Origin of the sequence: Nonomuraea endophytica (assembly GCF_014203235.1) — a bacterium.
Taxonomy (GTDB): Bacteria; Actinomycetota; Actinomycetes; order Streptosporangiales; family Streptosporangiaceae; genus Nonomuraea; species Nonomuraea endophytica.
This window is the reverse complement of sequence record NZ_JACHIN010000001.1, coordinates 1,406,698-1,462,363: the sequence shown is the minus strand read 5'-3', so window position 1 is coordinate 1,462,363 and position 55,666 is coordinate 1,406,698. Positions and strand designations below refer to the sequence as shown.

At 70.1% G+C, this 55,666-nt stretch carries 55 protein-coding genes, 1 tRNA gene, 2 pseudogenes and 1 riboswitch (2 of these 59 running past the window's edge); of the genes and pseudogenes, 36 read left to right on the top strand and 22 right to left on the bottom strand.

What is annotated here, in order from left to right:
- Nucleotides 1–166 carry the 5' end (the start) of an SAM-dependent methyltransferase gene (locus HNR40_RS07070; RefSeq protein WP_184959093.1) on the bottom strand. 650 nt of this gene lie to the left of the window's left edge, so the window shows 166 of its 816 coding nt (coding positions 1–166); the start codon lies at nucleotides 164–166; its stop codon lies beyond the left edge, outside the window.
- Between the two features lie 57 nt (nucleotides 167–223).
- Here HNR40_RS07070 and HNR40_RS07065 point away from each other — a divergent pair, with 57 nt between their 5' ends.
- Nucleotides 224–1,528, top strand: a complete 1,305-nt coding sequence (locus HNR40_RS07065) for an FAD-binding oxidoreductase (protein ID WP_184959092.1) — start codon at nucleotides 224–226, stop codon at nucleotides 1,526–1,528.
- Here the strand turns inward: HNR40_RS07065 and HNR40_RS07060 are convergent.
- Nucleotides 1,525–2,682: an MFS transporter gene (locus HNR40_RS07060; protein ID WP_184959091.1), complete on the bottom strand. Its 1,158-nt coding sequence runs from the start codon at nucleotides 2,680–2,682 to the stop codon at nucleotides 1,525–1,527. The genes HNR40_RS07065 and HNR40_RS07060 overlap by 4 nt on opposite strands.
- Nucleotides 2,683–2,741: 59 nt before the next feature.
- On the opposite strand from HNR40_RS07060, the gene HNR40_RS07055 reads away from it, so the two are divergent.
- A complete protein-coding gene (locus tag HNR40_RS07055) occupies nucleotides 2,742–3,755 on the top strand; it encodes an ROK family transcriptional regulator (protein ID WP_221339946.1) in 1,014 nt (337 codons plus the stop codon).
- Here HNR40_RS07055 and HNR40_RS07050 read toward each other — a convergent pair.
- The gene (locus tag HNR40_RS07050; RefSeq protein ID WP_184959089.1) at nucleotides 3,752–4,447 is read right to left on the bottom strand and encodes a TetR/AcrR family transcriptional regulator; all 696 of its coding nucleotides are present in this window, start codon (nucleotides 4,445–4,447) and stop codon (nucleotides 3,752–3,754) included. The genes HNR40_RS07055 and HNR40_RS07050 overlap by 4 nt on opposite strands.
- Nucleotides 4,448–4,516: 69 nt before the next feature.
- Between HNR40_RS07050 and HNR40_RS07045 the strand changes: the two genes are divergently transcribed.
- Nucleotides 4,517–5,239, top strand: coding sequence for a siderophore-interacting protein (locus HNR40_RS07045; RefSeq protein WP_221339945.1), 723 nt, complete (start codon nucleotides 4,517–4,519; stop codon nucleotides 5,237–5,239).
- A 2-nt stretch (nucleotides 5,240–5,241) separates the two neighbouring features.
- On the opposite strand, the gene HNR40_RS07040 is transcribed toward HNR40_RS07045, so the two are convergent.
- Nucleotides 5,242–5,928 carry a hypothetical protein gene (locus HNR40_RS07040; RefSeq protein WP_184959088.1) on the bottom strand — a complete coding sequence of 229 codons (687 nt, stop codon included), beginning with the start codon at nucleotides 5,926–5,928 and terminating at the stop codon, nucleotides 5,242–5,244.
- A gap of 142 nt (nucleotides 5,929–6,070) precedes the next feature.
- Here HNR40_RS07040 and HNR40_RS07035 point away from each other — a divergent pair, with 142 nt between their 5' ends.
- Together HNR40_RS07035 and HNR40_RS07030 are read left to right on the top strand one after the other, a co-directional pair.
- Nucleotides 6,071–7,441, top strand: coding sequence for an MFS transporter (locus HNR40_RS07035; protein WP_184959087.1), 1,371 nt, complete (start codon nucleotides 6,071–6,073; stop codon nucleotides 7,439–7,441).
- Between the two features lie 48 nt (nucleotides 7,442–7,489).
- Nucleotides 7,490–8,599, top strand: coding sequence for an FAD-dependent oxidoreductase (locus HNR40_RS07030; RefSeq protein ID WP_184959086.1), 1,110 nt, complete (start codon nucleotides 7,490–7,492; stop codon nucleotides 8,597–8,599).
- A gap of 7 nt (nucleotides 8,600–8,606) precedes the next feature.
- On the opposite strand, the gene HNR40_RS07025 is transcribed toward HNR40_RS07030, so the two are convergent.
- Entirely contained in the window at nucleotides 8,607–9,137 is a 531-nt protein-coding gene (locus tag HNR40_RS07025) for a hypothetical protein (protein WP_184959085.1), read from the bottom strand.
- A 74-nt stretch (nucleotides 9,138–9,211) separates the two neighbouring features.
- Between HNR40_RS07025 and HNR40_RS07020 the strand changes: the two genes are divergently transcribed.
- Nucleotides 9,212–10,126: a carbohydrate kinase family protein gene (locus HNR40_RS07020; RefSeq protein WP_184959084.1), complete on the top strand. Its 915-nt coding sequence runs from the start codon at nucleotides 9,212–9,214 to the stop codon at nucleotides 10,124–10,126.
- Between the two features lie 38 nt (nucleotides 10,127–10,164).
- Here HNR40_RS07020 and HNR40_RS07015 read toward each other — a convergent pair whose 3' ends face one another.
- The 7 genes from HNR40_RS07015 to HNR40_RS06985 form a co-directional block, all read right to left on the bottom strand.
- Nucleotides 10,165–12,768, bottom strand: coding sequence for a DUF5682 family protein (locus HNR40_RS07015; RefSeq protein WP_184959083.1), 2,604 nt, complete (start codon nucleotides 12,766–12,768; stop codon nucleotides 10,165–10,167).
- The gene (locus tag HNR40_RS07010; protein WP_184959082.1) at nucleotides 12,765–13,874 is read right to left on the bottom strand and encodes an ATP-binding protein; all 1,110 of its coding nucleotides are present in this window, start codon (nucleotides 13,872–13,874) and stop codon (nucleotides 12,765–12,767) included. Before HNR40_RS07010 ends, HNR40_RS07015 begins: the two co-directional genes overlap by 4 nt.
- Nucleotides 13,875–13,883: 9 nt before the next feature.
- Nucleotides 13,884–15,110 (bottom strand): VWA domain-containing protein, encoded by a 1,227-nt coding sequence (locus tag HNR40_RS07005; RefSeq protein WP_184959081.1) that lies wholly within the window; start codon nucleotides 15,108–15,110, stop codon nucleotides 13,884–13,886.
- The gene (locus tag HNR40_RS07000; RefSeq protein WP_184959080.1) at nucleotides 15,107–16,471 is read right to left on the bottom strand and encodes a hypothetical protein; all 1,365 of its coding nucleotides are present in this window, start codon (nucleotides 16,469–16,471) and stop codon (nucleotides 15,107–15,109) included. The genes HNR40_RS07005 and HNR40_RS07000 overlap by 4 nt, the downstream gene beginning before the upstream one ends.
- Entirely contained in the window at nucleotides 16,471–16,962 is a 492-nt protein-coding gene (locus HNR40_RS06995; RefSeq protein WP_184959079.1) for a hypothetical protein, read from the bottom strand. Before HNR40_RS06995 ends, HNR40_RS07000 begins: the two co-directional genes overlap by 1 nt.
- Before the next feature lie 72 nt (nucleotides 16,963–17,034).
- Nucleotides 17,035–18,930, bottom strand: coding sequence for a S9 family peptidase (locus HNR40_RS06990; protein WP_184959078.1), 1,896 nt, complete (start codon nucleotides 18,928–18,930; stop codon nucleotides 17,035–17,037).
- A 50-nt stretch (nucleotides 18,931–18,980) separates the two neighbouring features.
- Entirely contained in the window at nucleotides 18,981–19,484 is a 504-nt protein-coding gene (locus tag HNR40_RS06985) for a MarR family winged helix-turn-helix transcriptional regulator (protein ID WP_184959077.1), read from the bottom strand.
- A gap of 90 nt (nucleotides 19,485–19,574) precedes the next feature.
- Here HNR40_RS06985 and HNR40_RS06980 point away from each other — a divergent pair, with 90 nt between their 5' ends.
- Complete coding sequence (locus HNR40_RS06980; RefSeq protein WP_312896219.1) at nucleotides 19,575–20,741, top strand: MFS transporter; 1,167 nt, start codon at nucleotides 19,575–19,577, stop codon at nucleotides 20,739–20,741.
- 56 nt (nucleotides 20,742–20,797) lie between these two features.
- A riboswitch (TPP riboswitch) is annotated at nucleotides 20,798–20,895 on the top strand.
- Entirely contained in the window at nucleotides 20,883–21,554 is a 672-nt protein-coding gene (locus HNR40_RS06975; RefSeq protein ID WP_184959076.1) for a TenA family protein, read from the top strand. (Overlaps the previous riboswitch by 13 nt.)
- Here the strand turns inward: HNR40_RS06975 and HNR40_RS06970 are convergent.
- A complete protein-coding gene (locus tag HNR40_RS06970; RefSeq protein WP_184959075.1) occupies nucleotides 21,535–21,906 on the bottom strand; it encodes a hypothetical protein in 372 nt (123 codons plus the stop codon). The genes HNR40_RS06975 and HNR40_RS06970 overlap by 20 nt on opposite strands.
- A complete protein-coding gene (locus tag HNR40_RS06965; RefSeq protein WP_184959074.1) occupies nucleotides 21,894–22,043 on the bottom strand; it encodes a hypothetical protein in 150 nt (49 codons plus the stop codon). Before HNR40_RS06965 ends, HNR40_RS06970 begins: the two co-directional genes overlap by 13 nt.
- Before the next feature lie 70 nt (nucleotides 22,044–22,113).
- On the opposite strand from HNR40_RS06965, the gene HNR40_RS06960 reads away from it, so the two are divergent.
- Together HNR40_RS06960 and HNR40_RS06955 are read left to right on the top strand one after the other, a co-directional pair.
- Nucleotides 22,114–22,779 carry a TetR/AcrR family transcriptional regulator C-terminal domain-containing protein gene (locus HNR40_RS06960; RefSeq protein WP_184959073.1) on the top strand — a complete coding sequence of 222 codons (666 nt, stop codon included), beginning with the start codon at nucleotides 22,114–22,116 and terminating at the stop codon, nucleotides 22,777–22,779.
- Between the two features lie 5 nt (nucleotides 22,780–22,784).
- Nucleotides 22,785–23,750, top strand: coding sequence for a zinc-binding dehydrogenase (locus tag HNR40_RS06955; protein ID WP_184959072.1), 966 nt, complete (start codon nucleotides 22,785–22,787; stop codon nucleotides 23,748–23,750).
- Nucleotides 23,751–23,819: 69 nt separating this feature from the next.
- On the opposite strand, the gene HNR40_RS06950 is transcribed toward HNR40_RS06955, so the two are convergent.
- A complete protein-coding gene (locus HNR40_RS06950; RefSeq protein WP_184959071.1) occupies nucleotides 23,820–24,101 on the bottom strand; it encodes a hypothetical protein in 282 nt (93 codons plus the stop codon).
- 30 nt (nucleotides 24,102–24,131) lie between these two features.
- Here HNR40_RS06950 and HNR40_RS06945 point away from each other — a divergent pair, with 30 nt between their 5' ends.
- The 4 genes from HNR40_RS06945 to HNR40_RS06930 are packed head-to-tail and all read left to right on the top strand — an operon-like array spanning nucleotide 24,132 to nucleotide 28,620.
- A complete protein-coding gene (locus HNR40_RS06945) occupies nucleotides 24,132–26,021 on the top strand; it encodes a sensor histidine kinase (RefSeq protein WP_184959070.1) in 1,890 nt (629 codons plus the stop codon).
- Nucleotides 26,018–26,671 (top strand): response regulator, encoded by a 654-nt coding sequence (locus HNR40_RS06940; protein ID WP_184959069.1) that lies wholly within the window; start codon nucleotides 26,018–26,020, stop codon nucleotides 26,669–26,671. The genes HNR40_RS06945 and HNR40_RS06940 overlap by 4 nt, the downstream gene beginning before the upstream one ends.
- Nucleotides 26,672–26,707: 36 nt before the next feature.
- Entirely contained in the window at nucleotides 26,708–27,433 is a 726-nt protein-coding gene (locus HNR40_RS06935; RefSeq protein WP_184959068.1) for a hypothetical protein, read from the top strand.
- A complete protein-coding gene (locus tag HNR40_RS06930) occupies nucleotides 27,433–28,620 on the top strand; it encodes a cytochrome P450 family protein (RefSeq protein WP_184959067.1) in 1,188 nt (395 codons plus the stop codon). The genes HNR40_RS06935 and HNR40_RS06930 overlap by 1 nt, the downstream gene beginning before the upstream one ends.
- Here the strand turns inward: HNR40_RS06930 and HNR40_RS06925 are convergent.
- Complete coding sequence (locus HNR40_RS06925) at nucleotides 28,617–29,825, bottom strand: cytochrome P450 (protein WP_184959066.1); 1,209 nt, start codon at nucleotides 29,823–29,825, stop codon at nucleotides 28,617–28,619. The two genes, HNR40_RS06930 and HNR40_RS06925, sit on opposite strands and share 4 nt — an antisense overlap.
- Nucleotides 29,826–29,963: 138 nt before the next feature.
- On the opposite strand from HNR40_RS06925, the gene HNR40_RS06920 reads away from it, so the two are divergent.
- The 12 genes and pseudogenes from HNR40_RS06920 to HNR40_RS06885 all read left to right on the top strand — a co-directional run bounded on the left by HNR40_RS06920 (nucleotide 29,964) and on the right by HNR40_RS06885 (nucleotide 38,821).
- The gene (locus tag HNR40_RS06920; protein WP_221339944.1) at nucleotides 29,964–30,947 is read left to right on the top strand and encodes a M23 family metallopeptidase; all 984 of its coding nucleotides are present in this window, start codon (nucleotides 29,964–29,966) and stop codon (nucleotides 30,945–30,947) included.
- Nucleotides 30,881–31,027: pseudogene (locus HNR40_RS57815) on the top strand (pentapeptide repeat-containing protein); the annotation flags it as partial. The gene HNR40_RS06920 and the pseudogene HNR40_RS57815, both read left to right, overlap by 67 nt.
- 229 nt (nucleotides 31,028–31,256) lie before the next feature.
- On the top strand, nucleotides 31,257–31,649 hold the full coding sequence (locus HNR40_RS54265) for a hypothetical protein (RefSeq protein WP_246508363.1): 393 nt from the start codon (nucleotides 31,257–31,259) through the stop codon (nucleotides 31,647–31,649).
- 562 nt (nucleotides 31,650–32,211) lie between these two features.
- Entirely contained in the window at nucleotides 32,212–32,616 is a 405-nt protein-coding gene (locus HNR40_RS06910) for a hypothetical protein (protein WP_184959064.1), read from the top strand.
- 628 nt (nucleotides 32,617–33,244) lie between these two features.
- On the top strand, nucleotides 33,245–33,433 hold the full coding sequence (locus HNR40_RS53500) for a hypothetical protein (RefSeq protein WP_221339943.1): 189 nt from the start codon (nucleotides 33,245–33,247) through the stop codon (nucleotides 33,431–33,433).
- 29 nt (nucleotides 33,434–33,462) lie between these two features.
- Entirely contained in the window at nucleotides 33,463–33,834 is a 372-nt protein-coding gene (locus HNR40_RS06905) for a hypothetical protein (protein ID WP_221339942.1), read from the top strand.
- 167 nt (nucleotides 33,835–34,001) lie between these two features.
- Nucleotides 34,002–34,937, top strand: coding sequence for a DUF6000 family protein (locus tag HNR40_RS54260; protein WP_221339941.1), 936 nt, complete (start codon nucleotides 34,002–34,004; stop codon nucleotides 34,935–34,937).
- A 627-nt stretch (nucleotides 34,938–35,564) separates the two neighbouring features.
- Nucleotides 35,565–35,906 (top strand): STAS domain-containing protein, encoded by a 342-nt coding sequence (locus tag HNR40_RS57810; RefSeq protein WP_376773449.1) that lies wholly within the window; start codon nucleotides 35,565–35,567, stop codon nucleotides 35,904–35,906.
- Nucleotides 35,907–36,229: 323 nt separating this feature from the next.
- Nucleotides 36,230–37,187, top strand: a pseudogene (locus tag HNR40_RS06895) (hypothetical protein).
- Nucleotides 37,184–37,420, top strand: coding sequence for a hypothetical protein (locus tag HNR40_RS56100; RefSeq protein ID WP_281395048.1), 237 nt, complete (start codon nucleotides 37,184–37,186; stop codon nucleotides 37,418–37,420). Before HNR40_RS06895 ends, HNR40_RS56100 begins: the two are co-directional and overlap by 4 nt.
- Nucleotides 37,395–37,976, top strand: coding sequence for an IS21-like element helper ATPase IstB (gene istB / locus HNR40_RS06890; protein WP_312896235.1), 582 nt, complete (start codon nucleotides 37,395–37,397; stop codon nucleotides 37,974–37,976). Before HNR40_RS56100 ends, istB begins: the two co-directional genes overlap by 26 nt.
- Before the next feature lie 215 nt (nucleotides 37,977–38,191).
- Complete coding sequence (locus HNR40_RS06885; protein WP_139635863.1) at nucleotides 38,192–38,821, top strand: class I SAM-dependent methyltransferase; 630 nt, start codon at nucleotides 38,192–38,194, stop codon at nucleotides 38,819–38,821.
- A 966-nt stretch (nucleotides 38,822–39,787) separates the two neighbouring features.
- On the opposite strand, the gene HNR40_RS06880 is transcribed toward HNR40_RS06885, so the two are convergent.
- The 3 genes from HNR40_RS06880 to HNR40_RS53495 form a co-directional block, all read right to left on the bottom strand.
- A tRNA-Ala gene (locus tag HNR40_RS06880) sits at nucleotides 39,788–39,860 on the bottom strand.
- Between the two features lie 15 nt (nucleotides 39,861–39,875).
- Nucleotides 39,876–40,607, bottom strand: coding sequence for an HAD family hydrolase (locus HNR40_RS06875; RefSeq protein ID WP_184959063.1), 732 nt, complete (start codon nucleotides 40,605–40,607; stop codon nucleotides 39,876–39,878).
- A 16-nt stretch (nucleotides 40,608–40,623) separates the two neighbouring features.
- On the bottom strand, nucleotides 40,624–40,743 hold the full coding sequence (locus HNR40_RS53495; RefSeq protein ID WP_214319204.1) for a DLW-39 family protein: 120 nt from the start codon (nucleotides 40,741–40,743) through the stop codon (nucleotides 40,624–40,626).
- Between the two features lie 204 nt (nucleotides 40,744–40,947).
- Here HNR40_RS53495 and HNR40_RS06870 point away from each other — a divergent pair, with 204 nt between their 5' ends.
- The 4 genes from HNR40_RS06870 (at nucleotide 40,948) to HNR40_RS06855 (ending at nucleotide 45,792) form a co-directional block, all read left to right on the top strand.
- Entirely contained in the window at nucleotides 40,948–42,312 is a 1,365-nt protein-coding gene (locus HNR40_RS06870) for an MFS transporter (RefSeq protein ID WP_184959062.1), read from the top strand.
- Nucleotides 42,313–42,379: 67 nt separating this feature from the next.
- Nucleotides 42,380–42,589: a heavy-metal-associated domain-containing protein gene (locus tag HNR40_RS06865; protein ID WP_184959061.1), complete on the top strand. Its 210-nt coding sequence runs from the start codon at nucleotides 42,380–42,382 to the stop codon at nucleotides 42,587–42,589.
- The gene (locus HNR40_RS06860) at nucleotides 42,586–43,542 is read left to right on the top strand and encodes a DUF8832 domain-containing protein (protein ID WP_184959060.1); all 957 of its coding nucleotides are present in this window, start codon (nucleotides 42,586–42,588) and stop codon (nucleotides 43,540–43,542) included. Before HNR40_RS06865 ends, HNR40_RS06860 begins: the two co-directional genes overlap by 4 nt.
- 30 nt (nucleotides 43,543–43,572) lie before the next feature.
- Entirely contained in the window at nucleotides 43,573–45,792 is a 2,220-nt protein-coding gene (locus HNR40_RS06855; protein WP_184959059.1) for a heavy metal translocating P-type ATPase, read from the top strand.
- Between the two features lie 29 nt (nucleotides 45,793–45,821).
- Here HNR40_RS06855 and HNR40_RS06850 read toward each other — a convergent pair whose 3' ends face one another.
- Nucleotides 45,822–46,649 (bottom strand): alpha/beta fold hydrolase, encoded by an 828-nt coding sequence (locus tag HNR40_RS06850; RefSeq protein ID WP_184959058.1) that lies wholly within the window; start codon nucleotides 46,647–46,649, stop codon nucleotides 45,822–45,824.
- Nucleotides 46,650–47,076: 427 nt separating this feature from the next.
- Complete coding sequence (locus tag HNR40_RS06845; protein WP_184959057.1) at nucleotides 47,077–48,678, bottom strand: FAD-binding oxidoreductase; 1,602 nt, start codon at nucleotides 48,676–48,678, stop codon at nucleotides 47,077–47,079.
- Nucleotides 48,679–48,774: 96 nt separating this feature from the next.
- Here HNR40_RS06845 and pdxR point away from each other — a divergent pair, with 96 nt between their 5' ends.
- The 3 genes from pdxR to HNR40_RS06830 are packed head-to-tail and all read left to right on the top strand — an operon-like array spanning nucleotide 48,775 to nucleotide 51,174.
- Entirely contained in the window at nucleotides 48,775–50,166 is a 1,392-nt protein-coding gene (pdxR, locus tag HNR40_RS06840) for a MocR-like pyridoxine biosynthesis transcription factor PdxR (protein WP_184959056.1), read from the top strand.
- Nucleotides 50,167–50,201: 35 nt separating this feature from the next.
- The gene (locus HNR40_RS06835) at nucleotides 50,202–50,582 is read left to right on the top strand and encodes a hypothetical protein (protein ID WP_184959055.1); all 381 of its coding nucleotides are present in this window, start codon (nucleotides 50,202–50,204) and stop codon (nucleotides 50,580–50,582) included.
- 16 nt (nucleotides 50,583–50,598) lie between these two features.
- Nucleotides 50,599–51,174 (top strand): YdeI/OmpD-associated family protein, encoded by a 576-nt coding sequence (locus HNR40_RS06830; protein ID WP_184959054.1) that lies wholly within the window; start codon nucleotides 50,599–50,601, stop codon nucleotides 51,172–51,174.
- A 40-nt stretch (nucleotides 51,175–51,214) separates the two neighbouring features.
- Here HNR40_RS06830 and HNR40_RS06825 read toward each other — a convergent pair whose 3' ends face one another.
- A complete protein-coding gene (locus HNR40_RS06825; protein WP_184959053.1) occupies nucleotides 51,215–51,727 on the bottom strand; it encodes a universal stress protein in 513 nt (170 codons plus the stop codon).
- Between the two features lie 114 nt (nucleotides 51,728–51,841).
- On the opposite strand from HNR40_RS06825, the gene HNR40_RS57075 reads away from it, so the two are divergent.
- The 3 genes in view from HNR40_RS57075 to HNR40_RS06810 are tightly spaced (at most 51 nt apart) and all read left to right on the top strand, a layout consistent with a single transcriptional unit that may run on beyond the window.
- Nucleotides 51,842–55,030, top strand: coding sequence for an ATP-binding protein (locus HNR40_RS57075; protein WP_184959052.1), 3,189 nt, complete (start codon nucleotides 51,842–51,844; stop codon nucleotides 55,028–55,030).
- Between the two features lie 35 nt (nucleotides 55,031–55,065).
- Entirely contained in the window at nucleotides 55,066–55,218 is a 153-nt protein-coding gene (locus tag HNR40_RS06815; protein WP_184959051.1) for a hypothetical protein, read from the top strand.
- Between the two features lie 51 nt (nucleotides 55,219–55,269).
- On the top strand, nucleotides 55,270–55,666 hold the 5' end (the start) of the coding sequence (locus tag HNR40_RS06810) for a LuxR C-terminal-related transcriptional regulator (RefSeq protein ID WP_184959050.1). The gene runs 2,168 nt beyond the window's last position; the window shows 397 of its 2,565 coding nt (coding positions 1–397); it begins with the start codon at nucleotides 55,270–55,272; its stop codon lies beyond the right edge, outside the window.

Sequence of the window (55,666 nt, the reverse complement as noted above, 5' to 3'; positions counted from 1 at the left end):
GGTTGGCGCGGGCGATCTCGGTGATCTCGGGGACGAGCCGCACGATCTTCTCGGCGGCCTGCCGGTCGGCGGCGAAGTTGTCTTTGCCGCCGAGGAAATAGTCGTACATTCGCGCGACGCTCGGCGTGTGTGGATCGATGCCCGGGACGTGCTCGCCAGCCGACATGGGTAAATCTTAGGTCCAGACGGTCACTATTACCCCGCTGGTTACGTCATAGAGACTATGAAGAGCAATCTGCGTGACGTGATCAAGGGCCGGGTGCTGCTTCCCGGCGACGAGGATTTCGACGAGGCCCGCAAGCCCTGGAACTACGCAGTGGACCAGCCGGTCGCCGCGGTGGCGCACGCCGCCGACGCCGACGACATCGCCTCCCTGGTACGCCATGCCGCCCAGGCCGGCCTGACCATCTCCACCCAGGCCAGCGGCCACGGCGCCTCCGGCGACACCGACGGCGTGATCCTGCTCCGCACCGCCGCCCTCGACCGGGTGGAGGTCGACCCGGAGCGCCGCCTGGCCCGGGTGGGCGCCGGCGCGCGGTGGGGCCAGGTGCAGGGGGCGGCGGGCGAGTACGGCCTGACCGGCCTCGCCGGCAGCATGCCGCTGGTCAGCGTCACCGGCTACACGCTCGGCGGCGGCCTCAGCTGGTTCGGCAGGAAGTACGGCCTGGCCGCCGACGCCGTACTGGCCTTCGACGTCGTGACCGCCGACGGCACGCCCGCCCGGGTGACGGCCGACTCCGACCAGGACCTGTTCTGGGCGCTGCGCGGCGGCGGCGGGGACTTCGCGCTGGTCACGGCGGTCGAGTTCGCGCTCTACCCGGAGCGGGAGCTCTACGGCGGCAGCGTGATGTGGCCGGACGAGCGCGCGCCCGAGGTGTTCGACGCCCTGCGCGAGGTCGTCACCTACGCGCCGGACGAGCTGTCGATCTGGCTGAACCGGGTGCAGTTCCCCTCGGCGCCGCCCATGGTCGGGATCAGCACCGCCTTCCTGGGCTCGGCGGAGGAGGGGCGGCGGCTGCTGGGCAGGTTCGACGAGATCGGCGGGGTGCTGTCCGACAGCCGGGGGCCGCTGCCGACCGCGGAGCTGGGCGCGATCACCAACGAGCCGACGAACCCGTCACCCGGCGTCTCCCGGGGCGAGCTGCTGACCGGTCTTGACGACGAGGCCGTGGCGGTCCTGCTCGCCGAGCCGATCGACCCGCTGATCAACGTCCAGGTCAGGCAGCTCGGCGGGGCGCTGGCCAAGGGCGGGGAGGGCGCGAGTGGCGCGATCGCGGAGCCGTACCTGCTCTATCTGCTTGGACTGGCGATCAACCCGGAGCTCACCGCGGCGTCGCGGGACAAGCAGGAGCGGATCGTGGCGGCGCTGGGTGAGCGGGTGACGGGGCGCAAGCCGTTCACCTTCGTGGCGGCGGGGGAGCACGCGGCCGCGGCGTTCTCCGCCGAGACGCTCGCGAGGCTGCGGGCGATCAAGCGGGCCCGCGACCCCGAGGGCGTCTTCCGCTCGAACTTCCCCGTGCTCGGCTAGGACGGGCACGGCTCGGGCACGACGGGCGCGGGGCGCGGGCGGAGCGCGCCGGCCAGCACGCCCATGAGGAGCACGACCACGATGATCAGGGCGAAGGCCGCGGGATAGGACAGCACATCCGCGGCCCCGCCGATCACGGCGGGCGCGATCAGGCTGGACAGGTAGGTGATCGTGGTGACGCCCGCGACTCCCTCGCCGGGCGAGCTTCCGGTACGGCCGGCCGCCGCGTAGGCCAGCGGCGCGCTGACCGCGACCCCGATCCCGATCAGCGCGAAGCCCGCGGCGCACACCCAGGTCGTCCGCCCGGCGACGACCAGAACTCCGCCGACGGCGGCCACGACGCCACCCACGCGCACCACGCCGACCGCGCCGAACCGGCCGACGATCCGGTCGCCGAGCAGCCGGGTCCCGGCCATGAAGAGCATGAAGACCGTGTAGGTGGCGGCCGCGGCGGCGGGTGCGGCGGCGGCGACCTGGGTGACGTAGACGGCGGCCCAGTTGGCGGACGCGCCTTCGGCGAAGGTGCCGCAGAAGCCGACCAGCCCGATCGCCGCGATGGCCCGCGTCGGCAGTGCGAACCTTCGCGGCGCGGGCTCGCCGGCGGCGGCGGGTTCGTCGGCCAGCAGCCCGCGCCCGGCGAACGTGCTCAGCCCGAGCAGCAGCACGGCGACCGCCGCCAGATGCAGCCGCGCGTCGATGCCCAGGTGGGCGGCGAGCACGCCGAGCCCGCCCGCGGCGAGGCTGCCGACGCTCCACAGGCCGTGCAGCCCGGCGATGATGGACCGGCCGAGCTTGCGCTCCAGGACGACGGCGTGCGCGTTCATGACCACGTCGCTGGTGCCCGCGGCGGCGCCGAGCAGCAGGAACGCCCCGAACAACCACCCGGGTCCCGGCGCCATCACCGGCGCCAGGACCAGCACGCACCACAGCGCGATGAGGATGCGCGTGGCCCGCCGCCCGCCGATCCGGTACGCCAGGTGACTGGCCATCGGCATCCCGATGAAGGCCCCGATGGGCTGGCAGAGCAGCACCAGCCCGAGCATGCCGGGAGTGAGCGCGAAATGGTCCTGCAGCCAGGGGATCCGCGTGGACAGGCTGCCCGCGACGGCCCCGTGAGTGGCGAACACGAGAGCGATGGCGCGATGGTTGGTCACAGACGGAAAATTAACAGTTAGCCTTCCTGATGAAAAGAGCGGGTGGCTATCATGAGCCCGTGAAGACCGCGACCCCGGCCATGGCCCGCGCCATCAACGATCGGCTCGCCCTCGACCTTCTGCTCGAACGCGGCCCGCTGACCGCGCCACAGCTGCGCGAGATCACCGGCCTGTCCCGGCCCACGGTCTCCGACCTGGTCGAACGGCTCCGCTCGGCCGGACTGATCGAGGTCACCGGGGAGTCCGGCGAGGATCGGCGCGGGCCGAACGCCCGGGTCTACGGGCTGGTGGCCGATCGCGCGCACGTCGCCGGGGTGGACATCCGCTGGACCGGCCTGCGGGTGACCGTGGCCGACCTGACCGGGCGCGAGGTCGGCACCGCCGTACGCGGGCCTTCCGAAGACCTTCACGAGGCGATCACCACGGCGGTCGCGCAGGCGGCGGGCGGGCGGCGGCTGCAGGCGGTCGTGATCGGCTCGCCCGGCCTCGTCCACCCGGAGACCAGCGCGCTGACCAGCGACTACCGCGTGCGCGGCTGGCATCCCGGCCTGCTCGGCGAGCTACGGCGGAGCCTGGGCGTCCAGGTCGTCCTGGAAAACGAGACCAACCTGGCCGCCATCGCCGAGCACCGGCAGGGTTCGGCCCGCGGCGTCGCCGACTTCGTGCTCATGTGGCTGGACGACGGCGTCGGCGGCGCGATCGTGCTGGGCGGCAAGCTGCGCCGGGGCATGTCCGGCGGCGCCGGCGAGATCGGCACGCTCGACCTGGGCATGCACGATCCGACCCTCTGCCGTGCGGTCGAGGTCGCGGTGGAGGACGGCAAGGGGCTGGCCGAGCGCATCGCGCGGGGCGTGTTCGCGGTCGTCGCCGTGCTCGACCCCGGGCTGGTCGTGCTCGGCGGGCGCATCGGCCGGGAGGGCGGCGAGGAGCTGGCCGCGCTGGTCGAGGAGCAGGTCGCGCTGCGCTCGCCGGCGCCCACCCGGGTGCGGCCGAGCACGGTCGAAGGCAACGCCGTGCTGCAGGGCGCCGTGCTGACCGCGCTGGACCTGGCCCGCGACGAGGTGTTCGGCTAGCGGAAGCCGAGCTTCTCGCCCAGCTCGCGCAGGCACTCCTCGTAGACCGGGGTCAGGTCGGTGAAGGCGAAGTCGAGCTGGTGAAGGACTTCCATGCACAGCAGGCCGTACAGGCGGATCCAGCAGGACAGGAAGACGTGCGCGGCCTCGGGCGGCAGCGCGCCGCCGATGGCGGCCGAGTAGTCGCGTAGCTGGTCGCGCAGGGAGGGCGGCAGGTCGGCCAGGTCGGGCACGGGGAAGGGCTTGGTCCGCCACAACTCCGCGACCAGGCCGCTAAAGACCTGTTCGAAGCGGTGGGCGGCCTGGTATCTGGCCGATTCCCGGAGCTTGTTGGGCGCGCTCGGCGGGCTGGCGAAGATCCAGCCGAACTCGGCCGGGTGCGCGATCGCCCAGGCGCGCATGGCCCGGCACGTCTCCAGGATGCGTGTGCCCAGCGGTTCGTCGGAGTTCCGGTCGCGGGCTGCCTCCATCACCTCGGCCAGCTCGCGGAAGAAGCCCGCGGTCACCGCGCCGACCAGCTCGTCGTGGCCGGAGAAGTAGTGGTAGAGGGCGGGGCCGCTCATCCCCACCTCCCTGCCGACCGCGTTGATCGTGACCGCGCCCGATCCCTGCTCGACCAGCAGCCGCCGCGCCGCCGCGTGAATCTCGGCCAGCGTCGCCTGCCGGAGTCTGTCCCGCCTTGTCGTTCCCACGTTGACATCCTAGACCATCTATGTTTGCTTAATAACTCTAAGGTAGCTTATCGCTGTTAAGGAGGCGTGATGCGGAAGTACTTCGCCCGCTACACGGTCGAGGCGACCGTCACCGACAACGAGCTGGTCACGCCCACGATGCGGCGGATCCGGCTGGTGGCGAACGCGCCCATCGGCCTGCCGTACCGGCCGGGGCAGCACGTCAGGGTCCAGATCAACGACCCGCTGTCGGTCCCCGGAATCCTGCGGCCCGGCGAGACGCTGCGCACGTACACCATCTGGGAGCTCGACGGGCGCGCCATCGAACTGCGCGTGCACGACTACCCCGGCGACGGCATCGGCCTGGTCTGGGCTCGCGAGACCAGGCCCGGCGCGGCCGTCACGCTGTGGTGGCCGCAGGGCGACCTCTTCACCCGCGAGGCGCCGTTCCACGTATTCGTCGGCGAGGAGAGCGCGAGCGCCGCGTTCGGGCCGATGATCCGCGAGCTCGGGCCCACGGCTCAGGTGTACGGCGTGCTGGAGAGCGAGAGCGCCGAGCACGACCTGCCGATGCCCGGCGAGCACCCGCTGCGGCGCGTCCACCGGCGCGGGGCGCCCGCCGTGTCCTCGACCGTGCTGCTGGCCGGGCTGGCCGAGCTCGAACTGCCCGGCAACACCGGCGCCGCCTACGTGGCCGGAGAGGCCAAGACCTGCCAGATGGTCCGCGACTATCTGGTGCGCGAGCGGAACTGGCCGCGTACCTCGATCAAGGTCAAGCCCTTCTGGGCCCCCGGGAAGAAGGGGCTGCACTGAGTTCAGATCAGCGCGCTCAGGCCGGTGTGGAGCTCGGCGCGCTCCCCGTCCGTGAGGATCTTGTACGGCTCGGCCGCCGCCACGTTGGTGGCGTGTTCGATCTCGGCGTGCAGGGGGCCTTCTCGCAGGTTCACCACCTCTTCCGCCGTGAGGCCCGCTGCCTGCCAGGCGGCGGCGTGGGCGTCGGCCCGGCTGTAGCGGAGGGCTGCCAGGCGGTTGAACAGCAGGAGGCCCGGTGTGGCGCCGGTTGGTTCGTAGGGCGGGGCCATCAGTTCCAGCGCGCCGCCCGGGTGCCTGGGGGCGGCGGCCAGGACGCGGGCCACCATGGTGGCCAGGTGTGTCACGTCGGGCCAGATCCTGGCGGCGGTGGCTTCGTGGTGGGCGTACAGGGCCTCGATGAACGCGGTGGTTTTGGGGGTCGGGTGGAGGGCGTCCGTTTCCTTCAGGGTGCCCTGGGCCAGGTGGGTGGCCACCTCTTCTTCCAGGTCTGTGGGCTTTGTGTAGCGGTAGATCGTGGACAGGCCGGCGCGGGTCAGCGGGCGCAGGGGGAGTGTGAAGCGCAGGTCGACCAGGAAGCCCGGGGTGAACGCCGGGTGCTCGAAGCCGGGGCGGGCGGCGGCGTGGAGGCTGACGTGGGCGGCGTCGATGACCGGCGCGATCCTGGCGGCGAAGAGATGAAATGTCGGCATGTGGGTTCTAGGCATTACGGGGTGATTATGCGGCATCCGTAGCCGATCGGCAGGGGATCAGAAGCCACTGGGAGCAGGGTGAAACCGGTTCGACCGGGCTGGTGTTCAACCACCGCTCATCCCTCTCGCCCCAGGAGCCGTCGTGGTCCTCGCCAGTCCAGCCGTGCGCAGCCCCAGCCGCTGGCTGCCCCTGCCCGTCGTGCTGGTCGCGGTGTTCGTGACCACGCTCGACTTCTTCATCGCCAACGTCGCCATCCCCTCCATCCGCACCGACCTCGCCGCCGGGCCCGCCGCGACCCAGCTCGTCTTCGGCGGGTACGGCCTCGCCTACGCCGCCGGGCTGATCATCTCCGGCCGCCTCGGTGACCTCTACGGGGCGCGCAGGGTCTTCATGGTCGGCCTCGCACTGTTCACCCTGGCCTCCGCCGCCGCCGGGACCGCGCCGGGCATCCTGGCGCTGATCGTGGCCCGAGTGGTGCAGGGGAGCGCCGCCGCCCTCCTGGCGCCCCAGGTCCTCACGCTGATCGGCGCCCTCTACCCGGGCGCCGACCGCGCTCGGGCTTTCGGCTGGTACGGCACCGCCACCGGCGTGGCCGGAGTCAGCGGCCAGGTGGTCGGCGGACTGCTGATGGCGGCCGACCTGGGCGGGCTGGGCTGGCGCACGGTCTTCCTCATCAACCTCCCCATCGGCATCGCGGCCCTGCTGGCAGCCCGAACCGTCCTCCCCGAACTCCCGGGCTCGGCTTCGGGTTTGGGTTTGGCCGGGGGTGGGCGGGGGTTGGATGTGGCGGGGGCGTTGATGGTGGCGGGTGGGCTGGCGGCGATCGTGTTGCCGCTGGTGCAGGGACCGGAGCTGGGCTGGCCGCTCTGGACCTGGGTGTTGCTCGCCCTTTCCGCACCCCTGCTCACGGCGTTCGTGGCTCGCCAGCGCACCCGCCCCGAACCCCTCCTGGATCTGCGCGTCTTCAGGGAGCCGGGCTTCGCACCCGGGCTGGTGGCCGTGGCACTGCTGTTCGGCGGGTCGGCGGGCCTGTCGTTCGTCCTGGCCGTCTACCTGCAGGACGGCCTCGGCCTAGGACCCCTGGCCGCCGGAATGGTCTTCACCGCGCTCAACGCGGGCTTCTTCCTGGCCTCACTGCGAAGGGGCCGCCCGCTGCCAGGGGCACTGGCCATCGTGGCCGGGCTGATGCTGGTCCGCGAGGCGGTCGGGGCGGGCGAGCCGTACCTGATAGCGGCGGCACTTGGAGTGGTCGGGGCCGGGATGGGCCTGCTCATGTCGCCGCTGATCTCGACAGTCCTGGCAGGGGTACGCAGGGAGCGGGCCGGTGCCGCGGCCGGAGTGCTGGGCACGGCCCAGGAGACCGGCGGCGTGCTGGGCGGAACCCTGACCGGTGCCGTCTTCCTCGCCGCCGCCGACCAGGGCTGGACGGCGGCGGCCCAGAGCGCGCTGGTGCTGCTGGTGGTGGTGTTCGCGGCGGTCGTGGCGGTGATGGTTTTCTCCAACAAACGTTGAAGTATCGGCCTCCGAGGCGTAATTTCTTCAACTGTGATGAAGAAAAGCGTGCTGATCATCGGAGCCGGTCTGGGCGGCCTCTGCCTGGCCCAAGGTCTGAGCAAGGCCGGCATCCGGGCCACCGTCTTCGAACGCGACCCCGCACCCAACTACCGAGGCCAGGGCCACCGCGTCCATCTCGACGACCGAGGCGAACGCGCGCTGCGCGCCTGCCTGCCCGACGACCTGTACAACCTGCACCTGGCCACCCGCGGCCAGCCGAGCGAGCGGTTCATGCTGATCTCGGCCGAGGAAGAGCGGCTGCGCGAAATCCCGTTCCCGGACCTCGGCGACGGCAGCCAGATGATCAGAACCGGCCGGGGCGTCAGCCGCCAGACCCTCCGCGAGATCATGCTCGGCGGCGTGGACGTCCACTACGACCGACACCTCACCCACTACACGGAGGAATCCGGAAGCGTCACGGCCCACTTCGCCAACGGCGCCACCGCCACCGGCGACCTCCTGGTGGGCGCCGACGGGATCGGCTCCGCCGTACGACAGCAGAAGCTTCCGGACGCCCGGGTGCTCGACACCGGCGTCCGCTGGCTGGGCGGCAAGACGCCGGTGACAGAAGAGATCAGGTCATCCCTCCCGGAAAGCCTGGAGACCGCCTTCGCCGCGGTCACCGGCATGGACCCGGCGATGATGGTCGGCTACCTGCTGTTCGACCAGAGCCCGGCCGGTCTGGGCCTCACCGAGCCCGGCGACTACGTCATGTGGGCGATCACCGTCCCCAAGGACCGACTCCCGGACGCCATCCCCGACCTCCACCAAAAGGCAGTGTCTCTGACGGCGACCGCCCACCCTGCCATGCGCGCGATCGTCACCCAGGCCTGGCCGGACCAGTGCTTCCAGCTGTCCTTGGGCACCGCGGAGCCGGTAGCCGGCTGGGACCCCACCAGAGTCACCCTCCTGGGCGACGCGATCCACGCCATGCCCCCCGCCCGCGCGTCCGGCGCCAACACCGCCCTGGAAGACGCCGCCACCCTGACCACCACCATCCAGACGGAAAGCCCGCTAGCCGCCTACGAGGCAGACTTGAGAGAACGCGGCTTCGCCGCGGTCCGAGCCTCCACTGCGGCCCTGGAACAGGTGGCCAAAACCATCATCCAGACCTGAGGGTGTGTCAGGCCCCGCCGAGGTCGAGGTTGCGGGCGTGATCGGGGGACAGGACGATCGGGCCGGTCCAGCCCCGGACCACTGCCGCGATGTGTTCGCGGTTGGGCGCCTCCGGATGGGTGGCGATGCCGCGTGACCAGTTCGCCAGCATGGCCTGGGTGGTGGCGAGGCGGGTGGTCACGAGGGTGTGTGCACGTCGCCTGTCGTCCCAGGTGTGCCAGAGTGCCCAGCCCTCGGGGCGGGGGTCGACTCCCAGGCTTTGGCAGAGTGGTTCGTAGACGCCGGGCTGTGGTTCCCGGGTGATCAGGGCGGCTCCGCCCAGGGCGAGGATCGGCCGCTCATCCAGGCATCCGTCGCCTTCGAAGTGGTAGTGCCGCACGGACCTGGCGATCTCGTTGATCGTGCGCTGCAACGGTGTCGCCTCGTCGGGGTCGGGCGCGTAGCTGAGCCATCCTTCGTCCAGCGCGCGGGTGATCAGTTCACGGCTGAGCAGCTCCAGGCGGCGCAGATAGTCCCAGTCGTCGAGATCGGAGGCCATTCCGCGAGTGTCGCATTCCGGGGGGCCGGGCAGGTTGCGTAAATGGATGTCCGGAGACGAGATGAGGAGGTCCGGTGATCGCGGTTTTGGGGGAGTGTGTGGCGGACGCGTTTTCGGGTGGGGCGCCGCGGGGGGAGTTGGCGCTGAGGGTGTTGCCGGGGGGTGGGCCGGCCAACACGGCGGTGGCGTTGGGGAGGCTGGGGACGCCTACCCGGTTTCTTGGACGGGTTTCTGGTGATGTGTTTGGGCGGCTGTTCCGGGAGCGGCTGGTCGGGTCCGGGGTTGATGTTTCGGGGGTGGTGGAGGCTGACGAGCTGAGCACGTTGGCGGTCGCCGCGCTCGATGACGCCGGGCGGGCGGTCTACTCGTTCTATGCCGAGGGGGCGGCGGATTTTCAGTGGAGCCGGGCTGAGCTCGGCCTCGATCGGCTGGGTGGGGCGTCGTGTTTGCACACGGGGTCGCTGGCGCTGGTCACGGAGCCTGGGGCCGGCGAGGTGGCGGCTTTTGTGGCGGCCGCGGCGCCGTACGCGACGATCTCTGTTGATCCGAACGTACGGCCTGGCCTCGCCACCCGAGAGGCCTACCTGAAGCGGGTGCCCGGCGGGGCGGACATTCTGCGGCTCAGCGAGGAGGATCTGGCCTTCCTGCTGCCCGGAACCTCCCAGGAAGCCGCCTGTGACCGGTGGCACGAGCAGGGTGTACGCCTGGTCGTGGTGACGCGGGGCGCCGCCGGGGCGTTGGTGTCGCTGGCCGGTGAGCGGGTCGTGGTGCCGGGGGTGCCGGTCGAGGTGGTGGACACGGTGGGTGCGGGGGACGCGTTCACCGCCGGGCTGCTGCATCGCCTGCATGGACATCTTGGCGGCCGCCTGGACGGGCTCGATCTGGAGACCGCGCACGAGGCGGCGGTCTTCGGCGCCGAGGTGGCCGCGCTGACCTGTACGGTCCCCGGCGCCGACCCGCCCTGGCCCGGCCCGAAGCCGGAGGACTGACGGAAGCGGCCAGCGAAAGGCCGCTTCCGCGCGGAAAGTCAGGCCAGAATGCCCGCCACAGCGACCCCGGTCTCCGGATAGGCAGCCAGCAGCGCTCCGATCTCGGCGTTGAGGTCGGCGACCGGCTCACACCCCAGCAGCTCCCCAACAGCCGCGCCCGTGGCCGGATGCGCGGCCAGCAACTCGCTGACCGGCCCGGAAGCGGCCACGGCCCTGCGCGACGAGGGCTTGGCCAGCCACGGCGGCGTGAACGAGTCCACGTCGCCGAGCCGGGCCGGGAACGTCCGCTCGGCTTCGCGAACCAGCACCGGCACCAGCTCAGGCGCCTGCTCCCGCAAGGCGGTGATCAGCTTGGGCAGCCAGGGCAGCAGCACGTCGTCGGGCAACTGCCCGAACGCCCTGGACAACACCTCCACCACGAAGGGCGCCAGCGCGGGCGCCGACTCCAGCGCCTGCACGAACCCGCTCACGTACTGCGGCACCGACGGCACCACCAGCGGGCTGCCGAGCAGCTCACCGACCAGCTCCCGCAACTCGGCCATGGTGAGCAGCCCGAGCTGGTAGCGCGCCGTCCACAGCAGCGCCACCTTCGCGGGCACCGTGGGGTGCGACTGCTGTACGGCCAGCTCAAGCTGAGCCCGATCGCAGCCCAGCGACAACGCCAGACTCTCCATCGTGAACAGGAACCCGAGCATCGCGCCCACCTGGCGCACCCCGGTCTCCTCCTCGACGAAGGCCGTGGGCAGCAACGTGCAGTAGTGCGCGTACCCGGTGGTCACGAACGCCTTGGCCCACTCGGGCAGCTCCGGCTCGGTGGCCCGGTAGTGGGCCAGCAGGCGGCGGATGCGGCGTAGCACGTCGGGGGCGTCGTCGACGGTGCGTTCGCCGGACAGCAGCTGGATGGCGCGGGCCCCGAGCTCGTCGGTGAACCGCCTGCTGCCCAGGTAGAGGATGGAGTCCTCGACCGCGTCCAGCGCCACCGAGGCGGTCGCCTTGGGGTCCCAGACCGCGCGCCGTAGCCGCTGCTCAAGGACCTGTTCGATGGTGACGCCCTCGTAGCCCAGCTCGATGATCGAGCGCTGGTTGCGCCCGATCGACAGGTCCCAGCTCTCCTGGTGGGAGCGCTCGCCGAGCCGGCGCGAGCCCATGATGGGCCGGACGGCGTCGTCGGGCAGCAGCCTGCGCAGGATCCAGAGCAGGTGGGAGCAGGGTTCGAGCTCGGGGTGGGCGTCGAGGTCGATCAGGGCCCGCTGGATGGTCCGCTTCTCCAGGTCGAGCCCGAGCGGCTTGAGCCGGTCGAGCACGTCTCTGGCCAGGGGCGGCAGCGAGTCGTAGCCGACCTGCCCGACCTTGTCGCCGCCGAGCATGATCTCGACCAGCCGCCGCACGTCCCTGCGGCCGGGCACGACGTCCTTCTCGATGCAGGTGACCGCGGCGTCCTGGAAGTCGTACGGCGTGGGCCGCTTCCTGTTGCGCATGCCCGCGAGCAGGATCGACGTCTCGAACACGGCGATGGCGTCGGCGGTGCTGGCCAGGTAGCCGTTGCGCCGGGCCAGCCGGACGATCTCGACGCACCACCCGAGCAGTTCGGCCTCGTCGAAGCCGTCGAGGACGGGCGGCTGGGTGAGGAAGGCGTGCAGCCCCTGCGACTCGACCGGTGCGGGCGCCTTGCCCTTGCGCTTGGAGCCGAGCTGGTAGGAGGCCAGGCCGTGCCGTTTGAGCGACTTGTCCCAGGTGGCGGCGGCGATCGAGACCGAGCCGGGCGCGAGGCCGAACTGGGTCTCGATGGCCGAGTGGCTGGAGGGGATGAGCCCGTAGAGCCAGCTCGTCTTGGTGCGCGGGCTGATGTCGAGGTGCTCGTCCATGACCGGGCTGGCGGCGTGGAAGGCGCCGCACACGTACAGGCAGTCGGCGGGGTCGGCGCCGGTCGCGGCCAGATGCTCGCGCATCCTGGTCCACATGTAGCGCTCGCGGTCCTCGTCCACCTCGTTGCCGGTGGGCTTGAGCCGGCGGAACAGGCTGCCGATGAGCACCATGACCTGGCGGTAGGTCTCGTAGTCCGCGCCGGACAGCGGCTGCTCGACATACTGGTCCCACCACTCCGACCAGTGGCGCACCTTGCCGTGGTGGAGCAGGTGCTCCTCCAGGGCGGCGAAGCCGGGCCGCAGGTCGCCGATCTCGATGCCGACGTCGGCCGACTCCGCCCTCGGCTCCCACTGGAACACGTGGTCCACCGACCGGTCCACCAGGACGATCTCCACGCCCGGGGTTTCCAGGGCGTAGGCGATGGCCTGGTACTCGGCGGACGACTCGGTGATGGGCGCGACCACGCTCAGCGGCGCCCACTCCTTCGGGAAGCCGTCGATGTCGGTGGCGAAGGCCTGCAGCGCGACCGGGAGCTTGCAGTTGTGCAGCTCGTCCAGGACGGGTCGCAGGTCCTCGCACAACTCCAGGTAGATGACCTTGGGCTGCTTCTCCCTCAGCCGCCGGACCATCGCCAGCCCGGAGGCCGGCGAGTGGTGGCAGACGGGGAAGATCTCCACGTCGGTCCGCAGCGCCTGCTCGACGTCGTCGATCAGACCGGCGCCGAACGTCTCCGCGGCGCTCGCGAGCTGCTCGCGCAGGGGGTCGAAGGGGCTCATGACAGGGTGGAGATCGCCTCACGGCCGCCGTCGAGGAATTCCTTCCACGGCCCGCCCTCGTCCTTCTTGCTGCGCGGCTCGATGACGCCGTGCAGGTATTTGTTGAGTATCGCCAGGTCCTCCGGGCTGCGCCGGGCCAGCGAGCCGACCAGCGAACTGGCCAGGGTCGCCGCCTTCAGCGTGCTGTCGCCGAAGAACTGGCTGTGCAGGATGGCGTCCTCCAGCACGCCGATCTGCTCGGCGGTGGACAGCGCCGACTCCAGCTTCTCGTCGTCGCTGGTGGCCGAGGCCGCGGCGGCGCGCAGGTCGGCGAAGCTCTGCAGCAGGATGTCCAGCAGCGTGGGCGGCAGCTCCAGCTCGATCTGGTGCCTGCGCAGCAGTTCCTCGGTACGGAAGCGGACGATCTCCGCCTCGCTCTTCTTGTTCGTCACCACGGGGATGCGCACGAAGTTGAACCGGCGCTTCAGGGCCGAGGACAGGTCGTTGACGCCCCGGTCGCGGCTGTTGGCGGTGGCGATGATGGAGAAGCCGGGCTGGGCGAAGACGATGTTGTCGTCGTCGGGCAGTTCGGGGATGGAGACGTACTTCTCCGACAGGATCGAGATCAGCGCGTCCTGCACGTCGCTGGTCGAGCGGGTCAGCTCCTCGAAGCGGCCGATCACGCCGCGTTCCATCGCGGTCATGATGGGCGAGGGGATCATCGACTCCTTGGACTGGCCCTTGGCGATGACCATGGAGACGTTCCAGGAGTACTTGATGTGGTCTTCGGTGGTGCCGGCCGTACCCTGGACGACCAGTGTGGAGTTGCGCGAGATCGCCGCGGCCAGGAGCTCGGCCAGCCAGCTCTTGCCGGTGCCGGGGTCACCGATGAGCAGCAGGCCGCGGTCGGAGGCGAGCGTGACGATGCTGCGCTCGACGAAGCTGCGGTCGCCGAACCACTTCTGCGGGATCTCGCGGTCGAGCCCGTCGGCGCGGTCGGAGCCGAGCACGAAGATGCGCACCATGCGCGGGCTGAGCCGCCAGGAGAACGGCTTCGGTGAGGTGTCGATCGACTCGAGGTAGTCGAGCTCTTCGGCGAACTTGATCTCTGCGGGGGCACGCAGCAACGGAGGCTCCTAGGTGTTCAGGAAAGTCTTGAGCTCGTTGACGAGCTTGCGGATGTGTCCGGAGATGACCGGTGTGCCGAGGGCTTTGAGCTTCTGGCGGTACCAGGGGTCCACGCTGGCGTGGCCCGAGCTGTTCACCGAGCCCACCGGGATGAACTTGACGCCCGACTTGTGCAGCGCCTCGAAGTCCGTGATCAGCGACCGGTTGTCGTAGAAGTCGGAGATCCACACCATGACGGTGTTGCGCGGATCGGTGATCTTCGGGCGGGCCAGCGCCATCGCGACCGTGCCGTTGGTGCCGCCGCCGAGCGTGGTGCGCAGCAGCACCTCGAACGGGTCGTTCACCCACGGGGTCAGATCGAGCGCCCGGGTGTCGTACGCGACCAGGTGCACGTCCACCTTCGGCAGCCCGGAGAAGATCGAGGCCAGGATCGTGCAGTTGACCATCGCGTCCACCATCGAGCCCGACTGGTCGACGACCACGATCATCTTGGCCGGGGTGGTGCGCTTGGCGGTCTGCTTGTAGAAGAGCTTGTCGACGTAGAGCCGCTCGTCCTCGGGGCTCCAGTTGGTGAGGTTCTTCCAGATCGTGCGCTCAAGGTCGAGGTTGCGGTAGACGCGCTTCGGCGGCACCGACCGGTCGATCGTGCCCGCGCTGGTCTTCTCCACCTGTGTGCGCAGCACCTGGGCGACCTCGTCGACGAACCGGCGGATCAGCGCCTTGGCGTTGGCCAGCGCCACGCCGGAGAGGTTCGCCTTGTCGCGCAGCAGCTGCTCGATCAGCGACATGCTGGGCGTGAGCTGCTTGGCGAGCTGCGGGTCGGCCAGCACCTCGCGCAAGTGCATGCGCTTGACCAGGTCGGCCTCGACCTTGCCGAGCTCGCCGGCGGCCTCGCCGCCGAACGCCTCCTGCAGCCATCCGGCGTCCTGCTTCCACCCGGCGAGCTGCGTGGCGCTGACCGTGCCGTTGCCGGTGGCGAAGGTGTTGAGCAGCAGCTTCGAGACCAGCGCCGCGTTGGTCACCTCGTCGCCGTCGAGCTTGCGCAGCCTGTCGGCCAGCTCGGGATGGCGCTGCACCAGGTTGTCGATGGACACGCCCGGGTCGAGCAGCGCGGGCGGCAGCCCGAGGTCGTCGACGATGGCGACGCTGGCCTTCTCCAGCGAGGGCTGCTCCTCGCCCTCGAACACACGCGCCAGCAGGCGCCAGTAAAGGATCTGACGTCGGGTTTCGCTCATTTGCGCAGCAACCGTCCCGCTCGCTCCTTGAGCACCGAGACGGGATCGCCGGCCTTGGCGCCGCTCTTGAGCACCTTCTGGTCGGTGGGTCCCTGCGCCCAGTCGCCGTTGTGCGCGGCCACCGGCTCCTTCTTCACACTCGCCTGTACGGCCAGCGGTTGCAGCCGCCATCCCCCGCCGTCCCAGCGCATCAGCCCGATGCACGCGGTGGAGGCCTTGAGCAGCTGGGGCGTCAGCGGCCCCGACTGCGGCAGCCGGTCGAGGTCGAAGGGCAGCTCGGCGCCGTCGAGCCGGATCACGGCCCCGTCGCTCTTGTATCCCTCGACGAACACCGGCTCGGCGACGCGGACCGGGTGGCGGTCCAGCGGCGGCACCGCCGGTGCGCTCGCCCCGCCGAGCTGGACCCGGGCGGTGGCGAACGGGTCGCTGTATGCGCCCACGCCGGCCTTGGCCTCCTGCCAGATCAGGTCACCGCTGGGCAGCAGCGTCATGCCGGTGATCTCCAGGCTGAGGTGCTTGGCCAGCGCGCCGGTCAGCACGGGGTGGTCCTGGAAGAGCTGCCACACGAACGGCCCGGCGATCGTGTCGACCTTGGCCGCGGACACGCTGGTGCGTACGAGGCGGCCGTGCGGCTCCAGGATCGCGTGGAGCTGGATCTGCGCCGCGGTGCCGTGCTCGTGGATGTCGACGCCGAGCGGCAGTAGCCGGCCGGAGACCTCTTCGGCGCCTTCCACCGCGCCCGTCCGGATGAGCAGCAGGGCGCGCGCCCACAGGTCGGCCCAGCGGCGCACGGGCAGGTGCTCCATCGCGCCGACCGGCGAGGAGGCGCGCAGCTCGGCGGCGAGGCCGTCGAGCAGGACGCCGGCCCTGCGCAGCCGGGGCTCGGCCAGCATGCCCTGGATCGCCTGGTCGGCGGAGGAGGCGAGTTCGTGGTCGACGCCGCGCCAGCCGGTGATGGCCAGCTCGGCCAGCCAGGAGCGGCAGGCGCTGGTGAGGGGGTCGGCGGTCGGGGGCTGGGATCCGTTCCAGGGGGCGCGGGTACGGCCGAGCGCGGTGTCGAGCCGGGCGAGCAGCGCGTCGTGCACCGCGCCGAGCAGCGTGGTGCGCGCTCCGGCCAGCGCCGTCAGGTGCTCCTCCGCGATCGAGCCCGCGGCGAGCTTTCCGGCGGCGTCGGCGGCCAGGGGGCCGAGGGGAGTGGCCGCGACGGCGCCGGCGAGCGCGGTCAGCGCCTCCGCGCGCTCTTCGCCCAGCCGGGCGAAGCCGTTGGCCAGCGCGTCGTCGAAGCCGGCCACCAGGCCGAGCGCCTCGTCGAGTCCGGGCTGCGGGCCTTCGCGCAGGGCCGCGAGCTGGGTGGCGAGCATCAGCTCACCGCCCCGAGCGAGGGGAACCAGTGCATCTCGGCGATCGGTTCGCTGGCTGGGGGCAGTTCGAGGTAGGCCAGGTGCCGCAGGAAGCGGCTGAAGACCACGGCGGCGGGGATGGACTCGTGCCCGCCGTCGAGGTTGCGCACCAGGTCGCCCGCCCGCTCGCCTTCGACGCGCAGGTAGCGGGCCACCTGGTCGAGGCCGTATTGCAGGACGGCCTCGTCGACCAGCGAGTGCAGGTGCTTGCACGGCGCGCCGCGCAGGCCGCCGCACGGCCGGTTGTTGTTCGTGCTGCAGTTGTAGCCGTGGGTTCCGGCGGTGATCGAGGAGACGTACACCCGCTCGATGTCGGAACCGCTGGACACCACACCTTGCAGCCGGCCCTCCGCCATCTCGACGAAGGGCACTTTAGCCAGCTTGCGCGGCTGGATGGGTGAGACCACCCGCAACGCGCTGAGCTGCTCCCACGCGGGTCTGTCCGCGTTCAAAGGACGACCTCCAAGATTGGTATCGGTCGATCAGTGAACGGGAATTTACCCGACCAGTCCGACAATTTCCGATCAACGAAAACCTTCGGCGGGCAGCGCCCGGCGCAGGAAGTCGAGCTGGTGCGCGAGCAGGAACTCGGCCGTCGGCCGGTGCCCCGCACGGGTCAGCGGAAGCACCTCGTGCGGCCGCCCGGCCTCCAGCAGCGCGGCCGAGAAGCGCAGCGTGTGCGCGGCCACCACGTTGTCGTCGGCCAGCCCGTGGATCAGCAGCAACGGCCTGGTCAGCCGCTCGGCCTCCCGCAGCGGCGAGCACCGGTCGTAGGCATCCGGGTGCTCGTCCACTTGGCCGAGGTGTCGCTCGCGCCAGTGGGTGTCGTACATGCGCTGGTCGGTGACGGGCGCGCCGGCGATCGCCGCGTGGAAGACGTCCGGCCGCCGCAGCACCGCCACCAGCGACAGGAAGCCGCCGAACGACCAGCCGCGGATCGCGACCCGGCTCAGGTCGAGCGCGGGCTCCAGCTTCGCCGCCTCGTGCAGCCCCTCGACCTGGTCGTCCAGCACCGGCTGGGCGATGTCGAGGTAGATGGCGCGCTCCCAGGCCGGGCCGCGGCCCGGCGTGCCCCTGCCGTCCACCGCGAGCACCGCGTAGCCCTGCTCGGCGAACCACTGCGAGACGTAGCTGGCCCAGAACGGCTCGGCGGTCACCTTGCGCATGGCCGGCCCGCCGTACGGGTCCACCAGGACCGGCAGCGGCCCGTCCTCCGCCCGGTGCCACGACGGCAGGAACAACGCCGCCCGCAGCTCGCGCGGGCCCAGCTTGAGCAGGCGCATCCTGAGGTCGAGCACCGGCTTCTCGGCGTGGGAGACGATCTCCTCACCGGTTTCGCGGATCCTGGCGCCGATCACCGTGGTGCCGGCGCGTGTGGTGTCGTCGAGGCCGGCCGGGCCGAGCTTCTCCAGGCCGGCGTCCGGGTGGTAGGACCACAGCTGGGTCTCGGTGGGCTCGTCGGTGGCGGTGAACAGCACGCTCTCGCCGTCCACCGACCGCACCGCCAGCAGGTTCAGGCCGGGCGGGGTGACGGGCCGCCCGCCGTACAGGAGAGTGCGGGTGTCGTCGCGGTCGGCGCTCGTGAGCCACACCCCCTTCCCGGTACGGCGCGGCAGTCCCGGCACCAGCGTCACCCAGGCGTCGTCACGCTGCTCGGCCAGGACTTCCGTCCGCCCGGTGGCCGGATCGACGGCGAGAAGCCGGACCCGGCGCTGGTCACGGCTCTGCACGGCGGCGTAGGGCCCGTGCGCGTCCCAGCCCGCGGCGGTCAGGTACTCGTCGTCGGCCTCGACCCGGATCCTCGTCCCGTCGAGATCGACGATCCACAACGTCACGTCGGCGTTGGCGGTCCCCACGGCCGGATACGGGAAGGACCGCGACGGCCGGGACGGGTCGGACGGATCGGCGAGATGCCAGCGCTGGACGGGCGCGGTGTCCACCCGCGCCACCAGCAGCCGCTGCCCGTCGGGCGCCCACCAGAAGCCCTCGCGCCGCCCGATCGAATCGGGCGCGACGTACTCGGGCAGCCCCCACGTCACCTTGGGCCCGTCGGGCTCGGCCACCGCCCGGTCGCCGTCGCCGTCCACGCCGATGACCCGGAGCGCGCCCGCGCTGACGTAGGCGATGCGCTCGCCCGCGGGGTCGGGCCGGGGGGCGCGCACCGGCTCGGCCGAGGGCAGCGCGCCGTCGGCCGTGCACAGCTGCCCGTCCCGCTCGAAGGCCAGGATCCGGCCCTCGTCGTCGGCCGTGTAGGCGGTGATGCCGGGCCCGGCCACCAGGCGTTCCTCGCCCTGGGCACGCGCCCACAGACTGCTGTCACGCAGGAAGAAGACGGTACGCCCGTCGGCGGAGACGGTGAAAGAGGACGGCCGGCCGAGCGTGAACCGCTCGGTGCGCGTGAGCTGGCTGAGAAAGGTCATGAACGCAGCATGGCCGCCCCCGTGATCACGGGAAGCGGCCTTCTCCATCTTCATTCTACCAGGCTGGTGTCTCCCAGCGACTCCAGCAAGGTGCGCAGCAGCCCGGCCAGCTGCTCGCGCTCGGCGGGACCGAGGGCGGCCAGCAGGCGCTCCTCGTTGTCCACATGCTTGCCGACGAGCCCGTCGACCAGCTCCAGCCCCTGCGGCGTGAGCCGGATCCGCACCGACCTGCGGTCGCCGCTGGCCCTGACGCGTTCGACGAGGTCCTTGGCCTCCATGCGGTCGATCCGGTTGGTGATCGCGCCCGAGGTGACCATGGCCGCCTTGAGCAGTTCCCCCGCGCTCAGCTCGTACGGCGCGCCGGACCTGCGCAGCGTGGCCAGCACGTCGAACTCCCACCGCTCCAGCCCGTGCTCCTGGAAGAACGTCTTGAGCTCGCCCCCGAGCAGCAGGCTGAGCCGGGAGACCCGGCCGATGATCCCCATCGGGGAGGGGTCGATGTCGGGGCGTTCCTTCCTCCACTGGGCCAGCAGCATGTCCACCGCGTCGCTCATGGCGAAACCTCTTAACGTTCACAGACTTGACGTTCACACAATAAAGTGATGATATCTCAACGTTGAGATTATCAATGAGAGGTGATCAGCGTGTCCATCGTCACGCAAGAAGAGGTTTCACTGAAGGAATGGCTGGCCGTGGCGGCCGTGGCCGTGGGCACCTTCGCCATGGTCACCGTGGAGCAGCTGCCCGTGGGCCTGCTCACCGCCATCGGCGGATCCTTGGACATCTCCGAGGGCGCCGCCGGGCTCATGGTGACCGTGCCCGGCCTGGTCGCCTCCGCCACCGCGCCCCTGCTGCCCGTGGCGATCGGGCGGCTCGACCGGCGTACCGTGTTGATCGGGTTGCTCAGCCTGATGGTGGTGGCCAACGCGATCTCCGTGGTGGCGCCCAACTTCGGCGTCATGCTGGCCTCCCGGTTCCTGGTGGGCATCGGCATCGGCGGGTTCTGGGCGCTCGCGGCGGGCATCGCCGTACGGCTGGTGCCCGAACGTCATGTCCCGAGGGCCACCTCGCTGGCCTTCGGCGGTGCGACAGCGGCGAACGTGCTCGGCGTCCCGGCCGGGACGCTCATCGGCGGGCTCACCGACTGGCGGGTCGCCTTCGCCGCCGTCGGCGTGCTGGCCCTGCTGGTGGTCGGCGCGCTGCTGTGGCTGCTGCCGAGAATCCCCGCCACCGCCCCCGTCCGCCTGCGCGAACTGCCCCGCCAGTTCCGCAACCCGGTCGTCCGCGTGGCCGTCATCTCCACGTTCCTCGTGGTCAGCGGCCAGTTCGCGGCCTACACCTTCATCAGCCCGATCCTGCAGAACGTCTCCGGCGTGCCCGCCGACATGATCGGCCCGGTCCTGCTCGGCTTCGGCGTCGCCGGAGTCGTCGGCACCTTCGTCGGCTCCTCCTGGAACGTCAGGCGCCGGGTCATCACGCTGAGCGTGACCCTGGCCGTGATCATGGCGATCTTCCCGCTGGTCGGCACCACGCCGGTGACCGGCTCGATCCTGCTGCTGATCTGGGGCCTGGCCTACGGCGGCGCCCCCGTCGCCGTGCAGACCTGGATCCTCCAGGGCGCCGGATCCTCGGCCGAGGCGGCCACCGCCCTGAACACCACCGTCTTCAACCTGGCCATCGCCTTCGGCGCCGCGCTCGGCGGGATCGTGGCCGACAACACCGCCATCACCGGAGCCCTGTGGTTCGCCGCCCTCCTGATGGCCCTCACCGCCGTGGCGGCCATCACGGTGAGCACGCGCACCCCCAGGTAGCGAACAGCTACGCAAGCCGCCCGGCGAGTAGGTCCGCATCGGGCGGCGCTAGCCTGTGAGGCGACGCGGGGTGCCCCTCTTGCCGGGGCTGAGATCAAACCCGTCGAACCTGATCTAGTTCGGACTAGCGAAGGGACTGTCGTGTTCACCGACGACGCCTGGGCCCAAACCGCCGACCTGCTGCGGGCCATCCACGAGCACCCGTTCAACACGGCCCTGGGCGACGGCACGCTCTCCCGCGAGCGGTTCGCCTTCTACATCGTCCAGGACGCCCGCTACCTGGAGGCGTTCGCCAAGGCCCTGGCCACCGCGGCCGTCAGGGCGGCGGACCCGGACGAGATGGCGTTCTGGTCGCAGGCAGCCCACGACGCGATCGCCGCCGAGCGCACGCTTCACGAGGGCTACATCGAGGAGTACGGCCTGACGGCCGCCGACCTGACCGGCGTTCCCACCTCGCCCACGGCCCTCGGCTACTCCTCCTGGCTGCAGGCCACCGCGCTGTCGGCGCCCTACCCGGTGCTGGCGGCTGCGGTGCTTCCCTGTTTCTGGATCTACGAGGACGTCGGCGCCGCGCTGGTCGGCCGTACCTCCGAGATTCATCCCTACCGCGCCTGGATCGCCACCTACGCCGATCCCGCCTACGCCGCGTCGGTCACCCGGGCCAAGCAGATCACCGACCGGCTCGCGGCCGAGGCAGACCCGGCGCTCCTGGAGCAGATGCGGGCGGCCTTCGTGAAGGCGTCGGAGTTCGAGTGGATGTTCTGGGACAGCGCCTGGCACCTGGAGTCCTGGCCTACCGCGAAGTGGCTTTAGCCGCCCGGATCAGCAGCACCACCACGGCGATCGAGCCGGCGGTGGTGAGCGCGAGCTTGGCCCAGCTCGCGGCGGTCGCCCAGGCGGGCATGGCGTCCAGGGCCGCGGCGACCAGCGCGTGCACGTCCACGCCGGGCAGCACCGGCTCCAGGAAGCGGGCCGTGAACACCTGGCCGGGAATGATGACGACGCCGAGCACGAGCAGGATCGGCTGGAAGATCCAGGACAGGATCCGGCCGATCCGCCGGCCGGCCAGGTTGAGCAGCGCCAGGGCCGCCAGGATGACGATGATCACGATCGCCGGGCCCTCGCTGCCTGCGAAGCTGATGCCGTTCTGGGTCAGCAGCTCCACGGGCTGGTTCTGGCGGGCCATCTCGGCCTCGGCGGCCGCTGGGCGGCGGCGCCGTAGAAGGTCACGGAGTAGATCCCCAGCAGGAACGGGACCACGGTCAGGAGCTGGATAACCGCTGCGGCGATGCGGGCGTTCATGGATGTCTCCTCATTTTGAACTTAGTAAAACCCTAGAGCGGAGTTGAACTAAGTGCAATACGATGGTGGCATGCCGCTGACCAAGGAGCAGATCGTCCTGGCCGCCGTCGAGGTCCTGGACGCCGAGGGCGTGGCCGGCCTGAACATGCGGCGGCTCGGCGCCCAGCTCGACTCGGCCGCGACCGCCATGTACTACCACGTCAAGAGCAAGGACCGGCTCGTCGAACTGGCCGCCGACCACGTCTTCGGCGAGATCGAGCTGCCCGGCCCGGCCGCCACGGACTGGCGCGAGGCCGCCGCCGGACTCGCCCGCGGCGCCCACAAGATGATCGTCCGCCACTTCTGGCTGATCCCGGCCATGAGCACCCACGTCATCTACGGCCCCAACAAGGCCCGCTACGACGACCACTGCCTGGCCGTCCACGAGTCGGCCGGTTTCGGCGGCGCCGACGCCGACCGGGTCGCCGCGTCGATCCTCATGTTCGTGATCGGCGCCGCGCAGGGCGAGGCGGCCGAGTCCGCCCTGCGCGCGAAGGTACGCCGCGCGGGCGCCGACGAGGAGAAGCGGATGGACGAGGCGATGGCCGAGATGGTCGAGACCGCGCGCCGCTTCCCCCGCCTGCGGGCCCGCATGGAGCCGGACTACCCCGACGGCGGCGACGCCTTCGAGTTCGGCCTCTCATCGTTGCTCAACGGCATTTTCTTGACCTCAACCATGGTGGAGGTTGAAGAGTAGGGGGCATGAGAGCCATTCACGTGCGAGAGTTCGGCGGCCCTGAAGTCCTGACGCCCGTCGAAGTGCCCGACCCGGTCCCCGGCGCGGGCGAACTGGTCGTCGACCTGGCCGTCGCCGACGTTATCTACCTGGACACCCTGTTGCGCGCCGGGTGGGGCGGTGACTACTTCCCCCGAGACCTCCCCTACGTCCCCGGCGGCGGCGGAGCGGGCGTGGTGTCGGCCGTGGGCGCAGGCGTCGACCCGTCCTGGGCCGGGCGGCGGGTGGTGGCCAGGTCGTCCACCGGGTACTCCGAGCGGATCGTCGCCGCCGCCGGTGAGGTGGTCGAGATGCCGGACGGGCTGGGGTTCCGGGAGGCGGCGGCCGTACTGCATGACGGGGTGACGGCGCTGCTGCTCGCCCGAGACGGGGCGATCAGGAAGGGGGAGTGGGTCCTGGTCAGCGCGGCGGCGGGCGGGGCCGGGTCGATCCTGGTGCAGCTCGCCCGCGACGCCGGGGCCAGGGTGGTCGCGGCGGCGCGCGGTGAGAAGAAGCTGGCCCTGGCCCGCGAACTGGGCGCCGAGGTCGTCGTGGACTACTCGGCCGAAGGCTGGCAGCAGCGGGTACGCGAGGCGACCGGCGGCGTCGACCTCGTCTTCGACGGCGTCGGCGGCCCGCTCGGGCTCGCCGCCTTCGAGACGGCCGCCGAGGGCGGGCGGTTCGTCACGTACGGCACCGCCGGCGGGGACTTCACCACCATCGACCCGGAACTCGCCGAGCGGCGCCGCGTACACGTCCACAACACGCTGGAGGCGGGCCCGCCCGAGCAGGACATGGTCCGCGAGGTGCTGGCCCAGGCGCTCGACCTGGCCGCGAAGGGCGTCATCACGCCACGGATCGGCGCCACGTTCCCCCTGTCCCGCGCCGCCGACGCCCACACCTCCCTCGCCAACCGCACCACGGTAGGCAAGTCCCTGCTCCTCGTCACCTGACCCCGTTGGAACGCCGTCTCGAACTCCCGCTCCTGGCGTTCAGGAGCCTCCGGGTGCGCACTGCGGCGATCATGCACAGCGCCGCCAGGGGCGGGAGCAGGTCGAAGCGGGTGAAGGCGCCATCCACGGCTCCCACAGCCAGCACGTCACCACGACCAGGCCGACCGCCGGAATCCCCGAGTACCAGACCAGCGGCACCCAGTCCGCGATCGACCACAGCTCGGCGGCGACCACCTGGTAAAGGCCGAACCCTCCGGGACAGCCGATGCCGTCGGAGCCTCGGTCGTAGACCATGTGCACGTGCGTGAGCACGACGGCGACGCTCCACCATAACCACGCTCTCGGCGACATGGCCCGTCAAGATATCCCTATCCTGGGACGGTGTGGTGGGCAGGCTCGTTCGCGGCCGTCGCGTTGGTGGCAGGGCTGTCCTATTGCTGTACGGCCCGCGTCGTCCTCTGGTTCGTGACCGTGGCCGGAGCGAGCGCGACAACCGTGGCCCTGGCCAACGGCGGCACCCCTGACCAGGTCGCCGGGGTGATGTTCCTGGCGGCGGGCCTCAGCGCCGCCGGCTGGGCACTGGGCCGGTCGGCCCGGGTGCGGGGAGCCAGGAGGCGAGCGTTCGCCGCGTACGCCTCGGGCGCTGCGGCGGTGCCCGGTCTGGCGGCCGAGGCCGAGCGGCACCGGCTGGCCGCCGACCTGCACGACACCGCCGCCCACCGGCTGACCGGCATCATGATCGGCGCCTCGTCCGCCCTGCACGTGCGGGACGAGCGGCTGACGGCTGAGGCGGTGGCGCACGCCGTACGGGAAGGACGGCTGGTCGTCGCGGAGCTGACCAGGCTGACCGCGCTCGACGCCCGCGCGGACCACGCGCACCTGGCCGACCTGGACACGCTGGTCGCCGGCTGGCCGGAGCAAGACGTCTCCTACCGCAGGGACGCCGAGGACGCGCCGCCGCCGATCGCGGCGCTGGCGGTGCGGATCGTGCGCGAGGCGCTGACCAACAGCAGGCGTCACGCGCCGGGCGTGCCGGTCGAGGTGCTGGTCAGAGGGCATGGCGGGCGGCTGGTGGTCACCGTCACCGACCAGGGCAGGGGCGGCGCGTTCGACGCGGGCAGCGGCTGCGGCCTGGCGGTTCTGCGCGCGGAGGCCGCGGCTGCGGGCGGCTCGCTGGAAGCGGGTCCGGTGGCGGGTGGCTGGCGGGTGCGTGCCGTGCTGCCGCTCGGCGACGGCGGGCCGCGGCGGGCGCGGTGGTGGAGCGAGCATGTGCGGAACTGGGCGCCGGTGGTGCTGGGTGTCGGGATTCCGGTGGGCGGGCTGATGGTGCCCGATCCGGGTGACGTTCCGCTGCTGGCCAAGGAGCTGGCGCTGCTCGTACCCCTGCTGATCCTGCACGCGCTCCCGCTGCGCTGGCACGTCGCGCGCCCGATCCCCGCGCTCGCCGTGACCCTGTCCCTCTACCCGTTGATCGAGCTGGCGCGGGTCTCCGGCTGGCCGATCACGCCGGGCGGCGACCTCGTGCTGTGGTGCGGCTGGATCGAGTTGATCATGGTCTACGGCATCGGCCTCGCCCGTGGCCCGCGCGGTGTGCTCGCGCCGCTGGCCGTGAGTTCGACGATGGGCGCCGCGCTGGCCTGGGGGCCGGGGATCACCGGGAACCGGTTCGCCGCGTGGGTGGTGCTGAGCGCGTTCGTGTTGGTCCCGGTGGGGATCGCGTGGGCGGCCGGGGTGCTGCTCGCGGCGAGGAGGGCGCGCCGCCGCGACGGTGCCGCCGCCCGCCACGGCCGGCTGCGCGAGCGGGCGGCGCTGGCCGAGCGGGCCCGCGTCGCCGCCCGGTTGCGCGCGACCGCGCTGCGGCACGCCGAAGCACTGGTGGCCGCTAGCGACGACCTGCCCGTGGTCGCCGCGCGCTCGCGGGCCGCGCTCAACGCGCTGCGCGATCTGCTCGGCGAACTCCGCCGTCCCGCCGCCGACGACCCGCCGCCGTGCCTGGCCGGCATCGACGCGCTCGCCGTACGGCGTGGCGTGCTCGTCACCAGCGTCGGCGAACGGAGGCAGCTGCACGGCGCGGTGGAGGCGACGGCGTTCTGGGCGGCCCGCGAACTCCTCGGCCACGACGCCCCGCTCACCGTCACCTACCTACCGGAAGGCGTGGAACTGTCCGCCCCGGCCGGTCGCGTCACCCGGCGTCTGCGCGCGGTCGCGGAGGCGGCCGGCGGCGCCGTGTCCGCGAGAGGCGCCCAGGTCCGCGTCTGGCTGCCGGCATGATCAGCGTCCTGGTCGCCGACGACCACGCGATGGTACGCGCGGGCATCGCGGCCGTCCTGTCCGCCGAACCCGACATCACCGTCGTGGCCCAGGCCGCCGACGGCGCCGCCGCGGTCGCCCAGGCCGAGGAGCGGCGCCCGGACGTCATCCTGATGGACATCAAGATGCCCGGCACCGACGGCCTGGCCGCCACCCGGACGATCACCACCGCGCTGCCCGGCTCCCGCGTCGTCGTCCTGACCACGTTCGGCCTGGACGAATACGTGTACTCGGCCCTGCGCGCCGGCGCCTGCGGCTTCCTGCTGAAGGACGCCGATCCCGGCCGCGTCATCGAGGTCGTCAGGCTGACCGCCGCCGGGCAGTCGTTCCTCGACCCGGCCGTCACCGGCCGCCTGATCCAGCAGTTCGCCCGGCACCGCCCGCCCAGCCGTTCCCCGGAACTCGCCGCACTGACCCCCAGGGAGAACGACGTCCTCGGGCAGCTGGCCCGAGGCCACAGCAACGCCGAGATCGGCGAGAAGCTCGGCATCAGCGCCGCCACCGTCAAGGACCACGTCGCCGCCATCCTGGCCAAGCTCGGCGTCCGCGACCGCCTGCACGCCACGATCTTCGCCTACGACAACGGCCTCGTCCTGCCGGGCGGTGACTAGTACGCTGAAGTGATCGCGGTCGCGAGGGAGGACCCCATGGTCTTACGGATCACCGTCACCCTGCTCACTGCACTGGCGCTCCCCGCCCAACCGGGCGCCCCCGGGTTGACCATCAAGGAGAACGCCCACCAGGTCAGAGCCATAGGCCCCGGCTTCGTCCTGAAACTCACCCCCCACAGACTGTCGGTACGCGTGGACGAGGACCGCTTCGGCGACCCCGGCACCGGCAACCCGATCGTCCGCGAAACCATCGACCTGACCGGCCGCACCCTGCGCCCGTTCGTGTGCGACAACGGCACGTACACGATCAGGACTGGCACCTTCAAACGCATGTGGCGGATCTCCCAGCTTGCCAAACGCCCCCAGCCGTACCCGGACGGCTTCGCCACGGCCGCACCTGGCCTTTTCACCCCGTTCCTGGGCGAACTGGAAGGCACGGTGACCGACGCCGAAGGCCGTACCCTGAGCTTCCGGATCTCCGACCTCGTCCAGGAGGTCCAGGGAAGGCGGGGTTTCTCCGCGACCGCCCCCATTCACGGCTTCTTCGTGGACGAGCGGGGAAAGGTCCGTGATCGCATCTCCCTGACCGGCCGCTTCAACGTCGGCCGCGACGGCCGCCCGATCTTCGGAATCGAAGACCGGGGAACCTGCCGCCAGATCGCCGACCTCCCCTTCGGGCCGGGCAGCGAACAGGCCGTGGTCACCGGCCCCCTCTTCGTCCTCCCCTTCAAGGCCCCGCTGACCACCAAGGTTCTGCCGTAATGGATGAGGGTTTCTACGACGATCCGCACGCCCGCTACACCGCCTGGCGCGGCGAATCCCCGGTGCTCTGGATGGACCAGGCGCCGGGCGGCACCCCGGGCTGGCTGATCACCGGCTATGCCGAGGGGCGGGCCGCGCTGGCCGATCCCGCGCTGTCCAAGGCGACCGCGACCGTCGAAGCCGCGCTCGCCCGGCACGGCGCCCGTCCGATGATCAGCGGCCAGTGGCTCACCCAGAGCATGATCAACTGCGATCCGCCCGACCACACCAGGCTCCGCCGCCTGGCGGCCAAGGCGTTCAGCCCGAAGGCGATCGACGCGCTCCGCCCCCGGATCGCCGAGATCACCGGATCGCTGCTGGACGACCTCGCCCGGGACGGCGGCGTGGTCGACCTCATGGCCCGCTTCGCCGGGCCTCTGCCGATCACGGTGATCTGCGAGATCCTCGGCATCGTCCCCGGTGAACGCGGCGACTTCGAGTCCTGGACCGACGCCCTCATCGGCCACGCGCCCGCCGAGGAGAAGGCGGCGGCGTCCGCCGCGATGGTCGGATATCTGACGGCGCTGGTCGCCGCCAAGCGCGCCGACCCGGGCGAGGACATGCTGTCGGCGCTGGTCCAGGCCCGCGACGAGGGCGACGCGCTCACCGAGCGAGAGCTGATCGCCACCGCCTTCCTGCTGCTCGTCGCCGGGTACGAGACCACCGTCAACCTGATCTGCAACGCGCTGAACGCCCTGTTCGACCATCCCGGCCAGCTCGCCGCGCTGCGCGCCGACCCGTCCCTGGTGCCGGGCGCGGTCGAGGAGTTCCTGCGCTTCGACGGCCCGGTCGGCCAGGCGAGCTTCCGGGTCACGACCGCGCCGGTGTCCTACGGCGGCGTCAAGATCCCGGCCGGCGAGATCGTCCAGGTGTCCCTGCTGGCCGCCAACCGTGACCCGGCCCGCTTCACCGAGCCGGACGCGCTCGACGTCAGGAGACCCGCCACCGGCCACCTGGGGTTCGGACACGGCATCCACCACTGCCTCGGCGCGCCGCTGGCCAGGATGGAGGCGGAGATCGCCTTCACCGCGCTGCTGGCCCGCTTCCCCGCCTTCTCCCGAGCCCCGGGACGACCTCCGGTCTGGACCCGCAGCGACCGCCTCCGGGGCCTGCGTTCCCTGTGGGTCGACCTGGGCCCACCCGCTTAGGCGCTCACCCCCAGCCGCAGCGGCCGGTAGATCAGCCCGTCGGAGCTCCACCGCACCGACGCCAGATCCTCCGTCGCCCGCAACCCGGGCAGCCGGCGGCTCAGCGCACGGAACGCCTCCTGGAGCTCCATTCGGGCGAGATTCGCGCCCAGGCAGTAGTGCGTACCATGCCCGAAGGACAGGTGCGGATGCGGCGGAGAGGTGGCGAACCGCCGGAGGTCGAACCGGCCCGGATCGGCGTACACGGCCGGGTCGTGGTTGGCGGCCGACGGGTTCGGCAGCACGACGGAACCGCCGGGCACGACCCCGCCCGACAGCTCGAGGTCCCTGGTCACCAGCCGCAGGAGCCCGTTGCCGCCCGACCCCTCGTAGCGGAGGATCTCCTCCACCGCGGGTTCCAGCAGTTCTGGGTACGCCACCAGTTGCCCCAATTGCTCCGGATGGCTCAGCAGGCGGAACACGCCCCTGATGATGATCGAGGCGGTGGTCTCGTGCCCGGCCAGGATCAGCGTGAACACCATGTTGGTCAGCTCGTCCTCGCTGAGCCGGTCGCCCTCGTCGCGGGCCTCGATGAGCAGGTCGAGCAGATCGTCGCCGGGGCCGGCCCGGTGGGCGGCGATGAGCTCGCGGGCGTAGTCCAGGAACGCGGCGAACTCCGCGCCCCTCGCCTCGGCGTCGGCGTCGGAGGTGGACAGGAACGTCTCGGTCCAGCCGCGGAACTGCTCGAAGCGGTCCATCGGGACGCCGAGCATCTCGCAGATCACCCGGGCCGGCAGCGGCAGCGCGAAGTCGGCCACCACGTCGAAGTCCGTGCCCGCCCGGTCCAGCAGCTCGTTCGCGATGGCCGCGGCGCGGGGACGCCAGCGTTCGATGTGCCGGGGCGTGAACGTGCCCTGCATGATGCGCCGGTACCTGGTGTGTTCCGGCGGGTCCTGGTTGATGAGGGCGGCGGGGTCGTCGTCCACGCTGGTGCCGCTGACCATCCTGGGCAGGCCGGGGGCCCGTAGGTTCCGGCTGCACTTCGGCGAGGTCATCAGGGTGCGGACGTCTTCGTACCGGACGGCCATCACGATCTTGTCGCCGCTCGGCATCGTCGTCGGCTCCAGCGGAGCCTCGGCGTGCCGGCGGGGCAGATCGGGCGAGGGTGAGCCGAGGGGGCCGGGCGGCAGGTCCGGCCAGGGCCATGTGGTGCTGGACTGTTCCATTGAGGTCGCCTCCTGGCGATACGTCCAACGCGCTGAATGGAACGTACGAGACCGTCTGTAGCTGGTCAATCTCTCCAGGTGTTTATCGCGTACGACACCAAGATTAAGAGCCGCAAAATTTCATTCGACAAAGATTGAATGAAGACAACCTTCGCCACTATCTTCATGATCTATATCGGGGGACCGCACCCCCCGAAATGCGCGTTCAGAGAGGTGAGCATGCCCCCCACCTGGCCGAAGCTCCTCAAATCCGTGACCGTCACCGCCTTATGCGCGCTCGCCGTCGCGACGATCCCCCAGGCTGCCTCGGCAGAGGACACGAGTGCCCTGGCCGTGTCCCACAAGAGCCCGTTCAGCTGCGGAAAGACCTTCAGCGCCAATAACTGGACCCCGAACCACAATCCAGGCGGCTCCATCGACTGGCAGGACCACAACGGCGACGACGTCAACGGGGAAACCGTGCGCGCCACCGCCGCCGGAACCGCGTACTTCAAGGACGCGGGCGGCGTCAGTTACGGAAAGTGGGTCGAAATCCGTCACAGTGACGGCAGCAGGACCCGGTACGCGCACCTGTCGAGCATGGTCCGCGGCGCCGGAGGCTCGATGAGCGTCGGCCAGGGCACCGTCATCGGGACGGTCGGCTCGACCGGCGGCTCCAAGGCCCCGCACCTCCACTACGAACAGCGGACCTCCGGCGGTGCGATGGACACCAGCCCGACCGTGGACGGCGTGACCGTGTACCTGGGCCAGAAGCGGCCCGTCAGCAGCACCAACGGGTGCGGCGGAGGCGGCAACCCGACCAATCCCTATACCCCCGAGAAGGCCTGCGGCAGTGGTTACGCGGTCATCGACTCCGCCGCGCTCGCCGGTGGTCGCACCTACCTGCTCTACAACGCGGGCAACGGCAACAACTGCGTCGTGACGATGAAGTCCACGAGCCTCGGCACGCCGTCGGGGGTGTCGGCCTTCCTCGAACCGCAGGGCGAAAGCCGTGCTGCCGACTCTGGCAATTACGGCTACTACGCGGGGCCGGTTCGGTCGAACGCGGCCAAACAGTGTGTGAGGTGGGGCGGCTCGGTCGGCAGCAGCGCCTACACCAGCCCCTTCGAACACTGCGGCTGACCCTTCCGGAGCGCTCTTTCTCCGGAGTGACCTTCTCCGGAGCGGTCTTCTCCGGAGCGGTCTTCTCCGGAGCGGTCTTCTCCGGAGTGTCTTCTTCGGAGGCCACTGCCCGGGTTACCGGGCGGTGGCCTCCTTTGTCAGCGGGCCCGTTCCTCAGCCGTCATGAACCCGTTGCGCAGCGCCGTCCCGGTCTTCCCCCTCCCGAACAAGCTCACCTCGGCGCCCGCCGCAGGGGGTCCCTCCACGATGGCGCCGTAACCAAGCTGCGAAGATGGAGCGCCCGGCCGATCACACCGTCAGGAGCACTCCATGCGCAGGTACGCGGTGGCCGCCACCACGATCGCCATCGCGGCGCTCACCTCAGCGTGCACCGATGCCGGAGCCCCGGCTCCCACCCCGACCGCGGCCCCCAGCGCCTCCCAAGAGGCCCGCATCCCGCCCACTCCGGCCCCGGAGGCATGGGCCGACTACATCCGCGAACTGGACACGATCGACCGGGACATCGTGCACGGCGACGAGCAGAAGGCGATAGACCGGGGCCGTAACCAGTGCCCGTGGCTGCAGCAGTGGCCGAAGGTGCGGATGGACGCGCTCATCCAGGTGGACAAGCGCTTCACCTCCCCTGATCACCCGAAGGGGTTCGGGGCGGCGAAGGGGAACCGCATCAACAACGCGATCAAGAAATACATCTGCCCCGCCTGACCCTTTGCCTCTACCTCTTAAGAAACTTTACTTAAAGAAATCCCGGAGGAGCCTTCAGACGAATCCCGGACGCCACTGTTCAGCAGGCCCAGAGGAGCCATGCATGAATCTACGCAAATGGGTCGCAACCACGGCCGGGCTGTCCGCAGCCCTGATCGTGGGCCTGGCCACACCGGCCATGGCCACCCCCACCGGATGCACGTACCAGCTCAGCTCAAGTTCGGCATCTAGCACCTGCACCGGCGGCACCGGCGAACACCGCATCCACGTCGTCCAGCGACACTTCTCCCCAGAGGTCGGGCTCATCGCCATCGAGGGCCCATGGGCCCCCGTAGGATCCGTCTCCTTCACCCGGATCACCCCTCACACTACGATCAGCATCTGGGTCGAAACGCGAGGCTGACCCCGCACGGGTACGGTCTCCGGCATCGCGCCGCTCCTCCCCGCATGGGCACGGCTCGGTACGGTTCGCTTCGCCGAGCCGTAGGCGATCGGGCACGACGCCGAGGAAGCTGGACAGCACCGGAGACCGTCCCCCTTCGTAGACACGAGAATGGGCGGCATGCGAGCACGGTTGCGAAGGCTCACGGCGGGCGAGCGGCAGTTCATCTGGATGGGGCGGATCGCCCATGTGGCCGGTGACGGCGACTGCCACAGATGTGTTCGCCTGCGAGTCTGGGGCGCCGGAAAGAACAGCCAGGTGCTCCAGGCCGATTTGTTGTCCAAAGCCGTCCTGCCGTGGGGCTGCGCGACCGACGACAGCTACCCGACGCCCCGCGACGTAAGAGAGGTCATCGATTACGCGCTGGCGCATGGCTGGAATCCGGACCTCGTCGGCGGGGCGTACCTTCTTGGCGAGGACGCCTCCGGGTTCGAGCTGGCCGGCTTTCTTCTCACCGACCGCCTTCGGGACGACGGGGCACCGGATCCGACGGTGCGCGTGCTCCAGGCTTTCAGGGCACCGTGAGTATCGACGTCAGCTCTCCAACGGACCGTGCCGGATGAGCTGGCAAGTGCGGCGGGTGGAGTAGCCGCCATCGAGGGATTAATCCGGAGGGTCGTCGCCGACATCGGCCGGCTTCCCCACCTGTAAATCCACCACGCCGAGTTCGGGCATATGCGTCCTACGTCGACGTGTTCGTTGCCAGGCGTCGATTCGGTGAAGCTGGTCCGGATACCGAAGGGCTGTACTTGGCGCTGTGCCGACTCGCTCCTTTCGCAGCGCTCTTCAAGCCTGGTATCTGCCCTTCGAGTTTCCACGAAATGCCTCAACTGTTGCGAGTCGCGGATGGTGACCTCGCCGGACGGGAAGAGGAATGCCGGGAGCTTCGGCAAGTGCTGGATCGGCACGGCACCGCCTTACTCGACTCGCAGATACTCTCTCTGCCCTTGGACCCGCGACTCCAGGTGGAAACGGTTCTTGGCGACCCGCCGTACAGGGTGTTCGACGCCTGGATCGACTAATCCTTATAGATCGGCATGCGACAGCCTGCACAGAGCCCCTCCATAAACCTGGGCAGGCAAATGGCCTTCCCCTGAGAAGGCCTGAACGGCGCCCGTTGCTGAAGACGAGCCACCCCGTCTACCGTGTCACAGTGAAAGACATCGACGGATCAAGCACCCCCACCCTGCTGTGCATTGTCGGACCACCCGCGGTCGGCAAGATGACAGTCGGCAACGCAATCGCGAACCGAACCGGCTACAAGCTGTTCCACAACCACCTGTCAGTCGAGCCGGTGCTGCGCTTCTTCGATTTCGGCACCGAGCCTTTCGGAAGATCGTAGGAGAGTTCCGCAGGCGAATATTCGAGGAGGTGGCCGCCAGCACCATACCCGGCCTGATCTTCACGTATGCCTGGGCCTTCGACGTCCCGGAGGACCAAGCCGAACTGGATGCTTACGCCGCCCCATTCCGCGACAACGGCAGCCGAATCCTCTACCTGGAACTCTCCGCCACTCAAGAAGTGCGCCTGGAACGAAACCAAGGAGAACTCCGCCTGGCCGAAAAGCCCTCCAAACGCGACCTCGTCCGCTCAAGACAACACCTACTGGTCGCCGATGCAACGTACCGCCTCAACTCGAACGGCGAGTTCGACGGCCGGGACGACTATCTACGCATCGACAACACCGCCCTATCGGCAGAAGCAGTCGCGGAACGCACCATCAAACACTTCGGCCTGGCGTGAGTCCAGCCGCAGTAAAGCTGTAGCGGTACCAGCCCGCAACATGCCCTATGGACACTCGCAAACCGTCCCCTTATCAAACCTGTTCTCCGACGCGCACGCAATAACAGGACTCAAAAACCTCTGACGCGGGAACCACATCCCGACCTGGCGATTATCCCCACGTCAACGTGATCACCTTCCCAGTTGAAGCCCGGCCACCACCGCGCTTTCACCAACCGGAATTCAGCCACATCGCTATGCATCCGGGCAAGCGCGAACGCCTCTACAACGAGATACACCACCACCTGTCCGCCCGCCCGCAGATGGAGATCACCCGGCACTGCCCGACGATCCTCACAGGAGGCAGCCAGCGCACCCAAACAACAGACACTTTCCACACCCTGTGGACAACGCTTCTGGATAATGCCAGCAGCCCGCGCAGTGAGCTACCGCTTGGCCGACAACGAGGCCATGATGCCCACATGCGCTTACGCCTATTGCTTCAGAGCAAGCAGACGGCCACCATCCACCGCTACGTCACGCCTGGCCGGGGAAGCGTTCGCCGCTACATGAAGCTGCTCGGCGGTTTCCTGTACCTGCCGGACAGAGAGGCGGTCCACTTCGGCCGCGCACTGGCAAGGGACGCCCGCCGTATCACCGACCAAGAACTCGAGTTCCTCCTGTCGGTCGAATGGCGGGCACGCCTGACCGCAGCCTGGCTGATCGGCCTGGACCGCCGAACCCAATTCCGCGAACACCTGGGCCGACTCCTCCTGGAGAGCGACCTAGTCCACGCCGGCAGTGGCTACTGCTTCGCACTGGCCCGCTTCGCCGAACCCCAAGACACGGAAATCCTGACCGCCTACCTCGACCACTACCTCCCCCGCCTGGATTGCCACTACGACCAGGACCACGCCCTAGGCGCACTCCTACACCTCGACGCCCGCAACAACACCCACCACGCAGCTCGGTACCTCATTCCGAACGGCCTATGGTCCCAGTCGACATGGCGCGACACGGATCCAGCCAAATGCAAATCAAACATGGACGAACGCTGTGCCTTCGCCACCGCAGCCATGTCCAAAACCCTCCCAGGGTGGGCCGCTGGCCGCCGCAAAACCTAGCAGCGAAGCCGCATACTGAAATCCACCGACTAGCTCCCTGACACCTCATATTTCCTGCCATTTTGCGCTATCGCGGCCCCAATTCCACCTCGATATAATGAACTGCCACCAAGTGATCCCAAGGCCTCAGGCCTTGCTCAAGCTCGCTTGCCCGGACTCGAAGCACTTCGGACTGCTTCCCCGGCAGAACCTCGCCTGAGTCCAGAATTTCACTGACACAGCCACCGCTCCCAGCCCGTGACTAGAGGACCTAAGCGTCTTCCGGAATCCAAGGAGGCAGGTGAGGAGGTGCAGTTGCACGCAGAAACGGAGCGCGGACACCGCGGACACCAGCCACTAATGAGGCAAATCAGCGTCACGCACTTTAAGCGCAAAGTGCGCGAAACGTCACCAGGAAGGCCAGCCAGGTACCCGCAGGGACGCTTCACCTCAGTCACTGGCGTAAGCTGACGAAGGCGCATATGTCATCCCAAGCCCTGCGCAGCTCGCCCAGTTCTGAGGGCGACAGCGACAGCGAGTCAGCCCTTTCCGCATGAATCCTCGACGCCATCGATCATCCCTGAGTCAAGAACGCCCCTCGGGCGGCACAATGAAGGGAAAAGGCGGCCGAGCGGAAGGCAGTTATCGATGTCCGATGTCCAGCGAGTTGATCACGACACGTGCACCGTCCTGCGACTCGTCGGCGCGTTCGGTAGTGAAGCTGAGCCGGCGACGCGGCTTCAAGAGGTAATGAACCTGCTCCCTACTCCTGCATGCGTAGTGCTCGACGTAACCGAAATGACAAACTGGGATGAAACTACAGTTGACGCCCTAATCGGAGCAGGAAAGCAAGCCTGGTCCGAAGCGGGATGGCTGGTAGTCGCAGCCGCACCACCGGGCCTGGCCGAACGCTTCCACGCGGCAGCACTCCCGTTCGTGCTGTACGACACGACAGATGACGCCGTAGCCGCCTTCGGCAGCCAGAGATAGGCACGACAGTGCACTAACGCATCGCGAATTCCAGCACGCCAGAACAGCTCCAATCCGCACAGGTGCCAACGTCCGAGCTACACCCAGACAGCACCCCTCCTGGGCACAGCGCAAGAGCCACGAAGGCAACCCCGGCCAAGCTTCAAGCTTGGCCGGGGTCCTGCGCACTGGCTCTATACCTGAGTTGCGACAGCGTTTGTTGGCCGGCCGTGACAGCGGTCGTGTAGTCCGCCGGACTATGTTGCTGAGTTTTGACAGCACCCAAGTGGTTGCGGTGGGACTATCAGGGTGCTACGCACCGTGAGGGAGCCCACGTGCCTCGCATGTCGAAGGTTGAGCTGTACGCGGCGATCCGCCGCGATGCTCGCACTGGCATGTCCAACCGGGCACTGCAAACGAAGCACGGCGTCGGGTTCCGCACGGTGCAGAAGGCGTTGGCCTCGGCATGGCCTGAACCACGCAAGAAGCTGCCACAGCGAACGTCCAAGATCGACCCCTACAAGAACGTGATCGATCAGATGCTGCGCGCGGACCTGGACGCGCCACGCAAGCAGCGTCACACCACCAAGCGCATCTTCGACCGGCTGGTGAGCGAGCATCACGCGGTGGGAGTGTCGTATCAGATGGTTCGCGCCTACGTCGCGCAACGCCGTTCCGAGATCTGGACCGAGTCGGGCCGGGGCCCGAGCAAGGCGTTCGTGCCCCAGTCGCACCGGCCCGGCGCCGAGGCCGAGGTCGACTTCGGGGAGGTGACCATCCGATTGGCCGACCGCGAGCCGGCTGGAGTTGGACCACTACCTGGAGGTCCTCATCCGCAAGCCTGGCGCCCTGCCGGGAGCCACCGTCTTGGAGCAGGCGCGCGCCGCGGGCAAGTTCACCCCCGTCCACGATGAATGATGGGCGGCTGCCTGCAAAGCCCACGGCGACGCGGCCGGCACCCGCGCTTTGATCGAGGTGCTCCTGCTGACCCGTCACATGGCCCACGAGCACATCGTCACGGGGATAGCCACCGCAATCCGGGCTGGTGCGCTGACCGCTGATGCCGTCGCCTTGGAGGCTCGCAAAGCCGCCGACTCTGACTCCTCCACCAACACCAGCACCGAACCCGTCACCGCATCCGGCTCAGTACCGACCGGCGCGACGGTGACCTTCCTGACCGAGCGGCGCCTGGCACACCTGCCGCCCGATAACCGGCCGCTGCCCTCGGTGGCCGCCTACGACCAGTTGCTGCGACATCGCCGACCCGCCACGCAGCCGTCCGCCCAGGGAGACACCTCATGACCTTTCCCCGCCACCGCGGATTGACCGAGCAAGCCGCCCAGGCCGCCGTGGACTCGGCCTGTCGGATGCTTCGGCCGCCGACCATCCGCCGTCAATTCGGCGAGTTGGCCGACACCGCGACCCGCGAGCAGATGACCTATTTGGGCTTCTTGGCCGAACTGCTGATGGCCGAATGCGACGACCGCGCGCCGCCGCTCCGAACGCCGGATCAAGGCCGCCGCTTTCCCTCGTGACAAGTCACTACGCGAGTACGACTTCGACGCGAACCCCCACATTGACCCCGCCGTCATCCACACCCTCGCCGCCTGCGAATGGGTGAAGAAAGGACAGCCGCTCTGCCTCATCGGCGACTCGGGCACCGGCAAGTCCCACCTGCTCATCGCGCTGGGCACCGAGGCTGCGATGAAGGGCTTCCGCGTCCGCTACACCCTGGCCACCAAGCTGGTCAACGAACTGGTCGAAGCCGCCGACGACAAGCAACTGTCCAAGACCATCGCCCGCTACGGCCGAGTCGACCTGCTCTGCATCGATGAGCTGGGCTACATGGAACTCGACCGCCGCGGCGCCGAACTCCTCTTCCAGGTGCTAACCGAGCGCGAAGAGAAAGCCAGCGTCGCCATCGCCTCCAACGAGAGCTTCGGCGGCTGGACCAAGACCTTCACTGACCCCCGGCTATGCGCGGCTATCGTCGACCGGCTCACCTTCGGCGGGAACATCATCGAGACCGGCACCGAGTCCTACCGCCTGGCCCAGACCCGAGCTCGGGTCGAGCAGCGCACCGCAGGCTGACGATCAGGGGTCTGATACTGGTGTGATCGCCTAATCAACTGTCGCCACTTCCCCGGGGAGTCCAGCCAGCTGGTGACGGACTGTGGTCGCCAGCGGCTTGTCGCGCCACCGGGTGATGGCCTTGTCCTGGTAGCCGAGCGAGTCCGATACGACGGCGCAGGATTCGGCACGGGGCCGGAGAACAGCTGAGAATGGGGGGTGTTAACGTCCTTCCCGTGGCGAAGCACCAGGACGAGACCAGGACGGCCTACGACGGGGTCGTCGAGTTATATGCGTCGATGTTCGCTAACCGACTGGAGACGCAGCCGTTCGCACGGAACATGATCGGCACCTTCGCCGAGTTGGTGCGTGGGACGGGGAATTCGCGGGTGGCGGATGTCGGCTGCGGGCCCGGACATCTGACGGCCATGCTGCACGACCTGGAACTGGATGCCTTCGGGCTCGACCTCTCTCCGGCCATGGTCGACCACGCTCGGCGGGCCCATCCGGCGCTGAAGTTCGATGAGGCCCGGATGGAGGAACTCCCCGTTGAGGACGGCGCGCTCGGCGGCGTGCTGGCCCACTACTCGATGATTCACACCCCTCCTGGGGAACTACCCGCGCTGCTCGCCGAGCAGGCGCGTGTCCTGGCGCCGGGGGGCCTTCTCCTGGTCTCGTTCTTCGGAACCGACGCGCCCGAGCCGGTCCGCTTCGACCACAAGGTGACACCCGCCTATAGCTGGCCGGCGGACCGCTTCGCCGAGTTGCTGGCCGGGGCTGGGTTCGCCACATTCGCGCGGCTGCTCCACGACCCGGCCTCCGAGCGGGGCTTCCTGGACGCCCACTTGCTGGCCCGTCTCCGCTAGAGAACGGGCGGAGGTGGGTGCTGCCATTTCTCACCAACATTTCTGCGCCTGTTGATCGCCAACCGCTGTCCAAACTCACCAACAAACGATGTCGCTACTGACCGACGAAATCATGCGCACAGTGCGGACTACGCTGCCAAGCCATCAACTGGAGGCAGACGCAATCGGCGCCTCCACACTTCCCCCATCGCCTGCGACTACCGCTTCTCAGCCCTATATCGCTTGAGAAGCGTCGTGATTCTGTCGTAGTCCCGGGCGCCGTTCAGCTCGTCAAGCAGATCATCAGGACATAGCTCATAGAGGTCACCCCACCAGCGACGCGCCTTGTTGTCCCAGATCCGGTAGCCGCCGGAAACGCCTCTAGCGACATAGCGTCTCCTACTCATGGTCGGCCACCGTGCCACCCGCCACTTCAGAAGGCAAGGCCGACAAGCAGCAAGTGCAAGCGGGCGTCCCCTCGATGCCCAGAGCTCTGACACCTTGCCCGGCGACCTGGCCGAAGGGATCACACCGATGCCCTTGCTGCACGACAAAATCCGCGCGGCAGGGCCTCCTCGCCCAGGGGCGCTCTTCGTGCACTAGGACACGTCAACCAGAGCGCCCGGTGGGCTAAGGCGGGAAATGAAGCTCGCGGTCCGGCTTGCTTGATAGGTGGACACGCTAGGGCATGCGACTGACATTCCGAGCAGGGAGATTCGCCTGAGGTGGACCCCGTTCGTGATCCCACACACGTAGAAGCGATGGCATGCGAGGGCGCGAGCGACATAGGGAAACGCGCGGAGCGAAGCGGAGCACCTTTGGACCAGGGCGGGCTCCAACTGCCTAACCACTTAGCCGGGCAACGGGCGGGCCACAACAAGACGGCCGACCGGAGGGAGGTCCTTCAGGGGTCGAGCTTCAGCTCGACTGGAGAAACAGTCTTGCCCCCCACGCGCGAAGCGCGCATGAGGGGCAAGTCCATGCAGGTGGAGCCTAGGAGATTCGAACTCCTGACATCCTGCTTGCAAAGCAGGCGCTCTGCCAGCTGAGCTAAGGCCCCCTACGACGCACTAGCTTACCGGCCCGCAGCGGTTACCTGGTGCGTCCCCAAGTCTTCGCTCAAGATCAAATCGGGAAGGTCGGCGATTGAGTCCAGGATGTGGGTGGCGCCGCCCTTGAGGAGGCGTTCCCGGCTGTGTACTCCGGTCATGACGCCGGCCACCACCGAGGCCCCGGCCCGCCGTCCGCACAGCATGTCGCTCTCGGCGTCTCCGACCACGGCGACCTGCCGGACGTCCTCGATGCCCAACCGAAGAACGGCATGCAGCACCATGTCCGGCCAAGGCCGTCCACGTCCCCCGGCGTCCTCGGGGCAGATGGCCAGGTCGACCCGGTCGTGCCAGCCGAGCACGCCAAGCACCCGGCCTAAGGTGGCCCGGCTGAAGCCGGTGATCAGGGCGAGTTGCACGCCGGAGCCGCGCAACTTGTCGAGCGTCTCCAGCACGCCGGGAATCGGGACGAGTCCGGCGCGGTCCAGGGCACCCTGATAGGAGCGTTCGAACGTCAGGTTCGCCGCTTGTGCCTGGGCCTCGTTGCCGGGGAAGATCCCGCGGAAGACCTCGATCTTGGGACATCCCCGGGACCGGTGCACGTGAACCATGGCACGCGCATAGGCCCCGGTCCCGGGGACGATGCCCTGAGTTGCGATCGCTTCGGCGAACGCACGCTCGACCATGGCGATGTCACCGATCGTTGTGCCGGCGAGGTCGATGCACGCCAGCTTGATGGGGACGACGACGTCGCTCATCGCCTCGCCAGGTCGGTTAGTTCTCGCTGCCGGTCGCCTCGGTCCAGAGGTCGAGCTCGGCGCGGTCGGCCTGCACCTTACGCCAGATCAGCAACCCCCCAAGGGCGATCAGCGCCAGAACGATCAGCTTCTTCACGGTGTGACCCCACTTCTTCGACGGTCTCACCTGCCGGGGTGAGACCCAACGGTTGGATGCAGCCTAGCAAGGGATGGCCGTACTCCCGCTGTCGAGCACCCATGAACCTCACGAATCAGGCAAGTGGACAAACCCCTAGGGGGTATGTTACGCTCCTCGCCGTCGAGATACCCCACGGGGGTATAAGTGCAAAGGAGAATGGCAGTGGCTACCGAAAATCCCAGGCGGTGGTGGGCGCTCCTCGTGCTCGCGACCGCGCAGTTCATGGTGATCATGGACACGTCCATCATCGGCGTGGCGCTCCCCGAGATGCAGCGGCAGCTGGGGTTCACCCCGGGCGGGCTCCAGTGGGTCTTCAACGCCTACGTGATCGCGTTCGGCGGTCTGCTCCTGCTCGGCGGCCGGCTGTCCGACCTGCTGGGCGCGCGCAAGGTCTTCACCACCGGCTGGATCATCCTGATCGCCGGCTCGGTGCTGGCCGCCGCCGCGAGCACGGCGTGGGTCGAGGTGCTCGGCCGCGCCGTACAGGGAGTGGGCGGGGCGCTCATCGCGCCCGCCGCGATGACGCTGCTCATGATGCTCTTCGGGCACAACCAGAAGGAGCTCGGCAAGGCCATGGCCCTGTACGGCGCAGCCGCCCCAGCGGGCGGCACCGCCGGAGTCTTCCTGGGCGGCGTCATCACCGAGTACCTGAGCTGGCCGTGGGTCTTCATCGTCTACATCCCGATCGGCCTGGCCACGCTGGCGGCCACCGGTCTGCTCCCCGCGGTCAAGGGCAGGCGTGGCTCGGTGGACGTCGTGGGCGCGATCTCGGTCACCGCCGGCCTGGCGCTGATCGTGTACGCGATCGTGGCGGAGAACCTGATCGCCGGAGCGGCGGGCGCGGCGTTGCTGGTGCTGTTCCTGATCGTGCAGCGCATGGTCAAGCAGCCGCTGATGCCGCTGTCGATCTGGCGTACGCCCGGCCTGGCCACCGCCAACCTGGCCATGGCGCTGCTCGGCGCGGCATGGATCCCGATGTGGTACTTCCTGAACCTCTACCTGCAGCAGACCCTCGGCTACGGCGCGTTCGCCAGCGGCGCGGCGCTGCTGCCGATGACGGTCGCGGTCATGATCTTCATGATCGGCATCACGGCCAGGCTGCTCGGCCGGTTCGGTGCCAAGCCGCTCATCGTGCTCGGGCTGGCGGTGCTGGCCGCGGGTGTGGCGGGGCTGTCGTTCGCGCGGCCGGACGGGTCGTTCGCGGCGGACGTGCTGCCGGCCAGCCTGATCGCGGCCGTGGGCATGTCGCTGGCGTACATCCCGGCCATGATCTCGGCGATGTCCGGCGCCAAGCCGGAGGAGGCCGGGCTGGCCTCGGGCATCGTGAACACCACTTACCAGGTGGGCTCCGCCGTGGGACTCGCCGTCATGACGGCCATCGCGACGTCGCAGGACGAGCTGATCGACGGCTTCCAGGGCGCCTTCATCGGGGCCGCGGTGGTGGCGGGTCTCGGCGCGCTGCTGAGCGTGGTGCTCATGCGTCCGCCGCGCGCGGCCGTACAGGATCTGGACACGGTTTCCGTGTAGCTCCGAAATACCCTAGGGGGGTACGGTGTTACACTCGGAGGCAGACAGAACAGTTAAGGAGATCGACATGACCAGCGCCACCTACACCGTCAAGGGCATGACCTGCGGCCACTGCGTCAGCTCCGTCAAGGAAGAGGTCAGCGAGGTCGCGGGAGTCTCCTCCGTGGAGGTTGACCTGGCCAGTGGCCTGCTGACCGTGGAGAGCGTGAGCCCGATCGACGCCGCGGACATCCGCTCGGCCGTCGAAGAGGCCGGATATGAGCTGGTGACGAAGTGAACACCGCCGCGAAGCTCGGGACATATGTGCTCGGCCTTGCGGTCGTCTTCGGCGGGACCTGGGGCGTCGGCAACCTGGTCGGCCCCCAGGCCACCCCGCAGAAACCAGCCACCGCAACTCATGACATGTCGCAAATGTCCAAGCAGCCAACGACGGCTCAGAAGGACAGTGATACCCCCGGGGGGCTCCAAGTGTCGCAGAACGGCTACACACTCAACCCGCTCACCGCCGCCAAGGCCGGTGCGCCCACCGACTTCCAGTTCACCGTGACGGGCCCCAGCGGCAAGCCGGTGACCGACTACCAGGTCGAACACGACAAGAAGCTGCACTTCATCGTCGTCTCCCGTGATCTGTCCAGCTTCCAGCACGTCCACCCCGAGATGAGCGCCGACGGCACCTGGTCGGTCAAGATCGCCTTCCCGGCGGCCGGAACCTTCCGCGCGTTCGCCGACTTCACCCCGACCGGCGGCCAGGCCCTGACGCTCGGCGCCGACATCCAGGTCGCGGGCGACTTCCAGCCCAAGCCGCTGAAGGCGGTCAGCCGCACCTCCGAGGTCGACGGCTACACGGTGACGCTCGACGGAGACCTGGTCCCCGGCCAGTCGAGCAAGCTCACGCTGAACGTCAGCAAGGACGGCAAGCCGGTCACCGACCTGCAGCCGTATCTAGGGGCATATGGACACCTCGTGGCCCTGCGCGCCGGCGACCTGGCCTATCTGCACGTGCACCCCGACGGCGCACCGGGCGACGGCAAGACCCAGCCGGGTCCGGGCATCACGTTCTACGCCGAGGCACCCAGCGGCGGCGACTACCGTCTGTTCCTGGACTTCCAGCACGGCGGAGCCGTACACACCGCTGACTTCACCGCGAAGGCCGGCGAGGGCACGACGGCCAAGCCGACGGCCAAACCGACCGCCAAGAACGACCACGACTCCACCCCGCACGGCCACTGAGCAGGACGCGACGCACAGAAAGGAGAGGTGATGTCCTCCCTCACCGACGACCAGCCCCAGGGCGCCGTCGAGCTATCTATCGGCGGCATGACCTGCGCGTCCTGCGCCAACCGCATCGAGCGCAAGCTGAACAAGATGGACGGCGTGACCGCGACGGTCAACTACGCGACGGAGAAGGCGAAGGTCACCTTTCCTGAAGGTCTGGACCCGGAGCAGCTGATCGCGACGGTCGAGTCGGCCGGGTACACCGCGGCGCTGCCGAAGGCCGAGAAGGCCGAGGCGGGCGCCGCCGAGGAAGAGGACGACGAGCTCAGGCCGCTGCGCAACCGGCTCATCACCTCGCTCGTCCTCGGCATCCCGGTGATCGCGATGGCGATGGTCCCGGCGCTGCAGATCGAGTACTGGCAGTGGTTGTCGCTGACACTGGCCGCGCCGGTCGTGGTCTACGCGGGCTGGCCGTTCCACAAGGCCGCCTGGACCAACCTGCGCCACGGCGCCGCCACCATGGACACGCTTGTTTCCATCGGAACGATCGCCGCGTTCCTCTGGTCGGTCTGGGCGCTGTTCCTCGGCACCGCGGGTGTGCCGGGGATGACGCACCCGTTCGAGTTCTCGATCGAGCGCACCGACGGCTCGGGCAACATCTACCTTGAGGCCGCCGCGGGCGTGACCGCGTTCATCCTGGCGGGCCGCTACTTCGAGTCGCGCTCCAAGCGCCGCGCGGGCGCCGCCCTGCGCGCGCTGCTGGAGCTCGGCGCCAAGGACGTGGAGCTCGCCGACGGCCGCCGCATCCCCACCGACCAGCTCGCGGTCGGCGACACCTTCGTCGTACGGCCCGGCGAGAAGATCGCCACCGACGGCGTGATCCAGGAAGGCAGCTCGGCGGTAGACGCCTCCATGCTGACCGGCGAGTCCGTCCCGGTGGAGGTACGGCCCGGCGACCCCGTCACCGGCGCCACCGTCAACGCCGGCGGCCGGCTGATCGTGCGGGCCACCCGGGTCGGCGCCGACACGCAGCTGTCGCAGATGGCCAAGCTCGTCGAGGACGCGCAGACCGGCAAGGCCGCGGTGCAGCGCCTGGCCGACCGCATCTCGGGCGTCTTCGTCCCGATCGTGATCGCGCTGGCCGTGGGCACGCTCGGCTACTGGCTCGGCACCGGCAACGGCGCCGGTGCCGCCTTCACCGCGGCGGTCGCGGTCCTGATCATCGCCTGCCCGTGCGCGCTGGGCCTGGCCACGCCGACGGCCCTGCTGGTCGGCACCGGCCGGGGCGCCCAGATGGGCATCCTGATCAAGGGCCCGGAGGTGCTGGAGTCCACCCGGAAGATCGACACGATCGTCCTGGACAAGACCGGCACCGTCACCGAGGGCAGGATGACGCTCACGGACGTGCACCTGGCCGAGGGCGAGGACCGCGATGAGGTCCTGAGGCTGGCCGGAGCGCTGGAGCACGCCTCCGAGCACCCGATCGCGCAGGCCGTCGCCAAGGCCGCCCAGTCGGACGCCACGGTGGAGGACTTCGCCAACGTCGAGGGCCTCGGCGTGCAGGGCATCGTCGACGGGCACGCGGTCCTGGTCGGGCGGCCGAGGCTGCTGGAGGAGTGGTCGCAGCACCTGCCCGCGAACCTGGTCGAGGCACTGGAGGCCGAGCAGAACGCCGGCCGTACCGCCGTCGCGGTCGGCTGGGACGGCAAGGCCCGCGCGGTCCTCGTCGTGGCCGACGTCGTGAAGCCGACCAGCAAGGAGGCGATCGAGCGGCTGCGCGCGCTGGGCCTGACCCCGGTGCTGCTCACCGGCGACAACCAGGCCGTCGCGGCCACCGTCGCCGCCGAGGTCGGCATCGACCAGGTCATCGCCGAGGTGCTGCCGGCCGACAAGGTCGACGTGGTCAAGAGGCTGCAGCAGGAGGGCAAGGTCGTGGCGATGGTCGGCGACGGCGTCAACGACGCCGCCGCGCTCGCCCAGGCCGACCTCGGGCTGTCGATGGGCACCGGCACCGACGCCGCCATCGAGGCCAGCGACCTGACCCTCGTCCGCGGCGACCTGCGGGTGGCGGCCGACGCGATCCGCCTGTCACGCAGGACGCTGAAGACCATCAAGGGCAACCTGTTCTGGGCGTTCGCCTACAACGTGGCGGCGCTGCCCCTGGCCGCGCTGGGCCTGCTCAACCCCATGATCGCGGGTGCGGCGATGGCCTTCTCCAGCGTTTTCGTGGTGTCCAACAGCCTGCGGCTGAAGGCCTTCAAGTAGATTCTCAGTTCTAGGCGCCGGCCCCGACCTCACAGGGGGCCGGCGCCTTTCACGTGCTCGAGGATCGCCTTGGTGACCACGTCCGGGCGGGCGCGGTGCACGTAATGCCCGGCGTTCTCGGCCACGATGTGCCTGCTGCTGGTCGACAGGCCGGTCAGCTCCCGCTGCATCGGGAACCAGATGCGGTAGTGGCGGCTGAAGCTGGCGACCTGCTCGGGCGTCCTGTTGTCCTCGTTGTACTCGCTGCACGTCACCACCGTCAGCGGGATGTCGCCCAGGGTGGGGGCGCGGCGGCCGGTCTCGGTGCCGATCTGGGCGCGCAGGGTCTGCTCCCACCACGTGGTCAGGCGCTGGTGGTCGCCGAGCTCCAGGTGACCGGGGCTGTCGAGGAGGCCGAGTTCGATGGCGAGGCGGCGCAGGCCGTACGGGGTGATGCGCTCGGTGAGGGCGCGCCTGATCGTGGTGAGGTGGTAGCCCGGGTAGCGGCGGGCCTGGTCGTGGTGGCTGGAGTCCACGAGCACGACTCCGGACACCTCGCCGGGGTGGGCGGCGGCGAACAGGCGGACGACGTAGCCGCCCATCGAGTGCCCCACCAGCACGTACGGCGGGCCGTACCCGGACAGGGCGAGGGCTTTTCGCAGGTCGGCGGCGGCGTCCAGCATGGCGAGCGGCGACCTGACGGGGTCGCTCCATCCCATGCCGGCGCGGTCGAAGACCACGGCGGAGGATTCCTGGCCGAGGACGGGCAGGAGGGGGGCGTACTCGATCGAGGTCGTCCCGAGCGCCGGGACGATCACCACGGTGGGGGAGCCGCGACCGGCCTCCAGCATGTGGATCATGCGTCCGCCGACGTCCACGAGGCGTCCTGGCGGCGGGTGCCGGAGTCGATCCTGATGTGAGCGCCAGCTCTGGTAGAGGGCGCTGGCGAGGCCGGTTAGGGCGAAAGCGGCAAGCGATCTTCTCAGAAGGGCCACTCTCACCATCAAAGCAATGAGCGGGCGTTTGTCCAGTTCAGGACAGTGTCCACTCAACCCCCCAAAGCCTACCTTTTAGGGGGAAGGGTGCAGTGAAGGGTCGGATAAATACATTGGCGCATCCGGAAATCGTCCGGCTATCTTGGTGATCGTTCATGACACAAAAGCCTTTATCGAGAAAAGTCGTCCTGAAAGAACAGGGACGCGGCCTCCGGCCTGCCCGACGGGAATGGCGCCCCCCGGGTGGACGCGGAGACCACCATCGCCCCGGGAACGTGCCCACGCCAGCCGCTCCCGGGGCACAGCGTCGTCAGGCGCGCACGGACAGGCCGTGGTGGAAGACGCCGCGGGGGTCCCAGCGGGCCTTGACCCGCTGGAGGCGGACGTAGTTCGCCCCGTAGTAGAGGGTGGACCAGGGGACGCCCGAGGTGTTCCAGCGCGGGTCCGCGTGGTCGGTGTCGGGGTAGTTGATGTAGGCGCCGCCGCAGTTGCCGCCGGGCACCGGTACGCCTCCGGTCTGCGCGAACGTCTTGCTGTGCAGGCTGCGTACCCACTCCAGGTGGGCCTTGCCGTCCTGTTCGGGGGCCCATCCGGCCAGGTGGATGACCTTCAGGATGGACGAGCGTTCGTGGGTGGCCGTGGCTGTGGGGGCGACGGTGTTGATCCGCCCGCCGTACGACAGGAGCCAGAGCATTCCGCCGTCGGCCACCGGGCCGGAGGCGGTGAGGTGGTCGTAGGCGACGTCGGCCTGCGCGTCGGTGAACCGCTTGCGGAGGTGGGCGGACTTGGCCTTGTAGCGGCCCGACTCCTGCTCGGCGCCGAGTGAGAGGTCGCGGACCGCCTGGAACCAGGGCTGGTGCAGGACCGGCGGGACGAAGGCCTCGGGGGTGACGCCCTCACCGATGGCGGCGAAGAAGTCGCGCAGCAGGCGCTCGGCGCCGGGCACGTCCCCGGCGATCTGGGTGGGCAGGATCATGCCGCCCGGGTCGTCGCCGGACTTGCGGCCGGGGATGATCAGCGAGCCCCACATCCCGGCGTAGGGGGAGTCGGGGGAGCTGTTGCGCTCATGCCAGGTTCCGTGGTTGCTCAGGAGCCGGCGGAAGGACTCCTTGGTCATGCCCGCCCAGGACCAGACGGCCACGCCGGAGACGACCTTCGCGGGCGGCTTCGGCAGCAGCTTGGCCGGGTCGTCGCCGCGGGCCGCCGGGTCGCGCAGCCAGTAGCGGGTGACGATCCCGAAGTTGCCGCCGCCTCCGCCGGTGTGGGCCCACCACAGGTCGTGGTTGGGGTCGGACGGGTTTCTGGTGGCCACCACCGCGCGGGCGCGGCCGGAGGCGTCGACGACGACCACCTCGACGGCGTGCAGGTAGTCGACGGTGAGACCGAACCGGCGCGACAGTGGGCCGTACCCGCCGCCGGCGATGTGGCCCCCGGCGGCCACGCCCCCGCATTGGCCGCCGGGAAGAGTGACGCCCCAGCCGAAGTAGAGGGTCCGGTACGCCTGCATGAGCGTCGCACCCGCCTCGACCAGGAAGGCCCGCCGTTTCTCGTCGTAGGTGACCTCCTTCATCTCGCACAGGTCGATCACCACCTGCGCGCCGTCGCCGACGAAGTTCTCGTAGCAGTGGCCGCCGCTGCGGACCGTGACGCGGCGGCCGGCGCGTACCGCCTGGTTGACCGCGGCCACGACCTGCTCGGTGGAGCCGGCCAGGTGGAAGTACTCGGGCTCGTGGCGGAAGCGCTGGTTGGTGCGGCGCTCGGCCAGGTCGTCGTAGCGGGGGTCGCTACGCTTGACGATCACCGGACCGATGGCCGGGTGGTCGCCGGCGGCGCCGTACGCGCTGTCCGCCAGCATCGCCGTGCCGCCCACGGCGGCCGTGCCACCGATGAAACCTCGACGCGTGACATTCATATCGATGACGCTAGAAGTACGGCACGGCCCCAGGAATGCACTCAGATGCACGCCAGGGTGGAGCTAGGTCCACCCGGCCGAAAAGTAGGGTGAAGAGTGGACTTCCACGTCAGCCTCGAAGGCCGCGGCGACCTGGCCGCGCGAATATACCGGCAATTGCTCGACGCGATCCTCGACGGCCGCCTCAGACCGGGCGAACGGCTGCCGCCCACCCGCGAGCTGGCCAGGCGCCTCGACGTCTCGCGCAACACCGTCGCCGTGGCCTACGACCGGCTGGTGGCAGACGGCTTCCTGACCGGCCGGGCCGGAGCGGGCACGTTCGTGACGGGGGAACCGGTCAGGGAAAGGGCGGCGCCGAGAGGTGTGGTGCAGCCGAGGGCGTTCTGGCGCACGGCCGAGCCGCTGATGCCGCCGCGCGGCCGGGCGCTGCACGACTTCACGGTCGGGCTGCCGGACCCGAAGCTGTTCCCGATCGCGAGCTGGCGGCGGCTGCTGGCACGGGAGCTGCGGGTGGGCTCGGCCGGCTACATCGACCCGGCGGGGGACGGCTCGCTCAAGGAGGCGATCGCGCGGCACGTGGGCATCAGCCGGTCGGTACGCGCCGGCGCCGACGACGTGATCGTCACCCAGGGCGCCCAGCAGGCGCTCGACCTGATCGGCCGGGTGCTGATCGAGCCCGGGGCGTGCGTGGCCGTCGAGGAGCCCGGCTACCCGCCGGCCCGTCAGCTCTTCCGCTCGCTCGGCGCCCGGGTGGCCGGGGTGCCGGTGGACGAGCAGGGCCTGGACGTGTCCGCCCTGCCCAAGGCCGCACGGGTGGTCTACGTGACGCCGTCGCACCAGTTTCCGCTGGGTGTGCCGATGTCGCTGGCCCGCCGTACCGCGTTGCTGGAGTGGGCACGGCACCGCAACGCGGTGATCATCGAGGACGACTACGACAGCGAGTTCCGCTTCGGCGAACGTCCGCTGGAGCCCCTGCAGAGCCTCGACGGCGCCGGCCGGGTCGTCTACGTCGGCTCCTTCTCCAAGACGTTGCTGCCGACGCTGCGGCTGGGCTTCCTGGTCGCGCCCGCCTCCCTGCGCACGGCCCTGCGCGCCGCCAAGCAGCTCACCGACTGGCACGGTGACCCGTTCGCGCAGGCCGCGCTGGCCCGCTTCATCGACGAGGGCCTGCTGGCCAGGCACATCAGGAAGGCCACCAAGGAGTACGCGGCCCGGCACGCGCGGATCACCGCCCTGCTCGCCGCCGACAGCCGCTTCCAGCTGGTCCCGTCCGCCGCGGGCCTGCACGTCTGCGCCCGCCTCGACCCCACCTTGCGTGTACGGCCGGCGCCGTCGTTGGCCGTCGAGTCCCTCGCCTCCTACTACGCGGAAGGCGCCCCCGGCCACGGCGTGGTCCTGGGCTACGGCGGCATCTCCAGAACCGCCATCCCCGAGGGCATCCGCCTGCTGATAACGGCTCTAAAGCGAATCGATAACCCTCTCGCCTAGCGTCTCCGGTGACTCACACACGAGGGGAGCTGAGCATGCGAGTGCGTACAGCGGTCATGGCAGTGGTGGCGGCGGCCGGGGTGACGGTCGGGATCGGCGCGGCCGCCCAGGCCCAGAACCCGCCCTGCTACGCCCAGGGGGACGGCAGCCTGAAGTGCGGCAACTACGCGCCCAGGCCGATCTACAACAAGACCAGCTGGGGCGACCCGGACAACCAGCAGACCTGGCCCAAGAGGGTGGACACGCTCCGCTCCAACCCGAGCTGGTTCAAGTGCTACATCAGGGGCGAGAAGCACAGCGGCGGCAACAACGTCTGGTACTACACCCAGGGCGACGACACCGGCCGCTACGGCTGGGTGCCGGCCAGTACCCTCTACACCCCGAGTGACCCCTTCCCGGGCGTCAAGAAGTGCTAGCGCTAGCCTGACCCGCATGGATGAGCTCGACGGCGTGGAGATCCTCGCCTTCGCCGACGGCGCGGCCTTCGAGGGCTGGCTGGCCGGGCACCACACGCGGCAGGAAGGCGTGTGGGTCAAGGTGGCCAAGAAGAAGTCGGGCATCCCGACCGTGACCGAGGACGAGCTCGTCGACATCGGGCTCTGCTTCGGCTGGGTCTCCGGGCTGCGCCGTTCGCTGGACGACAGCTATTACCTGCAGAAGTACGTGCCGCGCCGGGCCAGGAGCCTCTGGTCGCAGGTGAACGTGGACAAGGTCGCCATGCTGGCGGCCGCGGGCCGGATGCGCGAGCCCGGTCTGGCCGAGGTGCGCAGGGCGCAGGAGGACGGCAGGTGGGCGGCCGCGTACGAGTCGCAGAAGACGGCCACGGTGCCGCCCGACCTGGCTGCGGCGCTGGAGGCGGACCCGGCCGCCAAGGAGGCGTTCGAGCGGCTCGACAGGACCGGGCGTTACCTGGCCATGCTGCCGGTGCTCCAGGCGCTGACGCCGGAGGCCCGCCAGGAACGTCTGGAGAAAGCCCTTCTCCTCCTGACAAATCGCCCAAGCTCCTGACAAATCGCTCAGAGTACTGATAAATCGCCCGAGGGTGGGTTCAGCGGCTCCAGAATCGCCGGTGCCCGCGTTCGCCCGAGACCTCCGGCTCGTCGGGCGGCGCGGGCTCACGCACGATCACCACCGTGGCCCGCGCGTGGCGGGCGCAGTACATGCTGGTCGAGGGCAGCAGCACCCGGCTGAGCAGGCCGCGCCTGCTGCGGCCGAGCACCAGCAGGTCGCATTCGCCGGCCAGGTCGACCAGGTGGTAGCCGGGGTCGCCCATCCGGCCGATGACCGCGGTCACGATGTCGGTGGGCACACCACCGCACACCTCGTCGAAGGCGTCGGCTACCACCTCCGTACTTCGAGCTTCCTCTCCGGCCCTGGCCGCGTGCTGCAGCGGCAGCGCCTCGGGGAAGGGATGGATCGGCGCCCGGCTCACGTGCACGGCGACCAGCGGCATGCGGCGTAGTCGTGCGGTGCCGATGGCCCAGGCCAGCGCCAAGCGCGCGGCCGGCGACTCGTCCACGCCGACGATCACGCGCGCTCCGCCGGGCAGGTCTTGATCCACGGCGCCCTCCTCGGAAAGAGGTACCTGACCATAGTGCTCCTCTCCGAGCGTTACCGGGAGGTGGCAGTTTCCGAACTCTGGAGTCGCCCGCGAAACGGGGCGTAACATGCGGGGGTGGAACGCGGCTGGGTGCGGCCCCGTCCAGCCCTCGACCGGCGGCTCGACGGTGCGCTGACGCACAGGCTGACCACGCTCGTCGCGGCCACCGGCTATGGCAAGTCGATCGCGCTGGCCGGCTGGAGCCAGGCCGTCGGCGGCGTGCTGCACCGCTTCGACCCGGGCGACCGTGAGCTCGCGCCGTTCTCCGCCGCGGTGATCGCGGAGCTGGCCACGCGCGTGCCCGACCTGCCGGCCGAACTTCCCGCCGCCGCCGACGCGCCGCTCGGCCCCGACGCCGACGAACCCGCCAGGGCGGCGGCGCTGGCCAGCGCGCTGGCCGAGGCCCTGCGGTTACGGTTGCGGCGCGGCCTGGTCGTGGTCTTCGACGGCCTCGACGTGATCGCCGGCGCGCCGGGCCCGGTGCGGTTCGTGGAGACGCTGGTGCGCGCCGCGCCCCGGCACCTGCACATCGTGACCGCGTCCAGGGCGCCGCTGCCGTTCCCGACCGCGCGGCTGCGCCAGGACCTCGAAGTGCTCACCTTCGACGCGACCGACCTCGCCCTGAGCGTCGGGGAGTGCGCCGACTGGGCCCGCGACCGGCTCGGCCCGTCCGGCGCCGCCATCGCCCCCGCCCTGCACGCGGCCAGCGGCGGCTGGCCCGCCGCCGTGCGGGCCGCGCTCGACGCCATGGCCCGCGCCGAGCCGGCGCGCTGGCCCGCGATGGCCTCCGGCCTGGCCGCCACCTCCGACATGCTCGAACGCCTCACCCTCGACGCGCTGCGCGACCTGCCCGCCCAGATGCGCGAGCTGCTGCGGGCGGCGACGGTCCTGCCGGTGCTCACCGCCGACCTGGCCGCCACGCTCGGCGTGCCGCCCGACACGCTGACCTCGCTGACCGGCCGCGGGCTCTTCCTGGAGGCGGCGCAGGGCGGCCACCGGCTGACCGCCACCAGCCGGCACGTGCTGGCCAGGCACGCGCCGCTCGACCGGCACGAGTCCCACGACACGGCCGAGGTGGCCGCCCGCTGGTACGTCGAGCACGACCAGCCCGAGCAGGCGCTGCGCGCCGCCGTCGCCACCGGGCACCCCGAGCTGGCCGCGTCGCTGCTGGCCGCGCACGGACTCCGGCTGGCCGAGCGCGGCGACGACGTCCTGGCCGGGCTGGCGCTGCTGCCCGAGAACCGGCGGGAGAGCCCGGCCATGCTGAGGCTGGCCGGGATCGCCGAGCAGAACCGCGGCGACTGGCGCCGCGCCCACGAGCTCCTCGCCAGAGCGGCCGACAGCCCCGCCTTCGACGCCTTCGTGGCCCGGCGCCTCGGCTTCATCGACCACCTGCGCGGCGACCTCGACACCGCCATGGCCATGTACCTGCGCGGCGCCGAGCACGGCTCGCCGGCGGCCGACGCGGCGATCTGCACCGCCTCGGCCGCCTCGGTGCTGTGGTTGCGCGGCGACCGGGCGGCCTGCGCGGAGATGGCCGAGCGCGCGCTCGACGCCGCCGCGCTGCTGGGCGACCCGGGCGCGCTGGCCGCCGCCACCACGGTGATCGCCATGGTCGCCGCGCTCGACGGCGACCGCCGCGCCAACGACGCCTACTATCTGCGGGCGCTGGAGTACGCCGAGCGCGCCGGCGACATCCTCCAGCTCATCCGCATCCGGGCCAACCGGGCATCACGCCACATCGACGAGGCCGACTACCACGCCGCCCTGGCCGACGTGGAGATCGCCGGTCGGCTGTCCGACCTGGTGGCGTTCGCGCCGTGGGCCGCGCTGACCGTCTCCAACCGGGCCAAGGCGCTCATCGGGCTCGGCCGGCTCGAAGAGGCCGCCGTGGACGCCGCCGACGCCGTGGCGCGCTGGGAGGCCATGGGCTCGCGCATCGGCTACGGCCTGCTCCAGCTGGCCAGGGTCCAGACGCTGCGCGGCGAGCGCGCCGCGGCCGCGGCCACCTACCGCCGGGTCCAGGTGGAGGCCGGGCGCTCGCGCGACGCCCAGGCCCTCGGCAACACGCTCACCGAGCTGGCCGAGCTCCTGGCCGCCGAGGACCCCGACGAGGCCGCCCGCCTGGCCGCCGAGGCGCTCAAGCACACCGAGGGCATGGCCGCGGTGAGCGCCCGGGTCGCCGCCGCCCGCGTCGCCGTCGTCGCCGGCCGCGCGGAGGCCGCCAGGAAGCTCCTGGACGAGGCGGAGCCCATCGCCGCCGAACGCCGCCACCACACCGGCCTGGCCAGCATCGCCGAACTCCGGGCCGAACTGGACAAGGACCACGACCGCGCCGACGACGCCGTACGCATCTGGAGCACGCTCGGCGACCCCGTCGGACGCGCCAGGGCCGAGCTGGTCAGAGCGGCGCTCGCCGACCCCGCCGTCGGCGCCGAGGTGGCCGGGCAGGTGGCTGAGCGCATGCACGCGATCGGCTGCCGCATGCTCGACGACCGCATCGACGCGCTGTTGGCGCGCGTCACCCCCGACTCGGGCGCGCGGGTGACGGTCGAGACGATGGGCGCCTTCCGCGTGCTGCGCGGCTCCTTCCCGGTCCCGCGTACGGCATGGCAGTCCCGCAAGGCCCGTGACCTGCTGAAAATCCTGGTCAGCAGGAGAGGCCGGGCGATCAGCAGGGAGCGCCTGGTCGAGATCCTCTGGCCGGAGCAGGAGGACGAGGCGGTCGGGCTCAAACGGCTCAACGTGATGGTCTCCACCCTGCGCGCGGTGCTCGACCCGGCGCACGAGGTGGAGATCGTGGTCTCCGACGAGGGCGCGCTCCGGCTCGACCTGGACCACGCCGACGTGGACATCGAGCGGTTCCTGGGGCTGGTCGGCGCGGCCGTACGGCTGGAGCAGGCCGGGCGCGGCGGTGAGGCGCTGGCGCGGTGGAAGGCGGCCGAGGCCGCCTACGGCGGGGAGTTCTGCGAGGAGGACCCTTACGCCGACTGGGCCGTGGGCCTGCGCGAGCAGGCCAGGCTCGCCTACGTGCAGGCGGCGGCGCGGCTGGCCGGCGCGCGGGCGGAGGAGGGACGCCACCACGAGGCGGCCCGCTACTGGCTGCGGCTGCTGGAGCGCGACGGCTACGACGAGCGCGCCCACCTGGGGCTCATCCGCTCCCTCGACCAGGCGGGACGGCGCGGCGACGCGCGCCGCCGCTACCACGTCTACACCGAGCGCATGCGCGAGCTGGAAGTCGAGCCCGCGCCGTTCCCCACCTGAACCAGACCTGAACCGCGCCGGTGGATCGTGCGGGCATGAGGACGGTCATCGTGCGCCTGGTAGAACCCGAGCAGTCCGGAGGTCAGCTCCGCGGGCTGCTCGAGGAGGTGGGCGGCGAACCGGTGCCGTTCAGCGGGACCGACGCGGTGGTGGATCTCCTGCTGACGGCGGCGGGACTGAAGACCTGAACCTCCCGCAAACCTGGATCCCGACGATGAGATCCGGGAGGAGGGGCTGCGATGAGCAATCGATGGCCATTCATCGGACGGCAGGGCCCGCTGGCCGCCGTTCACCGGGCGCTGCGATCCTGCACGGGAGCGATGATCGCGGGCGAGGCCGGGGTGGGCAAGAGCAGGCTGGCGGCCGAGGCGGCGGCGAGCCTGACGGACTACTGCGTGGTACGGGCCCTGGGCACGGAGACCGCGGCGATGATCCCGTTCGGGGCGTTCGCGCACGTGCTGGGCGGACCGCCGGACGGCGGCGAGAACCTGCTGGGCTGGGCGGCCCGGCATCTGAGGACCCGGGCGGGGCGGGCGCCGCTGCTGGTCACCGTGGACGACGCGCACCGGCTGGACGCCGCCTCCGCCGCGCTGCTGCACTACCTGGCCACGCGCGGCGAGGCGTCCCTGCTGGTCA

Bases quoted from the DNA above. Each gene is read 5' to 3' on its own strand.
- HNR40_RS06835 (WP_184959055.1), top strand. From the start codon at position 50,202: ATGCGAGTGCGTACAGCGGTCATGGCAGTGGTGGCGGCGGCCGGGGTG.
- HNR40_RS06815 (WP_184959051.1), top strand. From the start codon at position 55,066: ATGAGGACGGTCATCGTGCGCCTGGTAGAACCCGAGCAGTCCGGAGGT.
- HNR40_RS06965 (WP_184959074.1), bottom strand. From the start codon at position 22,043: ATGAACGCCCGCATCGCCGCAGCGGTTATCCAGCTCCTGACCGTGGTC.
- HNR40_RS06865 (WP_184959061.1), top strand. From the start codon at position 42,380: ATGACCAGCGCCACCTACACCGTCAAGGGCATGACCTGCGGCCACTGC.
- HNR40_RS06935 (WP_184959068.1), top strand. From the start codon at position 26,708: ATGGTCTTACGGATCACCGTCACCCTGCTCACTGCACTGGCGCTCCCC.
- HNR40_RS06955 (WP_184959072.1), top strand. From the start codon at position 22,785: ATGAGAGCCATTCACGTGCGAGAGTTCGGCGGCCCTGAAGTCCTGACG.
- HNR40_RS06990 (WP_184959078.1), bottom strand. From the start codon at position 18,930: ATGACCTTTCTCAGCCAGCTCACGCGCACCGAGCGGTTCACGCTCGGC.
- HNR40_RS07065 (WP_184959092.1), top strand. From the start codon at position 224: ATGAAGAGCAATCTGCGTGACGTGATCAAGGGCCGGGTGCTGCTTCCC.
- HNR40_RS06910 (WP_184959064.1), top strand. From the start codon at position 32,212: ATGCGAGCACGGTTGCGAAGGCTCACGGCGGGCGAGCGGCAGTTCATC.
- HNR40_RS07045 (WP_221339945.1), top strand. From the start codon at position 4,517: ATGCGGAAGTACTTCGCCCGCTACACGGTCGAGGCGACCGTCACCGAC.
- HNR40_RS06925 (WP_184959066.1), bottom strand. From the start codon at position 29,825: ATGGAACAGTCCAGCACCACATGGCCCTGGCCGGACCTGCCGCCCGGC.
- HNR40_RS07040 (WP_184959088.1), bottom strand. From the start codon at position 5,928: ATGCCGACATTTCATCTCTTCGCCGCCAGGATCGCGCCGGTCATCGAC.
- HNR40_RS06930 (WP_184959067.1), top strand. From the start codon at position 27,433: ATGGATGAGGGTTTCTACGACGATCCGCACGCCCGCTACACCGCCTGG.
- HNR40_RS57810 (WP_376773449.1), top strand. From the start codon at position 35,565: ATGTCCGATGTCCAGCGAGTTGATCACGACACGTGCACCGTCCTGCGA.
- HNR40_RS07025 (WP_184959085.1), bottom strand. From the start codon at position 9,137: ATGGCCTCCGATCTCGACGACTGGGACTATCTGCGCCGCCTGGAGCTG.
- HNR40_RS07000 (WP_184959080.1), bottom strand. From the start codon at position 16,471: ATGCTCGCCACCCAGCTCGCGGCCCTGCGCGAAGGCCCGCAGCCCGGA.
- HNR40_RS06875 (WP_184959063.1), bottom strand. From the start codon at position 40,607: ATGAGCGACGTCGTCGTCCCCATCAAGCTGGCGTGCATCGACCTCGCC.
- HNR40_RS56100 (WP_281395048.1), top strand. From the start codon at position 37,184: ATGACCTTTCCCCGCCACCGCGGATTGACCGAGCAAGCCGCCCAGGCC.
- HNR40_RS06855 (WP_184959059.1), top strand. From the start codon at position 43,573: ATGTCCTCCCTCACCGACGACCAGCCCCAGGGCGCCGTCGAGCTATCT.
- HNR40_RS54265 (WP_246508363.1), top strand. From the start codon at position 31,257: ATGCGCAGGTACGCGGTGGCCGCCACCACGATCGCCATCGCGGCGCTC.
- HNR40_RS07015 (WP_184959083.1), bottom strand. From the start codon at position 12,768: ATGAGCCCCTTCGACCCCCTGCGCGAGCAGCTCGCGAGCGCCGCGGAG.
- HNR40_RS06845 (WP_184959057.1), bottom strand. From the start codon at position 48,678: ATGAATGTCACGCGTCGAGGTTTCATCGGTGGCACGGCCGCCGTGGGC.
- HNR40_RS06920 (WP_221339944.1), top strand. From the start codon at position 29,964: ATGAAGACAACCTTCGCCACTATCTTCATGATCTATATCGGGGGACCG.
- HNR40_RS07005 (WP_184959081.1), bottom strand. From the start codon at position 15,110: ATGAGCGAAACCCGACGTCAGATCCTTTACTGGCGCCTGCTGGCGCGT.
- HNR40_RS06950 (WP_184959071.1), bottom strand. From the start codon at position 24,101: ATGTCGCCGAGAGCGTGGTTATGGTGGAGCGTCGCCGTCGTGCTCACG.
- HNR40_RS06985 (WP_184959077.1), bottom strand. From the start codon at position 19,484: ATGAGCGACGCGGTGGACATGCTGCTGGCCCAGTGGAGGAAGGAACGC.
- HNR40_RS06940 (WP_184959069.1), top strand. From the start codon at position 26,018: ATGATCAGCGTCCTGGTCGCCGACGACCACGCGATGGTACGCGCGGGC.
- HNR40_RS06830 (WP_184959054.1), top strand. From the start codon at position 50,599: ATGGATGAGCTCGACGGCGTGGAGATCCTCGCCTTCGCCGACGGCGCG.
- HNR40_RS06960 (WP_184959073.1), top strand. From the start codon at position 22,114: ATGCCGCTGACCAAGGAGCAGATCGTCCTGGCCGCCGTCGAGGTCCTG.